Genomic DNA, 45,782 nt, shown 5'->3' with positions numbered 1-45,782 from the left:
ATATATTTATTACTACAACAACGAAAGAATTTCCTTAAAACTAAAAGGAATGAGTCCAGTACAATACCGAACTCATTCACAAGCAATTTAATATTTATTTTTGTCTAAACTTTGGGGTTCACTTCAAAATTCTCTGTCCGTTAATTTTTTCATTTTATTTAACCTCGACTGTCCAGCCGTAAGTATCTTCTTTTCTGCCCCATTGAATACCTGTCAATGTGTCATAAAGATACTGTGTAACCTCTCCGATTTTACCCTCGTTAATAGTATATTTAACATCCTTATAGCAAAGCTCGCCTATGGGAGAAACAACTGCCGCTGTTCCGCAGCCCCAAGCCTCTTCCAATTTGCCGTTTTTAAGAGCATCAGCCAATTCGTCAATGCTTAAAAGACGCTCGCTTACCTTGTAGCCCTCGTTCTTTAAAACTTCAATACAGGATTTACGGGTAATTCCGGGAAGAATAGAGCCTGAAAGCATAGGTGTTATAATTTCGCCGTCAATCTTGAACATAACGTTCATTGCGCCTACTTCTTCGATATATTTTCTCTCAACACCATCAAGCCATAAAACCTGAGAATAGCCCTTTTGCTCAGCTCTTTCGCCTGCTCTGTTAGATGCGGCATAGTTTCCTCCGCATTTAGCATAGCCTGTACCGCCTCTTACAGCTCTTACGTCCTCATCCTCAATCATAATCTTAACGGGATTGATACCTTCGGGATAATAGCTGCCTACAGGGGAAGCGATAATTGCAAAAGTAGCGTTATGAACTGCGTGAACACCCAAGGTTTCGTCATTTCCGAACATAAAAGGACGAAGATAAAGAGAAGTTCCCTCAGCTGACGGAGTCCACTCCTGCTCTAAAGCAACGAAGGTATTTAAGATGTGCATAGCATCATCTTCATCAATCTGAGGAAGGCAAAGTCTGTCTGCTGAATTATTAAGACGGCGGATATTTTCAATAGGTCTGAACAATTGAACCTTTCCGTCTGCTCTGCGATAAGCCTTTAAGCCCTCAAAAATTTCAGAGCCGTAGTGAAGCACTGTGGATGCAGGATGTAAGGAAATGTTCTGGAAAGGAATAATACGTGCATTTCCCCAGCCGCTTTCACGGGAATAATCCATAATAAACATATGGTCTGTAAAGTGCTTACCAAAACCTAAGCTGTTCTGGTCGGGCTTTACTTTTTTATTTTCTGTAAGTGTTATTTTAATATCAATCATTTTAAAGCCTCCTAAAAAAACTTTGTTACTTCAATTATTTTACCATTATTTCTTTCAAACAGCAATACTGAATACTCACAAATATTAAATATATGTATATCACAGTATTTGTTTATATTTTTAGCACTTTGGCCTTTATACTCACAAAGATACTTTTCTATAAACTCCTCATTATTGAAAAGCTCCGTACACTGTTTCTTAAAATCCTGCGGATAATTATATTCAAAATGGCTGTCATAGCCTCTGAAAAGTACTGTAAAATCATATTTCAAGGCTTCGAAGGCATTACTTTCACAGCCTAAGCGTTTCATAAAGTCATACAGCATATAAAAATCGTCTTTTTTTGTACGGCTTTCAAATAAAGCCTTATTCTCTTTTAAAAACAAGCTGAACTCATAAAAAAAGTCATAGGGCGTAGAAAAATATTTTATAACGTAATCAAGACTTCTTTTAAAGCTTTCGCTGTTATGAAATCTTTCAAGACACTCTTCAATTTCTTTAAGACAATTTACATCCTCATAGGAAAGATAATTTGTTTTTAAAACCTCGTAGGGCGGCTTCTCATTACTTACAATGCCGTATTTTTCAGCCTCTCTTTTAATCTGTGTGGAAGGAAGCACCTTTAAAAAGCCAAGCTGAAGCATTGAAGCATAGGGGAAAATATCGTTAAAGCTTTGTTTAAAGGAATTTATATCCTCATAGGGAAGCCCTGCTATCAAATCAAGATGAATATGTATGTTTTTCAGCTCTTTAAGCTTTTTTAGCTTTTCGATAGTTACAGGATTTCGGTTTATTGCTTCAAGAGTTTTTTTGTTTGTACTCTGTACTCCTATTTCAAGCTGTATTCTGTTTTTGGGGACCTTCTTCAAAAGCTCAAAGTCCTCGTCCTGCAAAAGCTCTGCGCAAATTTCAAGATGAAAAACAGCTTCGGTATCAAGCTCCCCGAAAAATTTTATAAGCCCGTAAGCCCTTTTCCTGTCAAAATTAAAGGTACGGTCAACTATTTTTACAGTATGAGGTGAAAATTCCAAAAGCTTTGCAATTTCCTCTTTAACTGTTTCTATATCCTTTGCTCTGACTTTCACATTGTCCCCCGAAAGACAAAAGGAACATCTGTAGGGACAGCCTCTTGAGCTTTCATAATAGAGCATTTTATTTTTTGTGCTCTCTTTATCCTCTTCAATATATGCAAAGGGAATTTCTTTAAAATCCTGAGCCTGCGCGTTATAAATTCCCGTTATATTTTCTTTTAAAACATCTACTATCGCCTTTTCGCCTTCACCCGATACAACAGTATCAATAAATCTGTACTTTTCTAAAAAATCCTTTTGACAGCCGTACATCTGAGCGCCGCCGAAAATAATCTTACACTCCTTGAGCTTTTTGAGATTTCGGGCAATATCAAGACAAATTTCCAAATTCCAGATATACGCAGAAAAGCCGTAACAGCTTGTATTACAAAAATAAAGCTCTCTTAAAATTTCTTCTTTTCTCTGATTTATATTAAAATCAAAAATTTCTGCGCTGAAATTTGCTTTATTTAAAGAATTTCTCAGATATCTTATGGCAAGATTTGAATGAGAAAACCTTGCATTTATTCCCACAAGAGCAATATCGGGCATTTTTTTACTGCCTTTCTTTTATAATGATTATATAAAGCTCGCCGTCTGTTACATCAACCGTTGCCCTTTGAGCTACAACCTCGTTGCTTACGCCTAAGGGGAAAGAATTTGTCAATACAGCATTTTCAAGAGGATACTTAAAGCCTTCAAGAGTTATTCCCGAAGCCTTTTCATTTACGCTGAAAAGGGAAACATATTTATAGCTGTTGTCAAGCTCAATTTTTTCATTTTTAATAAAGCTTACCTCAGTGCTGTCATCGGCAATAACACCTTTTACGCCCTTTTCATACATAAATTTTAAGCTTTGCATATTAGCTAATGTATGGTCAAGTCTGCCGCCCAAGCCTCCGAGAATAACAATTTCATTTATTCCCCTTGATATACATTCCTTAATGCAGAGTAATGTATCTGTATCGTCCTTTATGGGATTTACCTTTTTTGTTTTAATTTCTGCTTCTCCGTCAAAGGAGTCCATATCTCCTATAAGCAAATCAGGCACTATATTCAATTGCTTTGCTTTTAAAAAGCCGCCGTCTGCCGCCACAATAAAATGAGCATCATCACAAAGCTTTTTCGCAATATTCTCATACTGTCCGAAGGCTGTGAAAATAACGCCTTTCATAATAAGTCTCCTTCTACTTCTCCCACTTTTTCAAAAGCTTTGCCTCTTCATACAGCGCAACATAGCTATTATGACGCTCTTTTGAAATTTCTCCGCTGTTGACAGCATCTATAACAGCGCATTCCTTTTCCTTTGTATGCGAGCAATCTTGAAAACGGCAGGAGTACATATATTCCTCAAATTCGGGGAAAAGCTCTGCCAATTCCTCTTTATATATTTTAGCATATGCCGTTGTTTCAAGCTGAGAAAAGCCCGGTGTATCTGCAATATAAAAGTTATCCTGCGCACTGTAAAAAATCTCAGTATAGCGGGTAGTATGCTTTCCTCTTGAAAGCTTTTTGCTCAAGGCTCCCGTTTCCATTGTATCTTCTTTTAAAAGCTTATTTAATATGCTTGATTTTCCTGCGCCCGAAACGCCCGTAAATACGCAAAGCTTACCCTTCATATATTCTCTTAAAGCTTCAGTTCCACGTCCGTCATCAGCGCATATTTCAAAGCATTTAAAGCCTGCTTTTGTATAAATATCGGTATATGGACATTTTTCCACCAAATCAATTTTATTGAAAACTATAACAGGCTCCATATTTTTATACCTTGCAATAACAGTAAGCTTATCAATAAGGAAAAGATTGGGGTCGGGATTTTTAGCCGCTGCAACTATTATAAGCATATCTACATTGGCAACAAGAGGTCTTATAAGTGAATTTTTACGCTCGCAGATTTCCTCAATATTTCCCGTAGTTTCTCCCGTCAGACTAAAATACACCATATCGCCCGCAGCGGGGACCGCTCCGTTTTTGCGAAACAGCCCCCGCGCTTTACATTCATATACAGTTTGCTCAGCTTCGACGTAATAAAAACCGCCTATGCCTTTTAAAATTCTTCCGTATATTCTTTCAGACATTATTCTTCTACCGTTATTTCAAATTTTGTCTGTGCGTTTTTATAGGTTACGGTAACATCAATACTCATTCCCGATAATGTAGCCTCCTGAGTATTGAAGCCGGAAATCATACTTTTCTTTACATCTATTGTTTCCTTGGATTTATCAGCGTAGGTAACAGTAATTTGCATACCTGTTAAATCTATATCGTCGCCGACTTTATATACAGTCTTATATCCGCCGTTAAGAGCAATTGATTCAACCTCAAGCTCTGTTATATCGGAAGATACATCTTCTTCCTCTTTGCCTAAGCTTACAGTTAATGTAATCTTTGTGCCCTTTTCAACGTATTTATTAGCTGACGGATTTTGAGAAATTACATATCCCTTTGCAACGTTGGAGCTGTTTTCATATTTGATTTCGTATGCAAGGTCTGCCTCTGTAATAGCTTCAATAGCTTCAACCTCGGGAAGATTAAGCACCTTGGGAACAGCTACCTTTTCTATCTGCTCACCTGAGCTTACATATATTGTAATTATTGACTCATATGCAACGTCGGTAGGACCCTGAGGGTCAGTTCTTATAACTGCGCCCTGCTTAACGGTTGTGCTGTATTCATACTTGATAGTTACAAGGAAGCCCTTGTTTCTGAGCAAAGTAGATGCTTGCGCCTGGTCAAGATTTCGCACGTCGGGAAGCTCAGCAGTTTTCATTCCCTTGCTGACAATAAGAGTAATCTCTCTGCCCGGCTTAACCATTTCTCCTGATTTGGGGTCTGATTTGATTATTATGCCCTCAGCATAGGTATCACTCCACTCGGTAGCGCCCTGAATAAAAGTGAAGTTGGTTTTATATTTTTCGTCATTTATAACGCTTTCGTAGGTTTGTCCCACAAAGTCAGGCACTTCAACATCTGCCGCCAAAACGCCGTCAGGCTTTGAATTTATAAAGAACAAAAGACCTACACCTATTCCGAAAAGCACCAAAGAGGTTACTATTCCCAAAAGAATGGGCAATAAATTGTCCCAGATATTCTTCTTTTTCTCCTCGGGAGCCTCTTCCTTTTTTACAATGTCTATTACCTTTGTTGCGCTGTCCTCAACAGAAAAGTCATAGTTGAAAAGAATTTCGGGATTTTTTCTGAATTCGTCCAAATCGGCGTTCATTTCAACTGCGCTCTGATATCTGTTATCGGGGTCCTTGGACATCGCTTTAAGAGTAATCTGCTCAAGTCCCATAGGAATTGAGGGATTTATTTCGGTGAGCTTCTTAGGCTTTGCCTGCACCTGCATCAGAGCAACGGTAACGGGGGTATCACCTTCAAAGGGAAGCTGTCCTGTAAGCATTTCATAGAGCATTACGCCCAAGGAATAAAGGTCAGACTTTTCATCTGTTTTTCCGCCGCTTGCCTGCTCGGGACTTATATAATGCACTGAGCCTATTGCCTTATCAGTCATTGTAACAGTATCAAATTTGGAAACTCTTGCTATTCCAAAGTCAGCAACCTTGATTGTTCCGTCCTCAAGCAGCATAATATTGTGAGGCTTTATATCTCTGTGAACAATTCCTCTTTCGTGAGCGTGCTTAAGAGCATTCAGAATTTGACCGGTAAAGAAAATAGCTTCGCTCCAGGAAAGTGCGCCCTGCTTATCTATATATTGCTTTAAGGTTATTCCGTCAACATATTCCATTACGATATATTGGAATTCACCTTCAAAATTAACGTCATAAACGTCAACAATATTAACGTGGGAAAGCATAGAAATTACTCTTGACTCATTCAAGAAACGCTTTCTGAACATAGAATTCTGAGTAAATTCCTCTTTTAAAACCTTAACAGCAACCTGTCTGTCAATAATTTTGTCGTATGCTTTATAAACGACAGCCATTCCGCCAACACCTATAATTTCGTTAAGCACATATCTGTCATTCAAAACTTTTCCTATATTTTTGCTCATATTAAAACCGTTCCTTTCTTGGAATGCTGCGCCAACAGCTATTTTACTGTATGTCGGCAATTGCAACAGTTATGTTATCACTGCCTCCGCGACTGTTTGCCAGTGCTATAAGCTCATTTACCTTATCTTCGCTGTTTTGAACTATATTTAAAATTTCTTCGTCTAAAACGTGATTTATAAGACCGTCGGTACAAGCTAAAAGAACCTGTCCCTCCTGTAGCTTAACCTTGCTTATTTCAGCCTCAACCTTATCTGCAACACCTAAAGCACGGGTTATTATATTCTTTTTAGGATGATTTCTTGCTTCCTCTTTCGATATCTTACCTGTATCAACCATTTCTTGAACGTAGGAATGGTCCACTGTAAGCTGAGTTATTTCATTTTTACCCACAAGATATGCACGGCTGTCCCCAACGTGAGCTATAAAGGCTTCGTCCTTTTGCAAAACTATCGCCACAACGGTTGTTCCCATTCCCGAAAGCTCTTCCTCTTCCAAGGATTTTTCAAAAACAACCTTATTAGCTTGACAAATTGCCTCTTTAAGCATTTGCTCAATGTCTTTATTCTCTTGTTCTTTAAGATGCTTTAATATAAGCTCTGAGGCAAGACCCGATGCAACCGCACCTCCTCTTGCTCCTCCCATTCCGTCACAAACTATAATAAAAGCGGAGCTGTCGCTTATTTTTTCAATAAGTAATGCATCTTGATTTTCGGCTCTTACCAAGCCTTTATCGGAGTTTCCCTGAAGCATATTCTTATCTTACCGTCCTTTCTCACGAAAGAAAATTTTACTTACGTGAAAATCTTTTGCAAGTTATCTACTGATTTTTGGCACTGTCCCGTCTGAGCTGACCGCAGGAAGCATTGATATCAGAGCCTAATACTCTTCTCACCGTGGCATTCAAGCCCTCTTTTATAAGTATTCCCACAAAGCTGTCCACTCTTTTACGTGAAGTGCTTTTATATTCTCTTTCTTTAACGTTGTTTACGTTTATAATATTTATATGACACAGCATACCCTTAAGTCTTTTTGCCAAAGAATATGCGTGATTGTCTGAATCATTAACACCGCTGATAAGCGTATATTCAAAGGATATTCTTCTGTTTGTTTTTTCAATATAATATCTGCACGCATCAAGAAGCTCGTCTGTATTATATTTTTTATTGACGGGCATTATTTTATCCCTTGTGGTATCGTCGGGAGCGTGCAAAGAAACGGATAAGGTTATCTGCTTTTTCATATCTGCAAGCTGATATATTTTATCAACAAGTCCGCAGGTGGAAAGAGATATGTGCCTTGCGCCGATATTTATACCTTTATCACAGGAAACAATGTCAAGAAAATCGCAAACATTTTCAAAATTGTCCAAGGGCTCGCCTATTCCCATCATAACTATATTGGAAATACGCTCTCCCAAATCAAGAGTGGCAAACAAAACCTGATTTAAAAGCTCTCCTGCGCTCAAATGCCTTACAAAGCCGCCGATGGTAGAAGCACAGAAGCGGCAGCCCATTTTACAGCCGACCTGAGAGGAAATACAAATACTCAGTCCGTGCTCGTATTTCATAACAACAGACTCAACACATTCCCCGTCATCAAGCTCAAAAAGATATTTAACGGTGCCGTCAATTTTAGAAACAAGCTTTTTTGAAATTTTAACGGTGCTTATATAGTATTTTTCGGAAAGCTTGCTTCTCAGCTCTTTTGAAAGATTGCTCATTTCATCAAAGGACAAAACGCCCTTATGAAGCCATTCAAAAATTTGCTTTGCTCTGAAGGAGGGCAAAGACATCTGCGATAATTCATCTGAAAGCTTTTGCAAAGGTAAGGATTTTATATCTCTTTTTATCAATCATTTTCCGTCCTTTTCAAAGCGGCTATGAAAAAACCGTCACAGTAATTATCAGGTAATATTGTAACACATTTACCCCTCACAATGCAAGAGTTTGAGGCTACAATATCTTCAGAAATTTCTATTATTTCAAAGTTTTGGTTACTATCAACAAAGTCTTTTACAAGCTTTTCATTCTCTGCGGGATTTAAAGTACAGGTGGAATATACTAAAATTCCGTCCTTTTCCAAATGCTTGCTGGCATTGGACAAAATCTCCTTTTGTATTGAAGGTAAAGCTGAAATTTCCTCTTTGCTTTTAAATATTATATCAGGCTTTTTGGAAATAACACCTAAGCCGCTGCACAAAACGTCGCAAAGTATTTTATTATAACGCCTGTTTCCCAATGCCTTTGTAGCATCGGCAGTAACTGTTTCAATACAGCCTTCAAGACCTAATCTTTTTGCGCCCTCTTCAATAAGCTTTGTTCTGTGCTCGTATATGTCAATGGCAACTATATGTGCCTTTGCCTGAGAATTTTGTGCCATTGTAAAGGATTTTCCGCCGGGGGCGGCGCACACGTCAAGAATTTTTTCCTTTGGCAAAGCGTTTAATACTGCAGAGCATATCTGCGAGGACAACCCCTGAACGTGAAACAATCCATTTTTAAAGGCTTCCAAGTTTTCTATATCTATATCTGTTTTAAGTACTGCGGCGTGGTCAAATTCAAGCTTTTCAAGGGTAGCACCCTGCTTTAAAAGCTCTTTTTCCAAGCCGTCAAAATCTGTTTTTGTGCTGTTTATTCTTATTACTGTATCTCTTTTTACCTTTGAAGACAGAATTTTTTCAAAAGCTTCGGGATATTCCTTTACCCAAAGCTCAACTATCCACGCAGGCACAGAATAAGTTACGCTTAAATACTTGATTTTATCCTTTTTGTCGGGAAGCGGTAAGCTGTCTTTCTGACGGCTGATATTTCTCAAAACGCCGTTTACAAAGCCCGATATATTTCCCTGCATTTTCTTAGCTATTTTCACGCACTCGTTACAGGCGGCGCTGTCAGGCACCTTATCCAGATATAAAATCTGAAATACTCCAATACGCAAAATGTTAAGCACCGTAGCAGAAAGCCTCTTAAGCCCTTTTTTTATAAAGTGCTCAAGATAAAAATCAATAGTAACTCTTTTTTCAAGAGTTCCGTTTACAATGGCGCAGAGCAATCTGTAATCAGCGTCTGATATTTCACCGTTATTTTTATATGCCTTTAAAACAAGATTGGAATAGCTACGCTTTTTTTCACAGTCTGTAAGTATTTTTACAGCTGCCTGTCGGATATTTTCCATTGTTCTATCTTCTTCTCCTGCCCGATACCATTAAAATCAATCTGAGTAAGTTTGCCAATGATACAGCAAGCGCCGCAACATAGGTCATAGCTGCTGCAGAAAGCACGGATTTTGCGCCCTTAAGCTCATCGCTTTCAAGCATACCTTTGCTTTCTAAAATTTCCATAGCTCTTTTTGAAGCGTTAAATTCTACAGGAAGAGTAACAAGCTGGAAAATCGTTGAAAGTGCAAAAAATACTATTCCCACATAAGCAAGTCCCATAATTGACATTAAAAGTCCTATAAGAATTAAAGGCATAGCAAGATTTGAGCCTATCTGTGTAATAGGGATAATAGCAGTTCTTATTTTTATGGGAAGATACTGCCTTGCGTGCTGAATTGCGTGGCCTGCCTCGTGAGCCGCAACGCCTATTGCCGCAACGGAGGTGCTGTTATACACGCTGTCCGAAAGCCTTATAACGTTTTTAGTAGGGTCATAATGGTCGGATAAATTTCCCGCTACGTGCTCTATTGCAACGTTGTTTAGTCCGTTTTCATCAAGAATAATTCTTGTTGTTTGTGCCGCTGTAAGAGCTTTTCTTGAATATACCTTTGAATATTTTGAAAATGAGCTTTGTACCTTTCCTTGCGCTATAAGTGCAAAAATAAGACAAGGCACTATCAAAATAATATAAGTTACAGGGTCATAATACCAAAGCATACTAATTTCCTTTCTTAAAGCATACTCCCTTTTGCACGGGATGTCCTCTGAAATATTCCGCCGCTGTCATAGCTCTTTTGCCGTTTGGCACTATAAGCAAAAGCTCAATAAAACCGTCGGCACACTTGACGTAAACTGCATTTTTTTCAGTAACAATCTCACCTGTCTGCGCCTTTGCCGTATAATCTGAGGGCTTACAGGAAAGAATTTTCATACTTTCGTCATTGAGATATGCGTATGCACAGGGGAAGGGATTAAGCCCTCTTACAAAGTTACATACCTCTTGACAAGCTTTATTAAAATCAACTGCTGTGTTTGCCTTTGTAAGCATTGGCGCAAGGGTGAAATCATCCCCCTGCTTTACAGGCTCTATTTTGCCCTGAGGCAACAATTCAAGAGTTTCTAAAAGCACCTCTGCTCCCAAATCAGCCAGCTTATCAAAAAGAGTGCCTGCCGTGTCATCGTCCTCTATAGGAATTTCTCTTTTAATTAAAATGTCGCCTGCGTCAAGCTCCTTTACCATATACATACTTGTAACTCCGCTGAGCTTATCTCCGTTGATAATGCTCCACTGGATAGGCGCTGAGCCTCTGTATTTAGGCAAAAGAGATGCGTGAATATTTACACATCCATACTTGGGATAATTCAAAATATATTCGGGAAGAATTCTTCCGTATGCTATAACTATTATAATGTCCGGATTTTTCTCTTTTAAAAGAGGAAGCAATGCTTCATCCTTAAGAGTTTCGGGCTGAAAAACTTCAATATTGTTATTCAAAGCACATTCCTTGACAGGCGTAGGCACCATTTTATGACCTCTGCCCTTAGGTCTGTCAGGCTGTGATACTGCGCCGACTATCTCGTAGCCGCTTTCTATAAGCTTTTCAAGTCCTTTTACGGCAAAATCGGGAGTTCCCATAAACAAAATTTTCATTTTTTCTCCCGTCCTTTCACATTAAAAATTATCTTTAACAATGGAATTTTTAAGGCATACATCAAGGTATAAAATTCCGTCCAAATGGTCTATCTCGTGGCAAAAGCATTTAGCCATAAGCTCTTTACCTGTCGCTTCAAAATAGTTTCCGTTTCTGTCATAAGCGCCCACTGTAACCTTGTTGGGACGCTTGGTTTCACCCGAAAGTCCGGGACAGGAAAGACAGCCTTCAACTGATTTCTGACATCCGCTTGCCTTTTTTATAACAGGATTTATAAGCTCATAGCGCACGTCATCAATGTCAATAACTACAACTCTTTTTAAAATTCCAACCTGAGGGGCAGCAAGTCCCACTCCGCCTGATTTGTAAAGAGTATCCCACATATCGTCTAACAGAGTATGGAGTCTTTGGTCAAACTCAGTTACCTCTCTGCTCTTTTTTCTTAACTGCTCTTCGTATTTATCAATAGTAAGTATTTCTCTCAGTGCCATTTTACTCTCTTCCTTAAAGTATAATTTCGGGATTTATATCTATAACCGCCGTAACACCTTGATTTCTCTTATCTGCCGAAAACTCAAAGCTGAGCTTTGACATCATTGTTCTGAAACGGCTGTTGTTTTTACATTTTAAAAGCAATCTGTATCTGTATTTATTAAAAAGCTTAGGGATAGAAGCTTCAACGGGGCCGTAGCCTTTTATAGGTACATCGGAAAATTCGCCCTCTAAATACTCACACAAAAGCTCCGTAAAGCGTTTTGATGACTGCGCCGTTTGGCTCTCCTCTTCGCCCTCGAACAAAATCTGACATAAGTCGCAAAAGGGAGGATAGGTCAAGGATTTCCGAAGCTTAATTTCGTCCTCGTAAAATGCCTTGTAATCCTGCGTAAAAGCAAGGTTTAATATTTTATGGTCGGGGTTATAGGTCTGAATAACGGCACGTCCCGCCAAATCACCTCTGCCTGCTCTTCCCGTTATCTGAGTGAGCAGTGAAAAGGTTTTTTCGTTTGCTCTGAAGTCATCTGAATAAAGGGATTGGTCTGCCGATATAACTCCCGCAAGAGTTACGTTTTTAAAATCAAGTCCCTTTGTCACCATCTGAGTACCTACCAAAATGTCATACTCAAAGTTTTGAAAATCCGTTATAATAGTATTATATGAGGATTTTCTCGTTGTAGTATCGGCGTCCATTCTTATTATTCTTGCCTCGGGAAAAAGAATTTCCAATTCCGCCTGAATTTTTTGAGTGCCTGTTCCCAAATATCTGAAATGGTTTTCAAAACACTTAGGACAGCTCTGCTCATTTTTTATACTGTATCCGCAATAGTGGCACATAAGCCTGTTGTTTACCGAATGATAGGTAAGGGATATATTGCAGTTAGGACATACAGCCACATAGCCGCAGCTTCGACAGCTTACGTTTGAGTTAAAGCCACGTCTGTTTATAAAGAGAATAGTCTGCTCTTTTCTTTCAAGATTTAAGGCTATTTCATCTCTCAGACAGTCGCTTATAACTCCCATATTTCCGTTTTTAAGCTCCTGACGCATATCTACCACAGTAACCTGCGGAAGCTGACCCTCGTTAAATCTTTTGTCAAGCTCAAAAAGGTTATATTTGCCTGTTTTTGCATTGTAATAGCTCTCTATACTCGGCGTTGCAGATGCCAATAAAAGAGAGGCTTTATTATAGTTGCAACGGAACTTTGCAATGTCCTTAGTGCTGTATCGGGGGGACATTTCGGATTTATAGGTATGCTCCTGTTCCTCGTCAATTATAATCATTCCCAAATCCTTGACAGGTGCAAAAACGGCAGAACGAGTTCCTATAACCACATTACATATACCGTTTTTTATTTTTTGCCATTGGTCAAGCCTTTCTCCTGCGGAAAGACCGCTGTGAAGAAGGGCAACCCTTTCTCCGTAATGCGCTTGGAAACGCACCACCATCTGAGAGGTGAGAGATATTTCGGGAACAAGAACTATTACACTTTTATTTTTACTTATTAAATAGTCTGTAAGCGCTATGAAAACAAGAGTTTTTCCGCTTCCCGTAACGCCTCGGAGCAGAGATACTCCAAAGCCTTCCTCTGCTTTTTCCTTTATGCCTTCAAAAACATTTTTCTGTTGCTGAGTAAGCTGTGTTTTGGAAGAATTATAAAGGGAATTATCCATAGTTTCGGGCTGACGGTAAAAACGCTCTTCAAAATACGCTATATACTCTTTCTTTAAAAGAGTTGTCAGCACCGTCTTTTTAACGCCTGTCAGATACATAAGCTCTTTTTCGGACAATTCACCCTCCAAAAGAAGCTCTAAAATTTGTCTGTGTGTATCTTTAAGCTTGGGGTTTTGAAGAATTTCTTTAATTTCGTCTGCCTTTTTTGCAAGGGTTACTATTTTTACTGTTTTATCTCCAACTTTTCTTTTGTGCTGAGTTTCACAGTGCAAAATACCCTTTGTAACCATCTTCTTACAATGAGCAAGCGCCTTTTCGCCGAATTGCCTTTTAATTGTTTCGGTGCTCATTTTACCCGTTGCATTTATGGTTTCGTAAAGCTCTGTTTCAAGAGGAGAAAGATTAGAAATATCTGCATTTACATCTGTAAAAAAATATTCCTTGAATTTTATTCCCATTCCCGAGGGCAGCATTATTTTAACAGCATCGTAAAGAGTGCAAAAATACCGTGCCTTCATAAATTTTGCAAGCTCAATAAATTCCGGCCCGATTTTATCCTCTGCCGAAGCTATCCTTATAATACTTTTTAAATTTGCTGTGCTTTGTGCTGTGTCAATCTCTATAACAACGGCATTTTTCTGCCTGTTACCAATTCCGAAAGGAACTATTACACGGCTGCCCACACAAATACTGCTTTCATATTCTTCGGGAATGACGTAGGAAAACAGCTTGTCAGCAGAATAAACTATATCAGAAACAGCAACCTTCGCAATTCTGATGCCGTACATACTATTTTCCCTCCCCCTGTAAGTATGGTTTTATACTTTACTTATTCTTCCTCTGTCTTATCGTCATAAGAGTCTGACATAACAGGATACTGTCTTACATTGAGCTCTGTAATGTCATCGTTTTTGGACTCAACAAAATCCATTTCGCCTTTTTTAAGCATTTCAACTGCCAATTTAACAGGCTTCTGGTCAAGTCTTTCTTTGTTTTGCTCTGCATCATAGGACAGCTTTCTTGCAATTTTAGCAGTTGCCATAACTAAAGAATATCTGCTCTGATTGTTTTTTATAAGCTCTTGTGCTGAAGGATGTAACATAAAATTCCTCTGCCTTTCCTCCCGTCTTATCGGGATATATAGTTAATTGTTTTTTAATATATCAAGTAATTCCTGTGCCGCTGTTTCAAGCTCGTCATTTATTACCTTGAAATCGTATTTTTCCGCTTCAAGCAATTCTTCCTTTGCTCTTGCCAGCCTTCTCTGAATTTTTTCTTCTGTTTCGGTGTTTCTTTTTTTCAGTCTGTGAGCAAGCACCTCATATGAAGGCGGTAAAATAAATATGCTTTTGCAGTCGGGTCTTTTTTTCTTTATCTGAGAAGCACCGTCTGTTTCAATTTCTAAGATTACCGAAATGCCGTTATTTAGCTTTTCGTCAATCATTCTTGTCGGTGTGCCGTAATAATTTCCGCAAAACTCGGTATATTCCAAAAGCTCATTTTTATTTATAAGCTCTTCAAATTTTTCCCGTGTCAGAAAAAAGTAGTTGACTCCGTCCTGCTCGCCCTCACGCATTTCACGTGTTGTTGCGGAAACAGAATAATAAAAGCTGTTATCAAGCTCAAAAACACGCTGAATAAGCGTTCCTTTTCCTGCCCCTGAAGGACCTGAAAGCACAAAAAGAGTTCCTTTTTTATTCGGAGATGCTGTCATCTGCTTTGTCCCCGCTTTCCTCTGAATACCTGTTTCCGATAGTTTCAGGCTGAATCGACGAAAGTATAATATGATTGCTGTCAGTAATCAATACCGAGCGGGTCTTTCTTCCGTAGGTGGCATCAATAAGCATAGCAGAATCCTTTGCATCTGCAATTATTCTCTTAACAGGCGCACTGTCAGGGCTTATAATTGCTACAAGACGGGAAGCGCATACCATATTTCCGTATCCGATATTTATTAACTTCATTTTTATTTCCTCTCATTTCCCTGTTGCCGAAATTTCAAAGCACAAGACTATTCTATATTCTGAATTTGTTCTCTTATTTGCTCTATAAGGGATTTCATTGTAACAACAGTAGCAGTAATCTCTATATCGTTACATTTTGAACCTATTGTATTGACCTCTCTGTTCATTTCCTGAACTACAAAATCAAGCTTTTTACCTATAGGCTCGTCCTTTTCAAGCTGTTGAGAAAAGCTTTTTATGTGAGAATTAAGTCTTACCGTTTCTTCATTTACGGCAATTTTATCAGCATATATTGCACATTCGGTAAGTATTCTTGCCTCGTCAATATTTCTGTCCTCAAGGATTTCCTTGAGCTTAGCAGTAAGCCTTGCGCGGTATTCCTCAACTGTTTTGGGAGAGCGCTCTTCAACGAGCTTAACATTCTTTGATATCTCTTCAAGATTTTGCTTTACATCATCATAGAGCCTTCTGCCCTCATCTTTTCTCATTTTCAAGAAGTCATTCAATGCCGCATCTGTTACCTCTTTGACGTTTTCCCATATTACATCAGCGTTTTCCTGTTCTTTTTTAACATTGAAAATATCGCTGAATCTTGCCAAGGAGGAAACTGAAATATCGTCAATAACATCGTAGCTGTCCGATATTTCTTCAAGGGCTTTGATGTATCCGTTTAAAAGAGGCTTGTCAAGAGATACGCTGACACTTTCATCGTTTGAGTTTACTATTGATACAAAAAGGTCTATTTTGCCTCTGTTTATTTTCTTCTGAAGATATGATTTAAGCTTTTCCTCCAAGAAGCCGTACAGTCTGGGAAGTCTTGCATTAAAATCAAAAAATCTATGATTTACAGAGCGAATTTCAACTGTTATATCCTTATTATCTATAATAAGATTTGCTCTGCCGTAGCCTGTCATACTATTTGGCATTTTTATCGGGCAAAAAGCTTCTTTTTTTAAAAACTTTGCCCCTTCACTCCTTTTGTAAAAAAACATATCGGGCTGATGCCTGCATCAGCCCTTTTAAAATCTTTGCTATTTCTTCTTGTCCTTTTTATAAACTGCCTTGGTATAAAGAGATATTCTTTTTGTACCGAGAGTATAGGCAACCTGACCCACCGCTATCTCAGCCAACATAACTAAAAGAGCTATCAGCTTAAAATAGTTGGGGGCATAATCGAAAAAGCCTATACAGTAAAAGTTTGTAATTCTGAAAATAAGCTGCAAAATAAAATTATCTGTAAGCTTCCACGCTAAAAGCAAAATCAAAGAGGGAACAAAAGCAGCCGCACAAATTCCCAAAGCCTTATAATCCGAATGTTTTTCGTTATAAAGCTTTCTGCGTGAGGGTATTTTCCAACCCAATTCCCACATTTTCGAATATATGAGCATACTCAAAAGAAGGCTTGGAACTATTCCGTTGATAATCATTCCAAAAAAAGCCCCTTTTAAAAGCATTGTTATCGGAATGCTCATAAAAGATAATACCGATGCTACTAAAAGACATCCGAAAATAGAAAGTACAGATTTAATATTTTGCTTCATTCTGCTCGTGTCCTTTTCTTTAAAGAATAACTCTTACTCTGATTATACCTTCGATTTTTTCTAAATCCTCTTTGATGTTCTCGGGAACCTTGCCGATAACATCAAGAACTGTGTATGCGTTTTCGCCCTTTGACTTATTAACCATATTTTCAATGTTGGCATTGTACTCACCCATTAAAGCAGAAATCTGAGTAAGCATTTTGGGAATATTCTTATGAATTACGCAAACTCTTGCTCCGCCGTCCACTCTGGGCTGAGAAACGTTGGGGAAGTTTACTGAATTTGTAATGTTTCCGTTAAGGATATAATCGGAAATCTCTCTTGCAGCCATAACTGCGCAGTTGTCCTCTGCCTCTGCTGTTGATGCTCCCAAGTGAGGAATTATTACAGCGTTTTCAAGAGCTAAAACCTCTTCACTTGCGAAGTCTGTTACATAAGAGCTTACCTTTCCGCTCTCCATAGCAGCCTTAAGGTCATCATAATTTACAAGCTCGCCTCTTGAGAAGTTAAGAAGCTTTAAGCCGTTCTTGCACTTTTCAAATGCCTGTGCATTGATGCTTCCCTTTGTTTCGCTGTTGAGAGGTACGTGAACTGTAATATAATCGGAATTCTCATAAATCTCGTTAATTGCTTTTGCCTTTACAATGTGGTGGTTAAGGTTCCAGGCAGCATCAACGGAAATATAAGGGTCATAACCGATAACCTTCATACCAAGGTGGCAAGCTGCATTTGCAACCATAACGCCTATAGCACCCAAGCCGATTACGCCGAGAGTTTTACCCTTGATTTCGCAGCCGCCGAAATTGGACTTACCCTTTTCAACCATTTTTGAAATGTCAGCGCCGTTGCCCTTTAAGGTTTTGGTCCACTCAACACCCGCTGTTATTTTTCTTGAAGCAAGGAAAAGACCTGCTATAACAAGCTCTTTAACTGCATTTGCATTAGCACCGGGAGTGTTGAAAACAACAATGCCCTCTTCTGCGCATCTGTCAACAGGGATATTGTTTACACCTGCGCCTGCTCTGCCTATTGCAAGAAGATTGCTGCCGAACTCCATATCGTGCATAGCTGCGCTTCTTACAAGAATACCGTCGGGATTTTCTGCGTCATCACTTACTGTGAAAAGTGCTTTATCAAGCTCTTCCAAGCCGATTTTAGCTATTTTATTAAGGGTTTTAATATTATACATGACTGTATACTCCTTATTTCAAGTTAGTTATTTTTTTCAAATTCTTTCATAAACTCAACAAGCTTAACAACGCCTTCATAGGGCATGCCGTTGTAGATACTTGCTCTCATACCGCCGACTGAACGGTGGCCCTTAAGGTTAACGAAGCCTGCCGCTGTTGCCTCTTTAACAAATTTAGCATCAATTTCCTCGTTGCCTGTAACGAAGGGAATGTTCATAAGAGAACGAGCCTCACCCTCAACAGTTGCTTTGAAAAGCTTAGAGGAATCAAGATAGTCATATAAAAGCTTAGCCTTCTTGTTGTTGATTTCAGCCATCTTCTCAAGACCGCCCAAGCTGTCAACCCACTCAAGCACAAGCTTGCAGATATAAATTGCATATGTAGGAGGTGTATTGTACATAGAACCGTTAGCAGCGTGAGTATCATATTTGAACATTGTGGGTGTGCCGTCCTGAGCAAAGCCCAAAAGGTCCTCTCTGATGATAACAACTGTAAGACCTGCAGGTCCCATATTTTTCTGAGCACCTGCAAAAATAACGCCGTACTTGCTAACGTCAACAGGCTCTGAAAGAATACAGCTGGACATATCAGCAACTATCGGAACATCGCCAGTGTCGGGAAGCTTTGTAAAACGGGTTCCGTAAATAGTATTGTTTGAACAGATGTAGAAATAGTCTGCATCCTTGTCAAATTTAGAAGAGTCAAGCTCAGGAATGTATGAGAAGGTTTTGTCAGCAGAGGAAGCTATAACGTTACACTCACCGTAACGGGAAGCCTCAGCGTGAGCCTTCTTAGCCCACATACCTGTAATTACATAGTCAGCCTTACCCTTTTTCATAAGGTTCTGAGGTATCATTGTAAACTGGGAGGAAGCACCGCCCTGTAAAAATAAAACCTTGTAATTGTCAGGAATTGACATAACCTTTCTGAGCATAGCTTCACAGCCGGTTATAATGCTCTCATAAACCTTTGAACGATGGCTCATTTCCATAACAGACATTCCGCTGTCACCATAGTTAAGCATCTCATTTTTTGCCTTTTCCAATACCTCTTCGGGAAGCATTGAAGGGCCTGCGGAAAAATTATATACTCTTTGCATTTGATATTCCCCCAAAATAATATTTTAATTTATTTTAATTTAATCTAATTATAGCTTTATTTGCTCAATAAGTCAATTAAAATCGTTAAATTTTGTAAGTAGTTTAGAAAAAATATAATATATGAAAAAAATATTGTCTACTTTGTAAATATATGATATAATTATAGCGCAAATATAATTTTTTTGATAACAAAAATAATTAAATTTTTTAGCAGAAAGGCTGACTCATTTATGAAAATCAAAGAAATCGTAGAGCTTTTGGATGCAAAGGTTCTTGCAGGTGCGGCTAATGTGGACAAGGAGGTTTTCTCCGCTTGCGGAAGCGATATGATGAGCGATGTGCTTGCATACGTTAAAAACCAGTCTGTGCTTCTTACAGGACTTTGTAATCCTCAGGTAGTACGTACAGCAGAAATGATGGATATGTGCTGTATCGTGTTTGTTCGCGGAAAGGAACCCGATGCAAACGTTCTTGCTCTTGCGGAAAATCACGGTATGGTAATTCTTTCAACAGAAAAAAGAATGTATCCTGCCTGCGGAATTTTATATCTTAACGGTCTTAGGGAGGCGGGTTCCAATGGCTGATAATGTTGAGCTTCACTACATAGTTGACGGCACTGATTTCATGTCGGCAGGCGAAGCTTCGGGAGAGGTAAAAAAGGTTATGAAGCGCCTTGGCTATTCTCCTGAAACTATCAGAAAAACCTCTATTGCTATGTATGAGGGTGAAATCAATATGGTAATTCACGCCAACGGCGGAGAGGCTGACGTTATTCTTTCCCCCGAAAGCGTTGAAATAATTTTAACCGACTACGGTCCCGGTATCCCTGATGTAGAGCTTGCTATGCGTGAGGGCTTTTCAACTGCGCCCGACAATGTTCGTTCTTTGGGCTTCGGCGCCGGAATGGGACTTCCCAATATGAAAAAATATACCGATGAAATGAATATAGAAACAAAACTCGGTCAAGGCACAAAAATAACAATGAAAATCTATGTAGAACAGTAATTAACTTATAAGTGAAAGGAGCTGTGCAAAAATGAACAGCGAGCTTTTTCACTCTGTTACCCTCGACAAAGATAAATGCAAGGGTTGTATCCATTGCATGAGAGGATGTCCTACAGAGGCAATAAGAGTGCGTCAGGGCAAGGCTGCAATAAATCCCAACCTTTGTGTCGATTGCGGAGAATGTATAAGAAAATGCCCCAATCACGCAAAAAAAGCAGTAACAACAAGTCTTGACAGTATTAAAAATTATAAATGGTCAATTGCTCTTCCTGCTCCGTCCTTTTACGGACAGTTTAATAATTTAGACGATATAAATTACGTTTTGCAAGGCCTTATCGAGCTTGGGTTTGACGATGTTTACGAAGTCAGCAAGGCTGCGGAAATGATTTCCGACCTTACAAGACAGCTTTTAAGCTCGGGAAAACTCCGTACTCCTGTCATAAGCTCTGCCTGCCCTGCGGTAGTGCGTCTTATTCAGGTGCGTTTTCCCCACCTTTGCGAAAACGTTCTTCCCATAATCGCTCCTGTTGAGCTTGCGGCAATTTTAGCAAGAAAAAAGGCTATGGAAGAAAAGGGCTTTAAAGAGGACGAAATAGGTATTTTCTTTATTTCCCCCTGTCCTGCAAAGGTTACAAACGCATTTTCTCCCATCGGCTTTTCATATAATGTTATAGACGGCGCTATTTCCGCCACAGAGGTCTATAAAAAAATAGTAAATCATATGAACAAGCTTCAAAACCCGCCCTCTTTAATAAGCTCAGGTATAGTGGGTATAAGCTGGGCAGGCTCAGGCGGTGAGTCCGCTGCTCTTCTCAAGGAAAAATACTTGGCGGCAGACGGTATTGAGAATGTTACCAAGGTGCTTGAAGAGGTTGAGGACGGAAGACTTGACAATCTTGATTTTATTGAGCTTAACGCTTGTCCCGGCGGCTGTGTAGGCGGTGTTCTCAACTTTGAAAACCCCTTCGTTGCAAGAACAAGACTTAACAGACTCAGAAAATATCTGCCTATATCCTGTAATAAATTAGCATCTGATACCGATGAAAGATATCATTGGAAAAAGGACCTGAAATACAATTCTGCATTAAAGCTTTCTAACGATGTAAGCAAAGCTTTACAGATTGAAAACCAAATTGAGCAGTTTGTTGAATGCTTACCGGGACTTGACTGCGGCTGTTGCGGTGCTCCGTCCTGCCGTGCATTTGCTCAGGACGTTATTACGGGAATTGCCGATGAACAGGATTGCGTTATTTTATACAGAAATTCCTTAAATTTAAAATAAAGGCGGTGAGTACAGGCTGTTTTTTCTGTTTTACAGGGCGACAGCCTGTTTGTAATGAAAGTAAGTGAGATTAAAGAAAAATTAGGATACGAGCTTGTAAATATGGGCGAGGACAGAGAAATAGAAGGTATTTTCTGCGGCGATTTGCTAAGTCTTGTAATGGGACGTGCAAAAAGCTCAGATGCTTGGATAACGGTTATAGGAAATGTTAACTGCGCCGCTGTCGCAGTGCTTACAGATGTCAGCTGTATTATTCTTTCGGAAGGCACAAATGCAGACGAAGCTCTTACAAAAAGAGCTGTGACAGAGGGTATTACTATTTTCAAAACCGATGACAGCTCTGCAACTGCCGTTATAAAGCTCAACAGTCTTTTACAACAATGAAAAAATATTTTTACGACCTTCATATTCATTCCTGTCTTTCCCCCTGCGGCGACGATGATATGACTCCCAACAACATAGTAAATATGGCAAAAATCAAAGAGCTTGATATTATTGCATTAAGCGACCACAACAGCGTAAGAAACTGCAGAGCCGCAATAAAGGTGGGGCAAGAGGTAGGAATTACGGTGCTTCCCGCTATGGAATTGACAAGCTCTGAGGATATTCATATTCTCTGTCTTTTTGCCGATATTGAAAAAGCCGAGGCTTTTGAAGATTACGTTTATGACGGAATGTTGAAAATTAAAAATGACGAAGAGCTTTACGGACAGCAGCTTATTATGAATGAAAACGATGAGGTAACAGGCAGCCGTGAGAATTTACTTATTGTTGCTTCGGGAATAGACACCTACAGCGTATGTCAGACAGTGGAAAGCTACGGCGGAGTGGCTATTGCCGCCCACATTGACAAGGACTCCAATTCATTGGTTGCCACTATGGGTGCTCTTGAAAAGGATATGGGCTTTTGTGCCTTTGAGCTGTCAAAAAGCTGTAATCAGAGCCTCTTTTTTGAAAAATACCCCTCTTATAAAAACGATTATGTATATATTTCAAATTCAGATGCCCATTATCTTTGGGATATAAACGAAAATATAAACTTTATGGAGCTTGAAGCTCCCGATGCTCAGAATGTTATAGCATATATAAAATCCAAAGCTTAAGGAATGTACTTAATATGATGAAATACCGTCAGAAGAAAAAGAAAAAAGGCCTTGTAATCGCAGGCTTTTGTTCTCTTGCTTTAATTCCGATATTTATATTTTTGAATATTTTGCTTAAATCCTGCCCTTATTTTACCGAAAAATATATTGTAGGCATCTTTCATAAATACATTTCGGGTGCTTTTGGTTTTGTAACGAATTTTTTGCCCTTCTCTCTTTGTGAGCTTCTTATTATTGCATTGCCTGTAATTCTTATTATTTTATTTATAAGAGCTTACAGAAAAACGTCGGTAACCAATTCCCTTTCCCCTCTTGTACGTCTTTTGTCGGGCTTGTGTGCCCTTGTTTCCTTGCTTTTTTGTATATTCACAACGGGTCTTTCCTTTAATTACAGCCGTGTGAAAACGGCAGATACTCTTGAGCTTGATACTTCAAATCCGCAAAAGGAAGAGCTTGCAGACGCTCTTGAATATATTATAGAAGAGCTTAATGTCCTCTGCCAAGAAATCGAATTTGACCAAAACGGAATATCAAAGTATAAGGACGGCTTTTTAGAAATGTCAAAGCAGGGAAACAAAAGCTTTGATATTCTTGCACAGCAAAACAGAATTTTTTCAGGCTTGCGTGTACGGGCAAAGCCAATGCTTATAAGCTCAATTGTTATGAATTATATGGGTACTACGGGAGTTTATTCCCCCTTTACCTACGAAGCAAACGTAAACATTTTATTCCCCGACTTTTCTCTGCCTCAGACAATGTGCCACGAAATTGCCCATTTAAGAGGCTTTATGCCGGAAAACGAAGCAGAATTTGTAGGCTATCTTGCCTGCATTAACAGCGACGATATTTATTTTAATTACAGCGGATATATGTACGCCTTTAACTGTGTGAGAAATGCTCTTTATAAAACCGACAAGCAGCTTTACAGTCAGCTTATGAAAACTGTAAATCCTTATGTTAAAAGTGAATGGCAAAATTATTTTGACTATGCCGATAAATTTGAAACTAAGGTTACTGAAATTTCAAATGCGGTAAACAACAGCTATCTTATATCCCAAGGACAAAGCGACGGCATAATAAGCTACAGCAAAGCGGTAATACTCATTATTGCCCAGATGCGAAAAGATAATATCGTGGGGATGTAAAAAAAGCGCAGAGCGCATAAAACATTTTAATAAAATAAATTACTGATTTTAAGGAACGAGCAAGAAAGTTTTTTGCTCGTTCTTTTTTTATTGTGAAACAACAAGGTTCTAGGGTCCCCGTCCGCATTTTTAATGCGTAGACGGGTTAGGCTCTTATAAATACACGTTTTATGCTATATGCCAATTTCGCCCTCGGAGTACCTCTGTACACCGTCGGGTAACCGACGACAAGGCTTTGTCGTCGCAAAATTGACATATTCTGCACATTTTTTCCTATCCCCTAAGAATATATTTTTTGCATATATTTTTAATTTTTACAAAAACTAAAAATATGAAAAATAAAATATACTCTCTTTCTCTCTCTGCTATGCTTTTTGCCCTTGCTATTGTGCTTTCCTTTGCCGAAAGCCTGTTCCCGCCTGTTTTTTCTGCTTTTCCGGGAGTTAAAATAGGTCTTTCCAACATTGTAACAATGTATGCTTTAATATTGCTTTCTCCCAAAAGAGCAATAACAATTTGTTTTTTAAAAGCTTTATTTGTATTTATTACAAAAGGCGCTGTAGCTTGCTTTTTAAGCTTAGGAGGAGGCTTTTTGGCAGTATTTACTATGATAATTTTTAAATTTTTCAATGCAAAAACTCTTTTTCTGGGCATAATAGGCGGTGTAATGCATAATGTGGGCCAGCTTTTTGTAATAAGCCTTATCTATTCAAACCCTTTCTTTTTAAAAATCATGCCCGTTTATATAGCTTTCGGTTGTATTTTCGGCAGTATAACGGCTGTTTCTCTCAAGCTTATTATGCCCGCACTTTCACATATAAAAAACTAAATACAGAAAGGTTATATTATGAAAAAATTTATTTCAATTTGTCTTTTAATTCTTATTTTTTCTTTGAGTGCCTGTTCCCCTGCAGACAATCAGACTATAAGCTCTGATATTTCCGATATGGTTACAAATTCCGATACCGTAAAAATCGGTCTTGGTATAGTTGCAAGTCAAAAGGCAACCTCCGCCTCCTCAGAGGACGGCTCTTGTATAACAAACTGTACCGTTGCCGCAATTTGCGTAGACGATGCAGGAAAAATCGTCAAATGCATAGTAGATGAAATAGAGGTTAAAGCAACAGTTTCAGCCTCAGGAAAAATCACAAGCGACCTGTCATATCAAGCCAAAACAAAAACAGAGCTTAAAGACAGCTATAATATGGAGCAAGCATCTTCAATAGGCAAGGAATGGTATGAGCAGGCTAAAAGCTTCAGCACCTATGTAACAGGAAAAACCTTAAAAGAGATTGAAGGTATTGCTGTAGATAAAAATCAGTATCCCACCGGCAGCGACCTCAAAGGCTCAGTTACAATTTCAATCGGCAATTTTAAGGAAGCTATAAAAAAAGCTTTTGAAAACGCAACAAATTCAGGCTCCAAAAAGGACGATATGTTAGGTCTTGGAATTGTAAGCACCATTGAAAATTCAAAGGACGCTTCTCAGGACATCGGCACCGTACAGGCTGATATTACAGTAACTGCTGTAAGCTACGGAACAGCGGGAAATGTTACGGCAAGCAAAATAGACGAGATACGCTCCGCAATCAATTTTGACAACAGCGGAAAAATAACCTCAGAGCCTTCCACACAGCTTAAAACAAAAACAGAGCTTGGAAAAGATTACGGAATGAAGGCTGCCTCATCAATAGGCAAGGAATGGAACGAACAGGCTATGAGCCTTGAAAAGCTTCTTAAGGGAAAAACTATAACAGATATAGGAAATATTGCTCTTGACGACAGCAAAAAGCCCACCTCAAGCGACATCAAAGCAGAGGTTACAATAGCAATAGATAAAATCAAGCAAGCCTTCAAAAAAGCGGGAACGATGTGATTTTTTGAAAAAAATTTTTAAATTATCATATATTAAGCACCAAAGCAGATTTATTTTATCTGCTTTGGTGCTTTTGTTGTGTCTTTGCTCCTGTCAACCCTCTTTAAAACGCTTTCAAGGCTCTTTTATCGGCCCTTTTGATACTGTTACAAGCGTTGTTTTTTACTGTAAAGATGAGGCTGAATTTGAACAGTATTTAAGCTTTTCTAAAGCTTTTTTAGAAAAATATCATCAGCTTTATGATATCTATAACAGCTATGAAACAAATAATATCAAAACAATAAATGAAAATGCAGGAGTAAAAGAAATAAAGGTTGACAAAGAAATTATTGACCTTTTACTTTTTTGCAAAGAAGCCTATGAAAAAACCGAAAAAAATGTAAATACGGCTATGGGCAGTGTTTTAGAAATATGGCACGAATACAGACAAAATGGGATAAACAATCCCGAAAATGCGAGTCTACCTGATTATTCAGCCCTGCTAAGCGCTTCAAGGCACACTGATTTTGACAATGTAAAAATTGATGTGCAAAACAGCACAGTATATATTTCAGACAAGCATCTTTCTCTTGACGTAGGCGCTGTTGCAAAGGGCTATGCCGTAGATATGCTATGTAGTGCTTTAAAAGAAAAGGGGCTTAAAAACGGAATTGTAAGTGTCGGCGGAAATGTAAAAGCAATAGGCACAAAGCTTAACGGTAAGCCCTGGAGTGTTGACATTCAAAGCCCCTTTGAGCAAGATGAAATTATATTTACCGAAAAAATACAAGCCGATACAGCCGTTACCTCAAGTGGTGACTATCAGAGATATTATACTGTAGACAACATAAATTACTGCCATATAATAGACCCGAAAACTCTTTATCCCTGCCGCAATTTCAGAGCCGTAACAATAATAAGTCAAAACGCTTCCGACGGCGACTGCCTTTCAACTGCTCTTTTTAATCTTAGTATAGAAGAAGGAAAAGAGCTTTTAAAAAAATACAAAAAGGCAAAAGCCATATGGATATTACAAAATGGAGAAATTATAAAAAGCTATTGAATTTGAATTAAAATTCCGTTGGGTATACAAGCGGCAAAATCTCCTTGCTTTGAGATTTTGCCTTTTTTTATGCAAAGCTTATCGGGACAGTCGGAGCTTTTGAATTTTATATTTCCTTTGCCGTCAAGCTCTAAAACTATATGTGTATTTTCTATTTCTATTAGCTTTTGGTCTGTTAAAGACAGGCTGAACAAAAGCTCATCATTTTTATATACAAAGGCTTTTTCGCCCTCTTTACGAAACAAAAAAGTCCATAAAAGAACACAGAGCAATAATACCGTTATAATTATTATAATAAATTCTTTGAGATATTTATTTAAAGCGCCAGACATAAAATTTCCGCCACCATTACAAGTATATAATTTTTAACAGATGTAATAAAAGTTTCTTCTTTTATCTGTTTTTCTTCAAAAGTCTTTATATTTTTATATACGGGTATAAAAAAGAGAAGAGAAAAAATAAAACTTTTCTTTAAAAAAATTAAAATTATAAAGGAAATAAAAATTATAAAATATAAAAGCTTAAAAAGAATTAAAGCCTTATTTTTAAGATAATATGCTAAAGTATAACGTCCTATTTTTATATCGTATTCCACATCGCAGATGTTGTTGGCAAGCATTATTCCCGCTGTGGCAAAAATGGGCGCAATACAAATTAAAATAAGCTTTAATAGCTCAAGAGTATTGACAGTGAGAATTATCTCGCTTCCCACTTTAAAGGAATATAAAAATCCCGACGGCACGTTTATATACATAAGAATAAGGGGAATAAAAAAGCCGTAGCACAAACCTGAAAAAAGCTCTCCCAAGGGCAGTGCCGAAAGAGGAATAGGTCCGCAGTTATAAATAAATCCGCAAAAAAAGCAGATAATTCCCAAAATAAGCACCGATATATCTGTTAAAAAAACTAGCCATATTCCCAATGCTGTGCTTGAAAAAAGTAAAACAATAATTGTAAAAAGAGCTATCCTTTTGCTTACGGTAAGCTCTTTTTTATCGGTATAATTATTTATTGCCGTTGTGCATAAATCGAATAAAAGCATTGAGAGAAAGAAAACTGCAGTTTTAGTGATATCTATTTCAAAGCCCGATTTCAAAAGATAGACTATAATCATTATAAAGGGGAAAAAGCTTGTTATTTTAGTTGTTATTTCTACATACTTTAAAAAGCCCTTCATTTTTTCTCCTGTATTTTTAAAATGATATCCTTCAAAGCTTGTTTTTTTGACTCCGTTGCCTTTAACAGCTCTATTTCTTTTATTGCTTTTTGTATATATTTTTTTGCACATTCATAGGTCTTTTCCTCTCCGAATTCCCGTCCCTTGCAAAAGGCAAGAATTTGAGGTAAAGTAACAACTCCGTTTTTTATATCGGAATTTGCATTTTTAAGCTCTGTGCTTTGCTTTACATCTCTGTAATCGTCCATAAGCTGAAATGCCATTCCGGAATAATGCCCGATTTTTTTATATCTGTTTATATCCTCTGCTTCACAAAGACTTGCCCCTGCAAAGCATACAGCTTCAAAAAGCGCCGCTGTTTTGCCTTTTATAATTCTAAAATAGGTATAGGCACTCATTGTTACATTATTTATATTAAGAAATTCCCTGAGCTGTCCCTCACACATTTTTGAAGCATAGTCAGGAAAATTCTTCTTTTTCTCTTTTAGCTCAATCCTTGAAATAAGCTTTATTGCTATTGCTATAATATAATCACCGCATATCACAGCCTCTTTATCGGAAAATTTGCTGTTGAGTGTCTGTATGCCTCTGCGTTTGTCGGCTCTGTCCATAACGTCATCGTGCACAAGGCTTGCCAGATGCACAAGCTCTGCGGCTGCCGCTAAAATTTTAGCCTCTTGCGATATTTCTTTATCAGCTTCCCAGGACGAAACAAGCAAAAGCCTTGCTCTGAACATTTTCCCCGTAGCATTTGTAAGATGCTGAGTATAGGTCAATATAAGCTCGGGAGCGCCTAACAGCGCTCCTTTTATAATTTCGCTTACCTCTGACAACAGCGTTGATATATTGATTTTTTCAGTCATGATATATATACCACCTTCTGACAAAGGGCAACGCTTTCCAGCCTTTTTTCAAAAGAGGCGAAGCGTAGTAATCAAGCCCCAGACAGCGTCCGCTGTTTATAAGCAACGCTATTGCCGCAAAAATCATCCAAAAGGTGTTGAGATAAAGTCCCGTTGTCGTTATAAACATCATTTGCAATATCAAGGAAACCAACAATGCCCAAAAGGTAAAAAGTCCGCCCATAATTGCAAAGCCTATGAGAATTTCAGCTATAACTATTACAATCTGCATTGTCATTTGCATTGTGGCTGAGGGCAAAACAACATTATTTATAAAAACGTCTAAAAGAGGAACGTCAATTTTAAATGCAAAGTCATTCGTCGTTGCTTTTGAAAGGTCGGCACCGCACACAAAAAGAAAACGGACTATATTGAATATGGGTAAATTAAAAATAACCCTTCCCATACTTTCCGCCTCCTGACCTCCTGCGCCTGTTGCGGCGGAAAGGGCATCTGTTGTCAAGCTTACGTGCCTTGCAGTATTATTTAGAATACTGTCATAAAAGCTGTTTGCACCTTCAAAAAATGACTTTAACTGAGGCGTTGAAAACCAACCGCCGACAATTTTCATTACCCCTTCAAAAACCCACACTGCACCTAACCATACCCTCAGAGGTACACAAAGAATTGCAGGAAGCTTAATTGCAAAAAGTCCTCCCAAAAAGCTTCGGCGGTGTTTTATATCTATAAATTCGTGCTTTATATAGCTTGCTACCTTGTTGTAGCCACACACTTCACAAAAATAAACTATATTTATAAAATGCTTTGCAAACATAGCTAAAAAGGAAGGCAAATTAAACATTTTGTTTTTAAAGCCTACCCTTGCCACACCGTAACGGCTGCCTACACACACCATAACCCCGTGAAAAGAGGGCTTATATTCCTTTAAAGAGCCTTTATTAAAAGCTGTAACAAAAATATTGTGAGCGCAGATTTCCGCACTTTGCTCTGCATTTTCCACCATTCTGGGAACACAGCTTCCCTCATATTCATAATAAAGGCAATCTCCCACTGCAAAAATTTCGGGATAATCTGTACATCTTAGAAAAGCATCTGTTTTGAGCCTTCCTTTGAGATTTTTTTCAGACATATTTTGGCTAATCTCTGCGCCCTCTATACCCGCCGCCCATATAACTGTCTGTGTATCAAAGCTTTTTTTATCTAAAAATATTTTGCTTTGGCTTATTTCGGTTACGTTTGTTTTAAGCATAACCTTAACGCCCATTTTCTCAAGTCTTTTTTGCACCTTTGAAGAAAGCTTTTGAGGTAAAGTGGGAATAACTCTGTCCAGTAAATCTATTAAATATATTTCTGCTCTTTCACGGGAAACACCGTATTTTTTACAAAGTATCGGCACATATTCCGCTATTTCTCCTGCTGTTTCAACTCCCGTAAAGCCTGCTCCTATTACAAATATCGGGATTTTATTATTTTCATTCTTAGCCGAGCAAAAAAGCCCTTCAATATGCTCCTTAAGTCTTACTGCATCATCAAAGCTCCATAGGGGGAAAGCGTTTTCTTTTGCGCCCTTTACATTGAAATATGTGGGCTGTGAGCCTGTGGCAACAACAAGAATATCGTAATCGTATGCCTTTTTCTTTCCGTAAACTGTTCTTTTTTCTTTATCTACCGATAGTATTTCGTCCTGTACGATGCGTACCGGCCTTGAATAAAAAATTTTATTCAAATCAATTTTTATGTTATCCTGTTCAACTCTTCCTCCCACCACCTCATGAAGCTCTGTCAGCATAGTATGATAAGAGTTTTTATCAATAAGAGTTATGTCAATGGTTTTTCTTTTCTTTGATAGCTTTGCTAATTTTTTGGCTGTCAAAACTCCTGCGTAACCGCCACCTATTATTACTATTTTCATTTTTCCTTTTCCTTCTCGTTCTTTTTACTGAAAATTTCTTTTAATCCCAAGGCTAAAACAAAAAGGGCAAAAATAAATTTCAGCGATATTTTGCCTTCAAGAAAATTGGCTGTTAAAGCTCCGAAGAATGAGCCTATAATTCCCCACGCAATCAGCTGTGATGCCACAGCCTTATCAACGGCATTATTTTTAAAATGAAAAATAAGAGATGCCGCAGCAACGGGAATAAAATAAAGCAAATTTATGCCCTGCGCCTTTATTTGTGAAACTCCCATAAAGCTTGTAAGCAGCAAGACAAGCACGGTGCCGCCGCCAAAGCCCATACTGCTGAGTATTCCCGACAAAAATCCGATGAAAATATACAAAAAATTATCCATACTTTTTTATCCTGTAAATATCATTCTGAGTGCGCAAAAAATCATAAAGCCGCCAAAAAGCTTTTTTAACAGCGTCGGGGACAGCTTTTTTAAAAATAACGCTCCCAACGGCGCACTTAAAACACCGCCTATAATAAAGGGCAACGCCTCAACAGAAAGCTGAGTTATATTGCTTGAATAAATAAAATATCCCACAACGCAAAGAGGTAAAATAACGGCTACCGAGGTTGAGTGCGCCGTTTTCTCATTACAAAGCTTTTTTAAAAGCGGAACTAAAATAAGACCGCCCCCTGCCCCGAAAAACCCATTTACAAAGCCTGTAACTACCCCTGTAACTACAGTTTTAATGAAATTTTTTTTATTTTCCATACAAGTCCTCATATATTTTTTCAGAATTATTTTTGCCAAAACAAAAAGGTATTATACTGAAATTTTAAAGCTTAAATTTACAGGCTTATTTTTTTCATTTTCCTCTTGTATTTTTCCCGAAAAATTGGTACAATGAAAGAAATATATAATTTTTTAAAAAATGAATTCGAGCGTGATAAAAATGAAAGTTCTTCTCTATTTCGAAGGCATTAAGGTTATATCTAAATCGGGTGTGGGAAAAGCTATGTCCCATCAGATGAAGGCTCTTGATATGGCAGGAGTGGAATATACTACAAACCCCGACGACGATTTTGATATACTTCATATAAATACTGTTTACGCAAACAGCGCAAATATAATTAAAAAAGCACGTAAAAAAGGGGCAAAGGTAATTTACCATGCGCATACTACAATGGAGGATTTTAAAAACTCCTTTCTTTTATCCAATGCCGCTGCGCCTGTTTTGAAAAAAATACTTGTATATCTCTATTCAAAATCAGATGCTATAATAACCCCTACCCCCTATACCAAAAAGCTTATCAAAAGCTACGGTATAAGCGTGCCTACATTTCCTATTTCCAACGGAATTGATATTGACCGTTTTAAAGCTGACGAACGAAAGGCAAAGGCGTTCCGTGATTATTTCAACCTTAAGCCTGAGGATAAGGTTGTAGTTGCGGCGGGACTTTGGATTAAGAGAAAAGGTATTCTTGATTTTGTTGAGGTTGCAAGAAAGCTTCCTGACGTAACATTTATCTGGTTTGGCGAAACTCCCCTTTACAGTATACCTGCCGAAATAAGAAATACCGTTACAAAAAATCACCCTGACAACGTTATTTTTGCAGGCTATATGAGCGGAGACGTTTTTGAGGGCGCATATACAGGTGCAAACGCCTTTTTCTTCCCCTCTTATGAAGAAAATGAGGGTATTGTTGTGCTGGAGGCTTTAGCTTCCAATCAGGTTACTATTGTGCGTGATATTCCCGTTTATGACCCTTGGCTTGTGGACGGTGTAAACTGTAAAAAATGTACCAACAATGATGAATTTGCCAATGTAATAAGAGATGCCGTTAACGGAAAATATGCAGATTTAACTATCGGCGGAAGGCAGGTAGCAGAGCAAAGAGCTCTCTCTGCTATCGGTCAGAGCCTAAAGAAAGTTTACGAGGGCGTTTACAACGGTACTCTTACTGCGCCTAAAAAAGCTGAAAATCCTGACCAAAAGCTTAACATAGCTCTTTTTACAGATACATATGACCCTGATATCAACGGTGTTGCAATTTCAGTTGAAACCTTGCGTCAATCCCTTGAAAAATTAGGTCATAACGTATACGTTATTGCCCCCACAGAAAACACAAAGCTTATGGGCATTATCCACGACGGCGGAGTTTTACGTATTCCGGGAGTTCGTCTTAAATATCTTTACGGCTACCGTCTTTCTCAGCCTTACAGCCGAAAGGCGCAGAAGATTTTATCTGAGCTTAAGCTTGATGTTGTTCATATTCATACTGAATATACAATGCGTGCTTTTGCTTCCTTTATAGCTAAAAAGCTACACATTCCGATTATATATACTTATCACACAATGTATGAGGACTATACTCACTATATAACAAGAGGTCATTTTGAAAAAACGGCAAGAAAAATAGTCCGTTGGCTTTCTCGTGTAATGGGCAACACCTGTGCGTTTTTGGTTGCTCCCACCAATAAAACAAAGCGTGCTCTTATTGAATACGGAGTAAATAAGCCAATCACCGTAATTCCTACGGGAATTGATTTTTCAAGCTTCAGCAGCGCAAGCTTTTCAAAGGAAGAAATAGAAAACGCTCGGGACAGATACGGTCTTTCCGATAAATTTGTAGTTATATTTTTAGGACGTCTTGCCAAGGAGAAAAATATTGATTTTCTTCTTAAGGCTATGAAAAAGATTTCAACAATAGATGAAAACATAGTTTTGCTTATAGCAGGCTACGGTCCCTATGAAGAAGAGCTTAAGGCTCTTGCTGAGGAATACAACGTTGCCGACAAGGTTATTTTTGCAGGCAAGCAAAATCACGAGGACGTGCCTTTGATTTATCAGTGCGCCGATGTTTTTGCAAGCGCTTCGGAATCTGAAACTCAGGGTATTACCTATATCGAGGCTTTGGCTTCGGGCTTACCTGTACTTGCTAAGCTTGACGAATGTATTGAAGATATTGTAATTGACGGACAAACAGGCTATATATTCAAGGACGAGGACGAATATATTGAAAAGCTGCTTAAAATCAAAAATTCCTCTTTGGAAGAAAAACAACAGCTTTCCGAACAGGGAAAAGCTGTTGCTGAAAAATATTCCGTAGAGAATTTCGGAAAAGCCATATGTGAAACTTACAGAGAAGCTATAGCGCAAAACAATAAAAAGCTTGAAGGAAAAGAATAATTGAAAGGTTTAAATTATGTATTACATCGGTATTGATTTAGGCGGTACAAATATCGCAACGGGAATTGTTGATGAGGACGGAAAAATAATTTCCAAAAATTCCGTTAAAACAGAGGCGCAAAAGGGCGTTGAAAATATTGTTGAGAAAATGTCAAAGCAAATAGAGCTTCTTTTGGAGCAAAATAATATTCCCCGTGAAAAAATCGGCGGAGTAGGTATCGGAAGCCCCGGAAGTATTGACTCTAAAAACGGCGTTGTTATTTACTCAAACAATATCAGAATGGAAAATTTCCCCTTGGTGCCCGCATTAAAAGAAAAAATAGACTTTAATGTCTATATAAGCAACGATGCAAACTGCGCCGCTTTGGGAGAAGCCTATGCAGGCGCTGCAAAGGGCTATAAGCACGTGCTTTTAATTACTTTGGGAACAGGTGTCGGCGGCGGCGTAATAATTGACGGCAAAATTTTCGAAGGCTCCAACGGTACAGGAGCTGAGCTTGGCCATACTATGCTTATAATGGGTGGAGAGCCCTGCACCTGCGGAAGAAACGGCTGTTGGGAAAGCTATGCCTCTGCAACTGCTCTTATAAGGCAAACAAAAAGAGCCATTGAGCAAAACCCCGACTGTATGATGGCTAAGGAAACTCCCGATTTATCCCTTGTAAGCGGAAGAACAGCCTTTGACTTTGCAAAAAAAGGAGATGCCGTTGCTCAAAAGGTTGTTGATACATATCTTGTATACGTAGCAGAGGGCCTTGTTGACTTTATAAACGTATTCAGACCTGAAATAGTTCTTGTAGGCGGCGGAATAAGCCACGAGGGCGAATATATTTTTGCTCCCATACTTAAATATTTGTCTGAACACGCTTTTGCAGGATTAAGGCTTCCTATGCCCCCTATCACCCGCGCACAGTTGGGAAATGATGCAGGCATCGTCGGTGCCGCTATGCTTTGCAAAAAATAAATTTTATATTTAAAAAAGCACTTATGATAGCGAGACTTCACATAATGAAGTCTCGCAGTTTTATTCGCCAAAAGGCAAGTGATATTGCTTTGCAGTGTTATTCTTTTTTGAATTCCTCGCCAAAGGAGAGATATTCAAAAAAGAGTGGTATTTGCTTTGCAAGTTTTGGTTGCGAATAAAATACAACTAAAACCATAGGTTTTAATATCACTTTTGATTTATCAAAAATATCACTCCGACGATAGTCGGAATATCACTTGAAAGGCTCTCATTTCTTATGTATAAAAAATATTGGCAGCTACAGATTAAATAATCTGTGGCTGCCAAATATACTTATGAGAAGTCTCACTATCATAAGTGCTTTTTACTATTTTACATATATTATTTCAGGTGTCAGCTCAATGCCTTTTTGGTTGTAAACCTTTTGCTTTATGCATTTCATAAGCTCTAAAACATCGGAGCAGGTGGCATTTCCTATATTAACTATAAAGCCGCTGTGCTTTTCGCTTACCTTAGCGCCGCCCACCTTAAAGCCTTTAAGACCGCATTGGTCAATAAGCGCTGCCGCATAATCTCCCTCGGGACGTTTAAAAGCACTTCCTGCCGATGGTAAATCAAGGGGCTGTTTTTCTCTGCGCCTTGTATTGAGCTCCTGCATTTTTTGTTCTATCTGAGCTTTATTGCCTTCTTTAAGCTTAAGCTCTGTTTCAAGAACGCAAAAATCTTTATTTTCTTCAAAAAAGCTATGGCGATAGGAAAAATTGTGCTCATTCTTACTCAGGGTGAAAATATTGCCATTCTTATCACAATATGTTGTTTTTTCAACAAGCTGTGACATTTCGCCCTCGTAGGCTCCCGCATTCATAAATACGGCTCCGCCGACGCTGGCAGGAATTCCCGCCGCAAACTCAAGTCCCGTAAGAGAATTTTCGCAAGCAACCGATGCAAGCTTTGGAAGCATTACTCCGCACTGAGCAACTATTGTATCGCCCTTTACAGTTATCTTATTACAATCCTTTGTTTTAATGATAACCTTTTGAGTGCCGTTGTCATCAAAAAGAAGATTTGAACCGTTGCCCATAACAAAGGAGCTAAGCGAATTTTCCTTGCAAAGCTTTAGTGCTGTAACAAGCTCGCCTGTATCAGACGGGCAGATTACTACATTTGCAATGCCGCCTATTTTAAAGGTTGTATGGTTTCTCATAGGCTCATTGAGCAAAAGCTTAATTCTGTTTTCTCCTAATTGATTTAACAAAAATATAAGGCTCAAGTGGTTATCACCTCTTAGAAAAATTATTTGCCAAAGCCGCTGTTGCTATCCTTAAGAATTACATCGTGGCTTCCGCCTTCAACTATACTTGTTGAAGAAACTACTGTAATCTTAGCATTCTTCTGCAAATCGGGAATGCTTAAAACTCCGCAGTTGCACATAGTTGACCTTACTTTACTTAAGGTTTGATTTACATTATCCTTAAGGCTTCCTGCATAGGGCACATAGCTGTCAACGCCCTCCTCAAAGGAAAGCTTGCTTGCTCCGCCCATATCGTAACGCTGCCAGTTTCTTGCTCTGTTAGAGCCTTCGCCCCAATATTCCTTAACATAGGTGTTTCCTATTTTAAGCTTATTTGTAGGGCTTTCATCAAAACGTGCAAAATATCTGCCCAGCATAATGAAATCAGCACCCATAGCAAGTGCAAGGGTAATATGATAATCGTGAACTATTCCGCCATCGGAGCATATAGGAATATATATGCCGGTTTTTTCAAAATATTCATCTCTTGCCTTACAAACATCAATCAATGCTGTTGCCTGTCCTCTTCCGATACCCTTTTGTTCACGGGTAATACAGATTGAACCGCCGCCGATACCGACCTTAATAAAGTCTGCTCCTGCTTGGGCAAGGAATAAAAAGCCCTCTCTGTCAACAACGTTGCCTGCGCCGACCTTAACAGTATCTCCATAGGTTTTTCTTATGTAATCAATAGTGATTTTCTGCCATTCGGTAAAGCCCTCGGAGCTGTCTATACAAAGCACGTCTGCACCTGCTTCAACAAGAGCGGGAACACGCTGCTCAAAGTCACGGGTATTGATACCTGCGCCTACTACATAGCTCTTATTTTTATCCAAAAGCTCGTTTTTGTTTTCCTTGTGGGAGTCATAGTCCTTTCTGAAAACAAAATATTTAAGTCTTTGGTCTTTGTCTATAAGAGGTAAGCAGTTGAGCTTATTATCCCAGATTATATCGTTAGCTACCTTAAGAGAGGTATTTTCATCAGCATATACAAGCTTCTCAAAGGGAGTCATAAATTCCTTTACCTTAGTGTCAAGGCTTGTACGGGAAATTCTGTAATCACGGCTTGTAACTATACCGAGTAAACGTCCGTTAGCAGTAGCATCATCAGTTATTGCAACAGTAGAATGTCCTGTTTTTTCTTTAAGCGCAAGCACATCAGCAAGAGTATGCTCAGGAGTAAGGTTACTGTCAGAGCTTACAAAGCCTTTTTTATAGCTTTTAACTCTCCTTACCATATTTGCTTCATCTTCTATTGACTGAGAGCCGTAGATAAATGAAATTCCGCCCTCTTTTGCTAAAGCAATAGCCATTTTATCCCCTGAAACTGACTGCATAATAGCAGAAACAAGAGGAATATTCATAGAAATTGCAGGCTCTTCTCCCTTTTTGAATTTTACGCAGGGAGTTTTCAAGCTGACTGCCGACGGAATACATTCCTTAGAGGAATATCCGGGTACTAAAAGATATTCACCAAAGGTTCTTGACGGTTCTTCATAAAAATATGCCATATTTCTTTCTCCTTTACTTTGCACATTCAGTAGTTTTTAGAATTTCTCGGGTTCGGGATAGGTTTCTCCGAAGGTTTCAACAGTAACCTCGAGCATTTTTTGTTCAAACAGAGGTTTGTCTCTTCCGTCTCTATCAACTGAAACTATTTTATCTGCAACCTCTATACCCTCAATAACCTTTCCGAATGCCGCATATTGATTGTCAAGGTGAGGTGCATTTTCAACCATTATGAAAAACTGACTTCCCGCAGAGTTGGGCTCCATTGTACGAGCCATTGATATAACGCCTCTTGTATGCTTAAGGTCGTTTTTAAAGCCGTTGAAGGAAAATTCACCCTTTATCTGATATCCGGGTCCGCCTATTCCCATACCCTTGGGGTCGCCGCCCTGAATCATAAATCCGGGTATTACTCTGTGGAATATTATACCGTTATAATACTCTTTGTTGATAAGAGAAATAAAATTATTAACTGTATTGGGAGCAATTTCGGGGTAAAGCTCTATTTTCATCTCTCCCTGAGTGGTTTTCATTGTAACTATAGGATTTTTCATTTTTCTTACTCCTTAAAACTCTATTGTCTTTTCAATGTAAGCTTCAAGCTCGCTGATAGGCATTCTTATCTGCTCCATTGTATCTCTGAGTCTTACAGTAACCTGATTGTCCTCAAGACTGTCAAAGTCATATGTTATGCAAAGAGGTGTTCCTATCTCGTCTTGACGGCGGTATCTCTTTCCTATTGAGCCTGCCTCGTCAAATTCAACTGAAAACTTCTTGGAAAGTGCTGTATAAACCTCTGCTGCTTTTTCGGAAAGCTTTTTGGAAAGAGGAAGTATAGCAGCCTTATAAGGAGAAAGTGTGGGATGCAATCTCAACACTGTTCTTGTATCGTTTTCACCGATTTGCTCCTCGTCGTAAGCGTCAACCAAAAGAGCAAGCGCTATTCTGTCAGCTCCCAAGGAAGGCTCTACAACATAGGGGATATATTTCTCGTTGCTTTCAGCATCAAAATACTCCATATTTTCTCCCGAAGTGTTCTGATGTGCATTAAGGTCGAAATTGGTACGGCTTGCAACGCCCCAAAGCTCACCCCAGCCAAATGGGAATAAAAATTCAAAGTCGGTAGTTGCATTTGAATAGTGAGAAAGCTCCTCTTTCTCGTGGTCACGGGTTTTTATGTTCTCTTCTTTAATGCCCAAATCAAGAAGGAATTTCTTACAGTATGTCTTCCAATAGTCAAACCACTCTAACTCTGTTCCGGGCTTGCAGAAGAATTCAAGCTCCATCTGCTCAAACTCTCTTATTCTGAAAATAAAGTTTCCGGGAGTTATTTCGTTTCTGAAGGATTTACCTATCTGACAAACACCGAAAGGTACTTTCTTTCTTGTTGTTCTCTGAACATTTTTAAAGTTTACAAAAATACCCTGTGCTGTTTCGGGACGAAGATAAATTTCGTTTTTAGCATCTTCCGTAACGCCCTGGAAGGTTTTAAACATAAGATTGAATTTTCTTATATCTGTAAAATCGCAAGCTCCGCAATCGGGGCAGCAGATATTGTTTTCTTTTATATATGCAGACATTTGCTCATTTGTCCAGCCTGCAGGATTTACACCTGTATCCTCAATAAGCTTGTCAGCTCTGTGACGGGTTTTACAGGACTTACAGTCCATCAAAGGATCTGAAAATCCGCCAACGTGACCCGATGCAACCCATACCTTAGGATTCATAAGAATACCGCAGTCCAAGCCTACGTTGTAAGGGTTTTCCTGAACAAATTTCTTCCACCAGGCTTTTTTAACGTTGTTTTTAAACTCAACGCCTAAAGGACCGTAGTCCCAAGAGTTTGAAAGTCCTCCGTAAATTTCACTGCCGGGATAAACAAAGCCTCTACCCTTGCACAGTGCTACAATTTTTTCCATTGTCTTTTCTGTGTTATTCATAACTTTTGTTTTGGCATATGCAAAAATACATATGCTATTCCTTTCCTTTGTAATGTAGAACAGTACAGCAAGCGCAAGGCTTACTGTACTGAAATATAAACTATTTTAAATTTTTATGCTTATTATAAAGGCATGCTAACAATGAAATAAGCGCAATTATCGAAAGGATAATACACATAACTGCAAAAAACTTTTTCATTGTTTAATCCTCTCCTTTAATTTTTAAGCATTTTATTCATATCATACATTCCCGCAGGCTTTGATGCTATAAACTTTGCAGCTCTTAAAGCACCTACTGCAAAAACCTCTTTACTTGCAGCGGAATGGGAAAGAGTAATAACCTCGTCCTTACCTGCAAATATAACCTCGTGCTCACCCACTATCGTTCCGCCTCTTACAGCGTGAATACCTATTTCGTTTTTCTCTCTTTTCTTTCTTACGCTATGACGGTCATATACATATTCAGGCTCATAGGGAAGCGCCTCGCTCACCGCCTGAGCAAGCATAATTGCTGTACCGCTTGGAGCATCTATTTTCTGATTGTGATGCTTTTCTATTATTTCAACGTCATATCCTTCTCCCAAAACCTCAGCGCATTTTTTAAGAAGTAATGAAAGAAGATTTATTCCCAAGGACATATTGAAGGTAAAGAAAACAGGAATTTCTTCAGAAGCTTTTTTAATTTGTTCTATTTGCTCCTGTGAATATCCCGTAGTTGCAACGACAACGGGGATTTTATTGGAAATTGCATAATCAAGCAAGCTTGAAAGAATTGCAGGATTAGAAAAATCTATTATAACATCAGGCTTTTCTTTGATTTGGTCAAACTTTGCATAGACAGGATATTTATCCCCTGCTGTATTCAAATCCACTCCGCATATAACGGTTGATTTCTCATCATTTTCAATGAGCGATGTCAGAACTCTGCCCATTTTTCCGTTACAGCCGGAAAGCATAATATTAACCATATCAAACACCCTTTTAACCTTTATTTTATAAGACCGATTTCAGCCATAGCCTTTTTAAGAGTTTCTTCTCCCTTTTCGGAAATGTCGCAAAGGGGAAGTCTTAAAGAGCCTACATTCATTCCCAAAATATTCATAGCCGCTTTTACGGGTATGGGATTTACCTCACAGAAAAGTGCATTTACAAAGTTAAGTAATTTAAGCTGTAAAGCTGTGCTCTCTTTTGCTTTTCCGTCAAAGTAAAGCTGACATATATCGTGTGTTTCCTCGGGTAAAACATTGGAAAGAACAGAGATAACTCCTTTTCCGCCCAAAGACAAAACAGGAACTATCTGATCGTCATTTCCCGAATAGATATCTAAATCATCACCGCAAAGAGCCGCAATTTCCGCAATCTGAGAAATATTTCCCGATGCTTCCTTTACTGCAACTATATTTTCATACTTGCTAAGCTCTTTACAGGTAGCAGGAGTTATGTTAAGACCTGTTCTGCTGGGTACATTGTATAAAATTATAGGAAGGTCAACATTTTCTGCAATATATGCAAAATGCTTGATAAGACCCTGCTGTGTAGTTTTATTGTAATAGGGAGTTACAAGTAAAAGCGCATCTGCTCCTACTTCCTTTGCATACTGAGAAAGCTGTAAGGAATATGCAGTGTCGTTACCGCCTGTTCCTGCAATAACGGGTATTCTTCCGTTAACCTTTTCAACGGCATATTTAATACACTCTTTATGCTCCTCGTCAGTAAGAGTTGCTGCCTCTCCTGTTGTTCCGCAAATAACTAACGCATCTGTTTTCTTTGCTATCTGCTCCTCAATAATTTCTCCCAATTTTTCGAAATTGATTGTTAAATCCTCGTTAAAGGGAGTAACAATAGCAACGCCTGCGCCTGTAAAAATTGTCTTTTTCACTGTAGTCATCCTCTCTGCTGTTTTCTTATTTGTCCATATATCCCTTTGCGCAAAGCAATTCAGCCATCAAAACAGCTCCGCCTGCAGCGCCTCTTAAGGTATTGTGTGAAAGACAAACAAATTTATAGTCATACTGGCTGTCCTCTCTGAGTCTGCCGATTGAAACAGCCATACCGTTTTCCAAATTACGTTCAAATTTAGTCTGAGGACGGTTATCCTCTTCAAAATAATGCAAGAACTGCTTGGGAGCAGAGGGAAGCTCAAGCTCCTGAGGCTCTCCTGCAAAGGATTTCCAGCAATTGAGAATAGTTTCCTTTGAAGGCTTCTCCTTGAATTTTACAAATACAGCAGCCATATGTCCGTCAGAAACGGGAACACGGATACACTGCGTTGTTATCTGAGGCTCTGTTGCCAAAGCAATTTCATCGTCCTTAACCTCTCCCCAGATTTTAAGAGGCTCTTTCTCGGACTTTTCTTCCTCGCCGCCAATAAAGGGGATTACATTATCAACCATTTCAGGCCAACGCTCAAAGGTTTTTCCTGCGCCGGAAATTGCCTGATAGGTACAAGCCAAAACCTTTTCTATTCCAAAGCAGCCCAAAGGAGATAACGCAGGCACATAGCTCTGTAATGAACAGTTTGATTTAACTGCAATAAAGCCTCTCTTTGTGCCAAGACGTTTCTTCTGTGAATCTATAATTCTTGCGTGCTCTGCATTTATCTCGGGGATAATCATAGGCACATCGGGAGTAAATCTGTGCGCACTGTTATTTGAAATAACAGGGCACTCTGCCTTTGCATAGCTTTCCTCCAATGCCTTTATCTCATCTTTTTTCATATCTACAGCGCAGAAAACGAAATCTACCTGTTTAGCTATTTCATTAAGATCAGCTACAGCATCAAGTACCTTCATTTCTTTTAAAGCTTCGGGTACGGGAGTTGCCATAGCCCATCTGTTTTCAACACATTCAGCATAGGTTTTGCCTGCACTTCTTGCGCTTGCAGCCAAAATTTTAATGTTAAACCAAGGATGATTTTCAAGAAGCGTAATAAAGCGCTGACCAACCATTCCTGTTGCTCCGATAATTCCTACATCGTACTTTTTCAATTCCAATTCCTACCTTTTTGCAAAAAATCAAAAAAAGCGGTTGAAAAAACCACCGTTCTTGTAATATAATATATATGCTAATTCCACTTTAGTATAATAAAAATATCTTACTTTGTCAACAGAATACTTATAAAAAAACAGCATTTATTTCCTTTGAATATGCTTCGAAAAGTAAATATATAGGAGCTTTTGCTGAAAAATTCTTTCTTTTTTATAAAAATATGCCTTTTGGCTTGTTAAAACGGACAAAAACTGATTTATTTGTTGTAAAAGGATGGTCAAAGCTATGAAAAAAACAATTATTTGCATAACTGCTTTAATTATTAGTGCAATAACAAGCATTTGTGCCTTTGCCGCAGCTCCTCCAAAGGACAGTAATCCCTATGTATATGTGGGTATTGACAATGTGGGCGGCACCGTTTTGAGAGACACTTCGTGCGTGCGCGCTTCGGACTATGAGGACGCCTCTTCTTTTCTTGTTTTTTATTCCTTTGACCGAGATACCGAAAAAACCTCAGATGAGATTTTCTCAACAGGTGAAAATCAAAGCTTTTTATACGTATGCAAGGACCAGAATTTATATTATAAAGCAGGTCCTGCCATTAAAGATATCTGGGTAGAAAGCAAGGATGCAGGAAACGGCACCTTTATAGGAAACAGCCATCTTGAAATCAATGCAGATATGACAAAGGACGGCGCAAAAGCAGTAGTTGCCGAGGTTGAGAAAAAGGGACTTAAAGCTTTTGTTGCCTATGTAAACGGAAAATACCGTGTCCGTTTAGGCAGCTATTCGGATTCTCAGCAAGCTCTTGCCGACAAAGCTACATATTCTTTTTTAACCTCCGATACTCAGGTAAGCTATTCGGTTATGAGCGCTATTGAGCGTAAAGACTTTATTTCTTCAAAGCCTATGGCAGTTATTAACGGTGAGGGTAAAATAACCTACATTCAAAAATTCCCCGGCGGCGTTGCAGTTTTAGATAAAGACGGAAATTTAAAAACCTTTACAGTAACCGAGCCTGTTGAGCTTATTGCTTCGGAAAATACCGATACCTGTATGACTGTAGTAAACGCTCTTGACGGCAAGATAATTTTTGAATATGATAATTCAGGCAATAATTATTTGCAGGTTTCTTCGGGAAATGAAAACACCTATCTTTACCACCGCTATTATGACAGCTTTGCTTCAAACAAAAACGTTGCCAAAATGATAGGCGGCGACATTATTTTCAAGCGTGACCAGCAGGACAGCCAGAAAAGAGTAGGCACTATAAACTATGTTCAGATGCAGGATTACGTTTTAGGTGTCATTACCAAAGAAATCTATACAGACACCTACGGCAACGATTATGACAGCTATATAGAAGCCTTCAAGGCTCATGCAATTTGCGAAAGAAATGTTGCTCTTACCAACACAAAGCACAACAGCTCAAGCTCTGAAATAGATATTGACGTATGCGATACCACAAACTGTCAGGTTTACTGCTACGAGCCCGAGGTAACCCTCAAAAAGAAGCTTATTCTTGATGCCGCAGAGCAGACAAAGGGAATGTTTGCAGTATATACCGATAATGGCACAAAAAAGCTTGCGGATATCTTTTATCATTCCACCAACGGCGGCGGCACCCTCACCAACGGCGAAGCTTGGTATACAAACAAAAACGGTACCTATGTCAAGGGTGTAGACCTTCCCCACGTCAAAGCTGTTATAGATGAATTTGACCGTGCAGGAGTTCCCTCATGGCTTGAAAAAAATTACAGATATACTGTTAAATATTCAAAAAAAGAGCTGAGGGATATGCTTTATCAAAACGGCTCAAACAACTCAAATATAAACGAATACCCCTCTTATCTTGCAGATACCGTAACCGTTGAAAGCGGCTCTGTAACTCAAAGAAATGCGGCTAATATTCCCTTAGCTGTAGAGCTTATCTGCGACAACGGCAAAAAAATTACATTTTCCGGCGGCGACCATATTCGCAGCGGTCTTGGACTGCGTACTCCCAACATTGTAGAAATCAAGGTTGAGGGTGATTATATAAGCTTTATAACCGAGGGCTACGGACACAATGTAGGTCTTTCGGGAAGCGGTATGTATGCCCGTTCCAAAGCGGGACACACCTACGAGCAAATATTAAAAGCATATTTTAACATTGAAATTGAAAAATTACAGTAAGAAAGGATAACCAAAGTACCCAATATGCTTCTTAAAAGCGATTTTTATTTTGATTTACCTCAGGAGCTTATAGCTCAGACTCCTGTGCAAAAGCGTGACTGCTCACGTCTTCTTGTAATGGACAAAAAAACAGGAGAAATTACCGACCGTCATTTTTACGATATTCTTGACTATATAACCGAAAAGGACTGCCTTATTTTAAACGACAGTAAGGTTATCCCTGCCCGTCTTCATGCAAAAAAAGAGGATACAGGCGCAGATATTGAAATCGTGCTTTTGAAAAATCACAGCAACGACAACTGGGAAACCCTTGTACGCCCCGGCAAAAAGGCAAAAATAGGCGCAAAATTAGTTTTCGGCGACGGTCTTTTAAAGGCTGAAATAATTGATATTCTCGAAGAGGGAAACAGACTTCTTCATTTTACCTATGATGGCATATTTTTAGAAATTCTTGATAAAGTGGGAAATATGCCCTTGCCCCCTTACATCACCGAAAAATTACAGGATAAAACAAGATATCAGACAGTTTATGCCAAAAATGACGGCTCCGCCGCTGCCCCCACAGCAGGCCTTCATTTTACGAAAGAGCTTCTCCAAAAAGCAAAGGATAAAGGCATTAAAATCGGCTATGTAACATTACATATAGGCTTAGGCACCTTCCGTCCCGTTAAAGAGGACAATATTCTTGACCATAAAATGCACTCTGAGTTTTACATTTTACCCGAAGAAACTGCCAAAATTATAAACGAAACCCATAAAAACGGCGGCAGGGTATTCTGTGTAGGTACTACCAGTACAAGAACCCTTGAAGCCTGCGCTTCGAAAAACAACAAAATTACCGCAGACAGCGACAATACGGAAATTTTCATTTACCCCGGTTACGAATTTAAGGCTACCGACTGTCTTATAACTAATTTCCATTTGCCCGAAAGCACCCTTATAATGCTTGTTAGTGCCTTGGCAGGCAAAGAAAACGTACTAAATGCCTACAAATACGCAGTAGAGCAAAAATACAGATTTTTTTCCTTCGGAGATGCGATGTTGATAGTATAAAAGATTTATACTATCAACAGAGAAGAGATAATAGAGAAAAGATAAGAGAAAATGAGGCTTTTTGCTTTGGCAAAAAGCAACCATTTCGAAACTTGTCAAGAATTTCGGACAGATAAAAGAGTGAAAAATTGATTTGGTACTGAATAATTGATACCTGAATGCAATCTTTCTGAATTGTAATACAATTCAATATATTCAACAATTTTTCTT

46 protein-coding genes are annotated in these 45,782 nt (G+C 38.7%); 14 read left to right on the top strand and 32 right to left on the bottom strand.

Annotated features, from left to right (window positions below; genetic code table 11):
• Positions 1-91, top strand: a 91-nt coding sequence (locus E7480_04965) for a hypothetical protein (protein MBE6903940.1), incomplete at its 5' end; no start/stop codon positions are given.
• A gap of 63 nt (positions 92-154) precedes the next feature.
• On the opposite strand, the gene E7480_04960 is transcribed toward E7480_04965, so the two are convergent.
• From E7480_04960 to serC, 19 genes are all read right to left on the bottom strand, one after another.
• Positions 155-1,219 carry a branched-chain amino acid aminotransferase gene (locus E7480_04960; protein ID MBE6903939.1) on the bottom strand — a complete coding sequence of 355 codons (1,065 nt, stop codon included), beginning with the start codon at positions 1,217-1,219 and terminating at the stop codon, positions 155-157.
• Between the two features lie 14 nt (positions 1,220-1,233).
• Complete coding sequence (locus tag E7480_04955; GenBank protein ID MBE6903938.1) at positions 1,234-2,844, bottom strand: DUF4080 domain-containing protein; 1,611 nt, start codon at positions 2,842-2,844, stop codon at positions 1,234-1,236.
• 4 nt (positions 2,845-2,848) lie between these two features.
• Complete coding sequence (locus tag E7480_04950) at positions 2,849-3,466, bottom strand: thiamine diphosphokinase (protein MBE6903937.1); 618 nt, start codon at positions 3,464-3,466, stop codon at positions 2,849-2,851.
• A 13-nt stretch (positions 3,467-3,479) separates the two neighbouring features.
• Positions 3,480-4,373: a ribosome small subunit-dependent GTPase A gene (gene rsgA, locus E7480_04945; GenBank protein ID MBE6903936.1), complete on the bottom strand. Its 894-nt coding sequence runs from the start codon at positions 4,371-4,373 to the stop codon at positions 3,480-3,482.
• Entirely contained in the window at positions 4,370-6,307 is a 1,938-nt protein-coding gene (locus E7480_04940) for a PASTA domain-containing protein (GenBank protein MBE6903935.1), read from the bottom strand. Before E7480_04940 ends, rsgA begins: the two co-directional genes overlap by 4 nt.
• A gap of 43 nt (positions 6,308-6,350) precedes the next feature.
• Positions 6,351-7,058, bottom strand: a complete 708-nt coding sequence (locus E7480_04935) for a Stp1/IreP family PP2C-type Ser/Thr phosphatase (GenBank protein ID MBE6903934.1) — start codon at positions 7,056-7,058, stop codon at positions 6,351-6,353.
• 67 nt (positions 7,059-7,125) lie between these two features.
• Positions 7,126-8,160, bottom strand: a complete 1,035-nt coding sequence (rlmN, locus tag E7480_04930; protein ID MBE6903933.1) for a 23S rRNA (adenine(2503)-C(2))-methyltransferase RlmN — start codon at positions 8,158-8,160, stop codon at positions 7,126-7,128.
• The gene (gene rsmB / locus E7480_04925; protein MBE6903932.1) at positions 8,157-9,482 is read right to left on the bottom strand and encodes a 16S rRNA (cytosine(967)-C(5))-methyltransferase RsmB; all 1,326 of its coding nucleotides are present in this window, start codon (positions 9,480-9,482) and stop codon (positions 8,157-8,159) included. Before rsmB ends, rlmN begins: the two co-directional genes overlap by 4 nt.
• A gap of 4 nt (positions 9,483-9,486) precedes the next feature.
• Positions 9,487-10,182 (bottom strand): zinc metallopeptidase, encoded by a 696-nt coding sequence (locus E7480_04920; GenBank protein ID MBE6903931.1) that lies wholly within the window; start codon positions 10,180-10,182, stop codon positions 9,487-9,489.
• Between the two features lies 1 nt (position 10,183).
• Complete coding sequence (locus E7480_04915) at positions 10,184-11,116, bottom strand: methionyl-tRNA formyltransferase (GenBank protein ID MBE6903930.1); 933 nt, start codon at positions 11,114-11,116, stop codon at positions 10,184-10,186.
• A 21-nt stretch (positions 11,117-11,137) separates the two neighbouring features.
• Positions 11,138-11,608, bottom strand: coding sequence for a peptide deformylase (def, locus tag E7480_04910; GenBank protein ID MBE6903929.1), 471 nt, complete (start codon positions 11,606-11,608; stop codon positions 11,138-11,140).
• 13 nt (positions 11,609-11,621) lie between these two features.
• Complete coding sequence (gene priA / locus E7480_04905) at positions 11,622-14,075, bottom strand: primosomal protein N' (GenBank protein MBE6903928.1); 2,454 nt, start codon at positions 14,073-14,075, stop codon at positions 11,622-11,624.
• A 41-nt stretch (positions 14,076-14,116) separates the two neighbouring features.
• Positions 14,117-14,389 carry a DNA-directed RNA polymerase subunit omega gene (rpoZ, locus tag E7480_04900; GenBank protein ID MBE6903927.1) on the bottom strand — a complete coding sequence of 91 codons (273 nt, stop codon included), beginning with the start codon at positions 14,387-14,389 and terminating at the stop codon, positions 14,117-14,119.
• A gap of 42 nt (positions 14,390-14,431) precedes the next feature.
• Positions 14,432-15,001, bottom strand: coding sequence for a guanylate kinase (locus tag E7480_04895; protein ID MBE6903926.1), 570 nt, complete (start codon positions 14,999-15,001; stop codon positions 14,432-14,434).
• A complete protein-coding gene (locus tag E7480_04890; GenBank protein MBE6903925.1) occupies positions 14,982-15,251 on the bottom strand; it encodes a DUF370 domain-containing protein in 270 nt (89 codons plus the stop codon). The genes E7480_04895 and E7480_04890 overlap by 20 nt, the downstream gene beginning before the upstream one ends.
• Positions 15,252-15,298: 47 nt before the next feature.
• A complete protein-coding gene (locus E7480_04885; GenBank protein MBE6903924.1) occupies positions 15,299-16,177 on the bottom strand; it encodes a YicC family protein in 879 nt (292 codons plus the stop codon).
• Positions 16,178-16,282: 105 nt separating this feature from the next.
• Positions 16,283-16,792, bottom strand: a complete 510-nt coding sequence (locus tag E7480_04880) for a hypothetical protein (protein ID MBE6903923.1) — start codon at positions 16,790-16,792, stop codon at positions 16,283-16,285.
• Positions 16,793-16,811: 19 nt separating this feature from the next.
• Positions 16,812-17,981 carry a 3-phosphoglycerate dehydrogenase gene (locus E7480_04875; protein ID MBE6903922.1) on the bottom strand — a complete coding sequence of 390 codons (1,170 nt, stop codon included), beginning with the start codon at positions 17,979-17,981 and terminating at the stop codon, positions 16,812-16,814.
• Between the two features lie 23 nt (positions 17,982-18,004).
• Positions 18,005-19,081: a 3-phosphoserine/phosphohydroxythreonine transaminase gene (serC, locus tag E7480_04870; GenBank protein MBE6903921.1), complete on the bottom strand. Its 1,077-nt coding sequence runs from the start codon at positions 19,079-19,081 to the stop codon at positions 18,005-18,007.
• Between the two features lie 231 nt (positions 19,082-19,312).
• On the opposite strand from serC, the gene E7480_04865 reads away from it, so the two are divergent.
• From E7480_04865 to E7480_04825, 9 genes are all read left to right on the top strand, one after another.
• Positions 19,313-19,666 (top strand): hypothetical protein, encoded by a 354-nt coding sequence (locus E7480_04865; GenBank protein MBE6903920.1) that lies wholly within the window; start codon positions 19,313-19,315, stop codon positions 19,664-19,666.
• On the top strand, positions 19,659-20,087 hold the full coding sequence (locus E7480_04860) for an anti-sigma regulatory factor (GenBank protein MBE6903919.1): 429 nt from the start codon (positions 19,659-19,661) through the stop codon (positions 20,085-20,087). The genes E7480_04865 and E7480_04860 overlap by 8 nt, the downstream gene beginning before the upstream one ends.
• A gap of 31 nt (positions 20,088-20,118) precedes the next feature.
• Positions 20,119-21,369 (top strand): 4Fe-4S dicluster domain-containing protein, encoded by a 1,251-nt coding sequence (locus tag E7480_04855; GenBank protein MBE6903918.1) that lies wholly within the window; start codon positions 20,119-20,121, stop codon positions 21,367-21,369.
• A 54-nt stretch (positions 21,370-21,423) separates the two neighbouring features.
• Complete coding sequence (locus tag E7480_04850) at positions 21,424-21,753, top strand: hypothetical protein (protein ID MBE6903917.1); 330 nt, start codon at positions 21,424-21,426, stop codon at positions 21,751-21,753.
• Positions 21,750-22,472, top strand: coding sequence for a PHP domain-containing protein (locus E7480_04845; protein MBE6903916.1), 723 nt, complete (start codon positions 21,750-21,752; stop codon positions 22,470-22,472). The genes E7480_04850 and E7480_04845 overlap by 4 nt, the downstream gene beginning before the upstream one ends.
• 14 nt (positions 22,473-22,486) lie before the next feature.
• The gene (locus tag E7480_04840; protein MBE6903915.1) at positions 22,487-23,617 is read left to right on the top strand and encodes a DUF3810 domain-containing protein; all 1,131 of its coding nucleotides are present in this window, start codon (positions 22,487-22,489) and stop codon (positions 23,615-23,617) included.
• A gap of 331 nt (positions 23,618-23,948) precedes the next feature.
• On the top strand, positions 23,949-24,446 hold the full coding sequence (locus E7480_04835) for a Gx transporter family protein (GenBank protein MBE6903914.1): 498 nt from the start codon (positions 23,949-23,951) through the stop codon (positions 24,444-24,446).
• Positions 24,447-24,464: 18 nt separating this feature from the next.
• A complete protein-coding gene (locus tag E7480_04830) occupies positions 24,465-25,493 on the top strand; it encodes a hypothetical protein (protein MBE6903913.1) in 1,029 nt (342 codons plus the stop codon).
• On the top strand, positions 25,453-26,535 hold the full coding sequence (locus E7480_04825; protein ID MBE6903912.1) for an FAD:protein FMN transferase: 1,083 nt from the start codon (positions 25,453-25,455) through the stop codon (positions 26,533-26,535). Before E7480_04830 ends, E7480_04825 begins: the two co-directional genes overlap by 41 nt.
• On the opposite strand, the gene E7480_04820 is transcribed toward E7480_04825, so the two are convergent.
• Genes E7480_04820 through E7480_04795 form a run of 6 tightly spaced genes read right to left on the bottom strand, consistent with a single transcriptional unit; the run spans position 26,529 to position 31,245 of the window.
• Positions 26,529-26,867: a hypothetical protein gene (locus E7480_04820; GenBank protein MBE6903911.1), complete on the bottom strand. Its 339-nt coding sequence runs from the start codon at positions 26,865-26,867 to the stop codon at positions 26,529-26,531. The genes E7480_04825 and E7480_04820 overlap by 7 nt on opposite strands.
• The gene (locus tag E7480_04815) at positions 26,852-27,712 is read right to left on the bottom strand and encodes a prenyltransferase (GenBank protein MBE6903910.1); all 861 of its coding nucleotides are present in this window, start codon (positions 27,710-27,712) and stop codon (positions 26,852-26,854) included. Before E7480_04815 ends, E7480_04820 begins: the two co-directional genes overlap by 16 nt.
• Positions 27,709-28,575 (bottom strand): polyprenyl synthetase family protein, encoded by an 867-nt coding sequence (locus E7480_04810; GenBank protein MBE6903909.1) that lies wholly within the window; start codon positions 28,573-28,575, stop codon positions 27,709-27,711. Before E7480_04810 ends, E7480_04815 begins: the two co-directional genes overlap by 4 nt.
• Complete coding sequence (locus tag E7480_04805; GenBank protein MBE6903908.1) at positions 28,568-30,487, bottom strand: NAD(P)/FAD-dependent oxidoreductase; 1,920 nt, start codon at positions 30,485-30,487, stop codon at positions 28,568-28,570. Before E7480_04805 ends, E7480_04810 begins: the two co-directional genes overlap by 8 nt.
• Positions 30,484-30,864 (bottom strand): sulfite exporter TauE/SafE family protein, encoded by a 381-nt coding sequence (locus E7480_04800; GenBank protein MBE6903907.1) that lies wholly within the window; start codon positions 30,862-30,864, stop codon positions 30,484-30,486. The genes E7480_04805 and E7480_04800 overlap by 4 nt, the downstream gene beginning before the upstream one ends.
• Before the next feature lie 6 nt (positions 30,865-30,870).
• Positions 30,871-31,245 (bottom strand): sulfite exporter TauE/SafE family protein, encoded by a 375-nt coding sequence (locus E7480_04795; GenBank protein MBE6903906.1) that lies wholly within the window; start codon positions 31,243-31,245, stop codon positions 30,871-30,873.
• A gap of 169 nt (positions 31,246-31,414) precedes the next feature.
• On the opposite strand from E7480_04795, the gene E7480_04790 reads away from it, so the two are divergent.
• A complete protein-coding gene (locus tag E7480_04790) occupies positions 31,415-33,652 on the top strand; it encodes a glycosyltransferase (GenBank protein ID MBE6903905.1) in 2,238 nt (745 codons plus the stop codon).
• A 16-nt stretch (positions 33,653-33,668) separates the two neighbouring features.
• Positions 33,669-34,616, top strand: coding sequence for an ROK family protein (locus E7480_04785; GenBank protein ID MBE6903904.1), 948 nt, complete (start codon positions 33,669-33,671; stop codon positions 34,614-34,616).
• A 367-nt stretch (positions 34,617-34,983) separates the two neighbouring features.
• Here the strand turns inward: E7480_04785 and murB are convergent, their stop codons facing one another.
• From murB to asd, 7 genes are all read right to left on the bottom strand, one after another.
• Positions 34,984-35,820, bottom strand: a complete 837-nt coding sequence (murB, locus tag E7480_04780) for a UDP-N-acetylmuramate dehydrogenase (GenBank protein MBE6903903.1) — start codon at positions 35,818-35,820, stop codon at positions 34,984-34,986.
• 89 nt (positions 35,821-35,909) lie between these two features.
• Positions 35,910-37,418, bottom strand: coding sequence for an IMP dehydrogenase (locus tag E7480_04775; GenBank protein ID MBE6903902.1), 1,509 nt, complete (start codon positions 37,416-37,418; stop codon positions 35,910-35,912).
• A gap of 36 nt (positions 37,419-37,454) precedes the next feature.
• Complete coding sequence (locus tag E7480_04770) at positions 37,455-37,970, bottom strand: peptidylprolyl isomerase (GenBank protein MBE6903901.1); 516 nt, start codon at positions 37,968-37,970, stop codon at positions 37,455-37,457.
• Between the two features lie 12 nt (positions 37,971-37,982).
• Positions 37,983-39,356 (bottom strand): glycine--tRNA ligase, encoded by a 1,374-nt coding sequence (locus tag E7480_04765; protein ID MBE6903900.1) that lies wholly within the window; start codon positions 39,354-39,356, stop codon positions 37,983-37,985.
• A gap of 215 nt (positions 39,357-39,571) precedes the next feature.
• Complete coding sequence (locus tag E7480_04760; protein MBE6903899.1) at positions 39,572-40,324, bottom strand: 4-hydroxy-tetrahydrodipicolinate reductase; 753 nt, start codon at positions 40,322-40,324, stop codon at positions 39,572-39,574.
• Between the two features lie 20 nt (positions 40,325-40,344).
• Positions 40,345-41,235 (bottom strand): 4-hydroxy-tetrahydrodipicolinate synthase, encoded by an 891-nt coding sequence (locus E7480_04755; protein ID MBE6903898.1) that lies wholly within the window; start codon positions 41,233-41,235, stop codon positions 40,345-40,347.
• A gap of 25 nt (positions 41,236-41,260) precedes the next feature.
• Complete coding sequence (gene asd / locus E7480_04750) at positions 41,261-42,343, bottom strand: aspartate-semialdehyde dehydrogenase (protein ID MBE6903897.1); 1,083 nt, start codon at positions 42,341-42,343, stop codon at positions 41,261-41,263.
• A gap of 274 nt (positions 42,344-42,617) precedes the next feature.
• Between asd and E7480_04745 the strand changes: the two genes are divergently transcribed.
• Positions 42,618-44,519 carry a SpoIID/LytB domain-containing protein gene (locus E7480_04745; GenBank protein MBE6903896.1) on the top strand — a complete coding sequence of 634 codons (1,902 nt, stop codon included), beginning with the start codon at positions 42,618-42,620 and terminating at the stop codon, positions 44,517-44,519.
• Between the two features lie 24 nt (positions 44,520-44,543).
• Positions 44,544-45,572 carry a tRNA preQ1(34) S-adenosylmethionine ribosyltransferase-isomerase QueA gene (gene queA / locus E7480_04740; protein ID MBE6903895.1) on the top strand — a complete coding sequence of 343 codons (1,029 nt, stop codon included), beginning with the start codon at positions 44,544-44,546 and terminating at the stop codon, positions 45,570-45,572.
• Positions 45,573-45,782 lie beyond the last annotated feature (210 nt).

This window comes from Oscillospiraceae bacterium (genome assembly GCA_015067255.1).
In the GTDB taxonomy this organism is placed as follows: Bacteria; Bacillota; Clostridia; order Oscillospirales; family SIG519; genus SIG519.
This window is presented reverse-complemented; position numbering and strand designations above follow the sequence as displayed.

Bases quoted from the DNA above. Each gene is read 5' to 3' on its own strand.
- rpoZ (MBE6903927.1), bottom strand. From the start codon at position 14,389: ATGTTACATCCTTCAGCACAAGAGCTTATAAAAAACAATCAGAGCAGA.
- E7480_04795 (MBE6903906.1), bottom strand. From the start codon at position 31,245: ATGAGGACTTGTATGGAAAATAAAAAAAATTTCATTAAAACTGTAGTT.
- E7480_04820 (MBE6903911.1), bottom strand. From the start codon at position 26,867: ATGTCTGGCGCTTTAAATAAATATCTCAAAGAATTTATTATAATAATT.
- def (MBE6903929.1), bottom strand. From the start codon at position 11,608: ATGGCACTGAGAGAAATACTTACTATTGATAAATACGAAGAGCAGTTA.
- E7480_04815 (MBE6903910.1), bottom strand. From the start codon at position 27,712: ATGAAGGGCTTTTTAAAGTATGTAGAAATAACAACTAAAATAACAAGC.
- E7480_04770 (MBE6903901.1), bottom strand. From the start codon at position 37,970: ATGAAAAATCCTATAGTTACAATGAAAACCACTCAGGGAGAGATGAAA.
- E7480_04845 (MBE6903916.1), top strand. From the start codon at position 21,750: ATGAAAAAATATTTTTACGACCTTCATATTCATTCCTGTCTTTCCCCC.
- E7480_04920 (MBE6903931.1), bottom strand. From the start codon at position 10,182: ATGCTTTGGTATTATGACCCTGTAACTTATATTATTTTGATAGTGCCT.
- E7480_04810 (MBE6903909.1), bottom strand. From the start codon at position 28,575: ATGACTGAAAAAATCAATATATCAACGCTGTTGTCAGAGGTAAGCGAA.
- E7480_04745 (MBE6903896.1), top strand. From the start codon at position 42,618: ATGGTCAAAGCTATGAAAAAAACAATTATTTGCATAACTGCTTTAATT.
- murB (MBE6903903.1), bottom strand. From the start codon at position 35,820: ATGAGAAACCATACAACCTTTAAAATAGGCGGCATTGCAAATGTAGTA.
- E7480_04865 (MBE6903920.1), top strand. From the start codon at position 19,313: ATGAAAATCAAAGAAATCGTAGAGCTTTTGGATGCAAAGGTTCTTGCA.
- E7480_04760 (MBE6903899.1), bottom strand. From the start codon at position 40,324: ATGGTTAATATTATGCTTTCCGGCTGTAACGGAAAAATGGGCAGAGTT.
- E7480_04890 (MBE6903925.1), bottom strand. From the start codon at position 15,251: ATGAAGTTAATAAATATCGGATACGGAAATATGGTATGCGCTTCCCGT.
- E7480_04805 (MBE6903908.1), bottom strand. From the start codon at position 30,487: ATGAAAATAGTAATAATAGGTGGCGGTTACGCAGGAGTTTTGACAGCC.
- E7480_04840 (MBE6903915.1), top strand. From the start codon at position 22,487: ATGATGAAATACCGTCAGAAGAAAAAGAAAAAAGGCCTTGTAATCGCA.
- E7480_04790 (MBE6903905.1), top strand. From the start codon at position 31,415: ATGAAAGTTCTTCTCTATTTCGAAGGCATTAAGGTTATATCTAAATCG.
- E7480_04935 (MBE6903934.1), bottom strand. From the start codon at position 7,058: ATGCTTCAGGGAAACTCCGATAAAGGCTTGGTAAGAGCCGAAAATCAA.
- serC (MBE6903921.1), bottom strand. From the start codon at position 19,081: ATGCAAAGAGTATATAATTTTTCCGCAGGCCCTTCAATGCTTCCCGAA.
- E7480_04885 (MBE6903924.1), bottom strand. From the start codon at position 16,177: ATGCCAAATAGTATGACAGGCTACGGCAGAGCAAATCTTATTATAGAT.
- E7480_04940 (MBE6903935.1), bottom strand. From the start codon at position 6,307: ATGAGCAAAAATATAGGAAAAGTTTTGAATGACAGATATGTGCTTAAC.
- E7480_04800 (MBE6903907.1), bottom strand. From the start codon at position 30,864: ATGGATAATTTTTTGTATATTTTCATCGGATTTTTGTCGGGAATACTC.
- E7480_04830 (MBE6903913.1), top strand. From the start codon at position 24,465: ATGAAAAAATTTATTTCAATTTGTCTTTTAATTCTTATTTTTTCTTTG.
- E7480_04855 (MBE6903918.1), top strand. From the start codon at position 20,119: ATGAACAGCGAGCTTTTTCACTCTGTTACCCTCGACAAAGATAAATGC.
- priA (MBE6903928.1), bottom strand. From the start codon at position 14,075: ATGTACGGCATCAGAATTGCGAAGGTTGCTGTTTCTGATATAGTTTAT.
- rsmB (MBE6903932.1), bottom strand. From the start codon at position 9,482: ATGGAAAATATCCGACAGGCAGCTGTAAAAATACTTACAGACTGTGAA.
- E7480_04785 (MBE6903904.1), top strand. From the start codon at position 33,669: ATGTATTACATCGGTATTGATTTAGGCGGTACAAATATCGCAACGGGA.
- queA (MBE6903895.1), top strand. From the start codon at position 44,544: ATGCTTCTTAAAAGCGATTTTTATTTTGATTTACCTCAGGAGCTTATA.
- E7480_04835 (MBE6903914.1), top strand. From the start codon at position 23,949: ATGAAAAATAAAATATACTCTCTTTCTCTCTCTGCTATGCTTTTTGCC.
- E7480_04850 (MBE6903917.1), top strand. From the start codon at position 21,424: ATGAAAGTAAGTGAGATTAAAGAAAAATTAGGATACGAGCTTGTAAAT.
- E7480_04875 (MBE6903922.1), bottom strand. From the start codon at position 17,981: ATGTATAATATTAAAACCCTTAATAAAATAGCTAAAATCGGCTTGGAA.
- E7480_04950 (MBE6903937.1), bottom strand. From the start codon at position 3,466: ATGAAAGGCGTTATTTTCACAGCCTTCGGACAGTATGAGAATATTGCG.
- E7480_04765 (MBE6903900.1), bottom strand. From the start codon at position 39,356: ATGAATAACACAGAAAAGACAATGGAAAAAATTGTAGCACTGTGCAAG.
- E7480_04895 (MBE6903926.1), bottom strand. From the start codon at position 15,001: ATGACAGCATCTCCGAATAAAAAAGGAACTCTTTTTGTGCTTTCAGGT.
- E7480_04955 (MBE6903938.1), bottom strand. From the start codon at position 2,844: ATGCCCGATATTGCTCTTGTGGGAATAAATGCAAGGTTTTCTCATTCA.
- E7480_04880 (MBE6903923.1), bottom strand. From the start codon at position 16,792: ATGAAGCAAAATATTAAATCTGTACTTTCTATTTTCGGATGTCTTTTA.
- E7480_04915 (MBE6903930.1), bottom strand. From the start codon at position 11,116: ATGAAAATTTTGTTTATGGGAACTCCCGATTTTGCCGTAAAAGGACTT.
- E7480_04775 (MBE6903902.1), bottom strand. From the start codon at position 37,418: ATGGCATATTTTTATGAAGAACCGTCAAGAACCTTTGGTGAATATCTT.
- E7480_04860 (MBE6903919.1), top strand. From the start codon at position 19,659: ATGGCTGATAATGTTGAGCTTCACTACATAGTTGACGGCACTGATTTC.